Source organism: Hydrogenovibrio sp. 3SP14C1 (assembly GCF_029625905.1).
GTDB lineage: Bacteria > Pseudomonadota > Gammaproteobacteria > Thiomicrospirales > Thiomicrospiraceae > Hydrogenovibrio.
In genome coordinates this window covers 1-57,671 of record NZ_JARTLM010000003.1, presented here as the reverse complement: position 1 = coordinate 57,671, position 57,671 = coordinate 1, and the positions used below count along the sequence as shown (strand labels likewise).

52 protein-coding genes and 1 CRISPR repeat array (1 of these 53 running past the window's edge) are annotated in these 57,671 nt (G+C 42.8%); of the genes, 21 read left to right on the top strand and 31 right to left on the bottom strand.

Annotated elements, in window-relative coordinates:
- On the top strand, nucleotides 1-62 hold the final stretch of the coding sequence (locus tag P8629_RS03110) for a DUF484 family protein (protein ID WP_278164357.1). Its footprint begins 610 nt before the window's first position; only the last 62 of its 672 coding nucleotides appear in the window; the start codon falls outside the window, past its left edge; it ends in the stop codon at nucleotides 60-62.
- A 51-nt stretch (nucleotides 63-113) separates the two neighbouring features.
- On the opposite strand, the gene P8629_RS03105 is transcribed toward P8629_RS03110, so the two are convergent.
- Nucleotides 114-983: a bile acid:sodium symporter family protein gene (locus P8629_RS03105; protein WP_278164355.1), complete on the bottom strand. Its 870-nt coding sequence runs from the start codon at nucleotides 981-983 to the stop codon at nucleotides 114-116.
- 51 nt (nucleotides 984-1,034) lie between these two features.
- The gene (locus P8629_RS03100) at nucleotides 1,035-1,706 is read right to left on the bottom strand and encodes a nitroreductase (protein WP_278164353.1); all 672 of its coding nucleotides are present in this window, start codon (nucleotides 1,704-1,706) and stop codon (nucleotides 1,035-1,037) included.
- Nucleotides 1,707-1,757: 51 nt separating this feature from the next.
- Here P8629_RS03100 and P8629_RS03095 point away from each other — a divergent pair, with 51 nt between their 5' ends.
- From P8629_RS03095 to cas2, 6 genes are all read left to right on the top strand, one after another.
- Complete coding sequence (locus P8629_RS03095; protein WP_278164351.1) at nucleotides 1,758-2,729, top strand: tyrosine recombinase XerC; 972 nt, start codon at nucleotides 1,758-1,760, stop codon at nucleotides 2,727-2,729.
- 48 nt (nucleotides 2,730-2,777) lie between these two features.
- A complete protein-coding gene (gene hslV / locus P8629_RS03090) occupies nucleotides 2,778-3,329 on the top strand; it encodes an ATP-dependent protease subunit HslV (protein ID WP_278164349.1) in 552 nt (183 codons plus the stop codon).
- A gap of 4 nt (nucleotides 3,330-3,333) precedes the next feature.
- Nucleotides 3,334-3,903: a YqhA family protein gene (locus P8629_RS03085; RefSeq protein WP_278164347.1), complete on the top strand. Its 570-nt coding sequence runs from the start codon at nucleotides 3,334-3,336 to the stop codon at nucleotides 3,901-3,903.
- A 186-nt stretch (nucleotides 3,904-4,089) separates the two neighbouring features.
- A complete protein-coding gene (cas9, locus tag P8629_RS03080; RefSeq protein WP_278164345.1) occupies nucleotides 4,090-7,197 on the top strand; it encodes a type II CRISPR RNA-guided endonuclease Cas9 in 3,108 nt (1,035 codons plus the stop codon).
- The gene (gene cas1 / locus P8629_RS03075; RefSeq protein WP_278164343.1) at nucleotides 7,178-8,050 is read left to right on the top strand and encodes a type II CRISPR-associated endonuclease Cas1; all 873 of its coding nucleotides are present in this window, start codon (nucleotides 7,178-7,180) and stop codon (nucleotides 8,048-8,050) included. Before cas9 ends, cas1 begins: the two co-directional genes overlap by 20 nt.
- A gap of 2 nt (nucleotides 8,051-8,052) precedes the next feature.
- Nucleotides 8,053-8,382, top strand: a complete 330-nt coding sequence (cas2, locus tag P8629_RS03070; protein WP_278164671.1) for a CRISPR-associated endonuclease Cas2 — start codon at nucleotides 8,053-8,055, stop codon at nucleotides 8,380-8,382.
- A gap of 49 nt (nucleotides 8,383-8,431) precedes the next feature.
- Nucleotides 8,432-9,458: direct repeats of the CRISPR family, unit length 37 nt; unit sequence AGTGTAACCGACTAAGGTCTAAGCGCAAATCACAACT.
- A gap of 101 nt (nucleotides 9,459-9,559) precedes the next feature.
- On the opposite strand, the gene P8629_RS03065 is transcribed toward cas2, so the two are convergent.
- Complete coding sequence (locus tag P8629_RS03065) at nucleotides 9,560-10,180, bottom strand: flavin reductase family protein (protein WP_278164341.1); 621 nt, start codon at nucleotides 10,178-10,180, stop codon at nucleotides 9,560-9,562.
- Nucleotides 10,181-10,182: 2 nt separating this feature from the next.
- Nucleotides 10,183-10,995, bottom strand: coding sequence for a YdcF family protein (locus P8629_RS03060; protein ID WP_278164339.1), 813 nt, complete (start codon nucleotides 10,993-10,995; stop codon nucleotides 10,183-10,185).
- A gap of 341 nt (nucleotides 10,996-11,336) precedes the next feature.
- Here P8629_RS03060 and clpB point away from each other — a divergent pair, with 341 nt between their 5' ends.
- Nucleotides 11,337-13,901 carry an ATP-dependent chaperone ClpB gene (gene clpB, locus P8629_RS03055; RefSeq protein WP_278164337.1) on the top strand — a complete coding sequence of 855 codons (2,565 nt, stop codon included), beginning with the start codon at nucleotides 11,337-11,339 and terminating at the stop codon, nucleotides 13,899-13,901.
- Nucleotides 13,902-14,007: 106 nt separating this feature from the next.
- Here the strand turns inward: clpB and P8629_RS03050 are convergent, their stop codons facing one another.
- From P8629_RS03050 to P8629_RS03035, 4 genes are read right to left on the bottom strand one after another with little or no spacing between them, the layout of a single operon-like run.
- Nucleotides 14,008-14,469, bottom strand: coding sequence for a hypothetical protein (locus tag P8629_RS03050; protein WP_278164335.1), 462 nt, complete (start codon nucleotides 14,467-14,469; stop codon nucleotides 14,008-14,010).
- Complete coding sequence (locus tag P8629_RS03045; protein ID WP_278164333.1) at nucleotides 14,466-15,299, bottom strand: FAD:protein FMN transferase; 834 nt, start codon at nucleotides 15,297-15,299, stop codon at nucleotides 14,466-14,468. The genes P8629_RS03050 and P8629_RS03045 overlap by 4 nt, the downstream gene beginning before the upstream one ends.
- Complete coding sequence (locus tag P8629_RS03040) at nucleotides 15,296-15,835, bottom strand: FMN-binding protein (RefSeq protein WP_278164332.1); 540 nt, start codon at nucleotides 15,833-15,835, stop codon at nucleotides 15,296-15,298. Before P8629_RS03040 ends, P8629_RS03045 begins: the two co-directional genes overlap by 4 nt.
- Nucleotides 15,836-15,885: 50 nt before the next feature.
- Nucleotides 15,886-16,773: a DUF6662 family protein gene (locus P8629_RS03035; protein ID WP_278164331.1), complete on the bottom strand. Its 888-nt coding sequence runs from the start codon at nucleotides 16,771-16,773 to the stop codon at nucleotides 15,886-15,888.
- A gap of 200 nt (nucleotides 16,774-16,973) precedes the next feature.
- Here P8629_RS03035 and P8629_RS03030 point away from each other — a divergent pair, with 200 nt between their 5' ends.
- Nucleotides 16,974-17,228, top strand: coding sequence for a hypothetical protein (locus P8629_RS03030; protein WP_278164329.1), 255 nt, complete (start codon nucleotides 16,974-16,976; stop codon nucleotides 17,226-17,228).
- Here the strand turns inward: P8629_RS03030 and P8629_RS03025 are convergent.
- On the bottom strand, nucleotides 17,225-18,382 hold the full coding sequence (locus P8629_RS03025; RefSeq protein WP_278164327.1) for a YeeE/YedE family protein: 1,158 nt from the start codon (nucleotides 18,380-18,382) through the stop codon (nucleotides 17,225-17,227). The genes P8629_RS03030 and P8629_RS03025 overlap by 4 nt on opposite strands.
- Nucleotides 18,383-18,582: 200 nt before the next feature.
- Between P8629_RS03025 and P8629_RS03020 the strand changes: the two genes are divergently transcribed.
- Nucleotides 18,583-18,990, top strand: a complete 408-nt coding sequence (locus P8629_RS03020) for a hypothetical protein (RefSeq protein ID WP_278164325.1) — start codon at nucleotides 18,583-18,585, stop codon at nucleotides 18,988-18,990.
- 3 nt (nucleotides 18,991-18,993) lie between these two features.
- Here the strand turns inward: P8629_RS03020 and P8629_RS03015 are convergent, their stop codons facing one another.
- The 6 genes from P8629_RS03015 to P8629_RS02990 form a co-directional block, all read right to left on the bottom strand.
- Nucleotides 18,994-19,650 carry a carbonic anhydrase gene (locus P8629_RS03015; protein ID WP_278164324.1) on the bottom strand — a complete coding sequence of 219 codons (657 nt, stop codon included), beginning with the start codon at nucleotides 19,648-19,650 and terminating at the stop codon, nucleotides 18,994-18,996.
- A gap of 102 nt (nucleotides 19,651-19,752) precedes the next feature.
- Entirely contained in the window at nucleotides 19,753-22,026 is a 2,274-nt protein-coding gene (locus P8629_RS03010; protein ID WP_278164322.1) for a nitric oxide reductase activation protein NorD, read from the bottom strand.
- Nucleotides 22,027-22,113: 87 nt separating this feature from the next.
- Entirely contained in the window at nucleotides 22,114-22,914 is an 801-nt protein-coding gene (locus P8629_RS03005) for a CbbQ/NirQ/NorQ/GpvN family protein (protein WP_278164320.1), read from the bottom strand.
- A 235-nt stretch (nucleotides 22,915-23,149) separates the two neighbouring features.
- Nucleotides 23,150-24,529, bottom strand: coding sequence for a ribulose-bisphosphate carboxylase (locus P8629_RS03000; protein ID WP_278164318.1), 1,380 nt, complete (start codon nucleotides 24,527-24,529; stop codon nucleotides 23,150-23,152).
- A gap of 211 nt (nucleotides 24,530-24,740) precedes the next feature.
- Nucleotides 24,741-25,685, bottom strand: a complete 945-nt coding sequence (locus P8629_RS02995; RefSeq protein ID WP_278164316.1) for a LysR substrate-binding domain-containing protein — start codon at nucleotides 25,683-25,685, stop codon at nucleotides 24,741-24,743.
- A gap of 9 nt (nucleotides 25,686-25,694) precedes the next feature.
- The gene (locus P8629_RS02990) at nucleotides 25,695-26,621 is read right to left on the bottom strand and encodes a LysR family transcriptional regulator (RefSeq protein WP_278164314.1); all 927 of its coding nucleotides are present in this window, start codon (nucleotides 26,619-26,621) and stop codon (nucleotides 25,695-25,697) included.
- A gap of 220 nt (nucleotides 26,622-26,841) precedes the next feature.
- Here P8629_RS02990 and P8629_RS02985 point away from each other — a divergent pair, with 220 nt between their 5' ends.
- From P8629_RS02985 to P8629_RS02965, 5 genes are all read left to right on the top strand, one after another.
- Nucleotides 26,842-28,260: a form I ribulose bisphosphate carboxylase large subunit gene (locus P8629_RS02985; RefSeq protein ID WP_278164312.1), complete on the top strand. Its 1,419-nt coding sequence runs from the start codon at nucleotides 26,842-26,844 to the stop codon at nucleotides 28,258-28,260.
- Nucleotides 28,261-28,281: 21 nt separating this feature from the next.
- On the top strand, nucleotides 28,282-28,635 hold the full coding sequence (locus tag P8629_RS02980) for a ribulose bisphosphate carboxylase small subunit (protein ID WP_442908689.1): 354 nt from the start codon (nucleotides 28,282-28,284) through the stop codon (nucleotides 28,633-28,635).
- Between the two features lie 247 nt (nucleotides 28,636-28,882).
- Nucleotides 28,883-29,701: a CbbQ/NirQ/NorQ/GpvN family protein gene (locus tag P8629_RS02975; protein ID WP_278164308.1), complete on the top strand. Its 819-nt coding sequence runs from the start codon at nucleotides 28,883-28,885 to the stop codon at nucleotides 29,699-29,701.
- A gap of 105 nt (nucleotides 29,702-29,806) precedes the next feature.
- Complete coding sequence (locus P8629_RS02970) at nucleotides 29,807-32,140, top strand: nitric oxide reductase activation protein NorD (protein ID WP_278164306.1); 2,334 nt, start codon at nucleotides 29,807-29,809, stop codon at nucleotides 32,138-32,140.
- Nucleotides 32,141-32,157: 17 nt separating this feature from the next.
- Nucleotides 32,158-32,691 (top strand): hypothetical protein, encoded by a 534-nt coding sequence (locus P8629_RS02965; RefSeq protein ID WP_278164304.1) that lies wholly within the window; start codon nucleotides 32,158-32,160, stop codon nucleotides 32,689-32,691.
- Between the two features lie 144 nt (nucleotides 32,692-32,835).
- Here the strand turns inward: P8629_RS02965 and P8629_RS02960 are convergent, their stop codons facing one another.
- The 10 genes from P8629_RS02960 to dsbD all read right to left on the bottom strand — a co-directional run bounded on the left by P8629_RS02960 (nucleotide 32,836) and on the right by dsbD (nucleotide 43,265).
- Complete coding sequence (locus P8629_RS02960) at nucleotides 32,836-33,117, bottom strand: late competence development ComFB family protein (protein WP_278164302.1); 282 nt, start codon at nucleotides 33,115-33,117, stop codon at nucleotides 32,836-32,838.
- 103 nt (nucleotides 33,118-33,220) lie between these two features.
- Nucleotides 33,221-34,513 (bottom strand): phosphoribosylamine--glycine ligase, encoded by a 1,293-nt coding sequence (gene purD, locus P8629_RS02955; RefSeq protein ID WP_278164300.1) that lies wholly within the window; start codon nucleotides 34,511-34,513, stop codon nucleotides 33,221-33,223.
- A 159-nt stretch (nucleotides 34,514-34,672) separates the two neighbouring features.
- A complete protein-coding gene (gene purH / locus P8629_RS02950) occupies nucleotides 34,673-36,235 on the bottom strand; it encodes a bifunctional phosphoribosylaminoimidazolecarboxamide formyltransferase/IMP cyclohydrolase (protein ID WP_278164298.1) in 1,563 nt (520 codons plus the stop codon).
- Nucleotides 36,236-36,299: 64 nt separating this feature from the next.
- Complete coding sequence (locus P8629_RS02945; RefSeq protein WP_278164296.1) at nucleotides 36,300-36,563, bottom strand: helix-turn-helix domain-containing protein; 264 nt, start codon at nucleotides 36,561-36,563, stop codon at nucleotides 36,300-36,302.
- Nucleotides 36,560-37,522 carry a tRNA dihydrouridine synthase DusB gene (gene dusB / locus P8629_RS02940; RefSeq protein WP_278164294.1) on the bottom strand — a complete coding sequence of 321 codons (963 nt, stop codon included), beginning with the start codon at nucleotides 37,520-37,522 and terminating at the stop codon, nucleotides 36,560-36,562. The genes P8629_RS02945 and dusB overlap by 4 nt, the downstream gene beginning before the upstream one ends.
- A 9-nt stretch (nucleotides 37,523-37,531) precedes the next feature.
- Complete coding sequence (gene prmA, locus P8629_RS02935) at nucleotides 37,532-38,419, bottom strand: 50S ribosomal protein L11 methyltransferase (RefSeq protein WP_278164292.1); 888 nt, start codon at nucleotides 38,417-38,419, stop codon at nucleotides 37,532-37,534.
- A 91-nt stretch (nucleotides 38,420-38,510) separates the two neighbouring features.
- Nucleotides 38,511-39,860 (bottom strand): acetyl-CoA carboxylase biotin carboxylase subunit, encoded by a 1,350-nt coding sequence (gene accC / locus P8629_RS02930; RefSeq protein ID WP_278164290.1) that lies wholly within the window; start codon nucleotides 39,858-39,860, stop codon nucleotides 38,511-38,513.
- Nucleotides 39,861-39,872: 12 nt separating this feature from the next.
- Complete coding sequence (gene accB, locus P8629_RS02925) at nucleotides 39,873-40,328, bottom strand: acetyl-CoA carboxylase biotin carboxyl carrier protein (RefSeq protein WP_278164288.1); 456 nt, start codon at nucleotides 40,326-40,328, stop codon at nucleotides 39,873-39,875.
- Nucleotides 40,329-40,371: 43 nt separating this feature from the next.
- Nucleotides 40,372-40,806, bottom strand: coding sequence for a type II 3-dehydroquinate dehydratase (aroQ, locus tag P8629_RS02920; RefSeq protein WP_278164286.1), 435 nt, complete (start codon nucleotides 40,804-40,806; stop codon nucleotides 40,372-40,374).
- Between the two features lie 269 nt (nucleotides 40,807-41,075).
- Nucleotides 41,076-43,265 (bottom strand): protein-disulfide reductase DsbD, encoded by a 2,190-nt coding sequence (gene dsbD, locus P8629_RS02915; protein ID WP_278164284.1) that lies wholly within the window; start codon nucleotides 43,263-43,265, stop codon nucleotides 41,076-41,078.
- 161 nt (nucleotides 43,266-43,426) lie between these two features.
- On the opposite strand from dsbD, the gene P8629_RS02910 reads away from it, so the two are divergent.
- The gene (locus P8629_RS02910; RefSeq protein WP_278164282.1) at nucleotides 43,427-43,948 is read left to right on the top strand and encodes an FxsA family protein; all 522 of its coding nucleotides are present in this window, start codon (nucleotides 43,427-43,429) and stop codon (nucleotides 43,946-43,948) included.
- A gap of 78 nt (nucleotides 43,949-44,026) precedes the next feature.
- On the opposite strand, the gene P8629_RS02905 is transcribed toward P8629_RS02910, so the two are convergent.
- The 4 genes from P8629_RS02905 to P8629_RS02890 form a co-directional block, all read right to left on the bottom strand.
- Nucleotides 44,027-44,857: an NAD-dependent epimerase/dehydratase family protein gene (locus P8629_RS02905; protein ID WP_278164280.1), complete on the bottom strand. Its 831-nt coding sequence runs from the start codon at nucleotides 44,855-44,857 to the stop codon at nucleotides 44,027-44,029.
- A gap of 152 nt (nucleotides 44,858-45,009) precedes the next feature.
- Complete coding sequence (locus P8629_RS02900; RefSeq protein WP_278164278.1) at nucleotides 45,010-46,347, bottom strand: OmpP1/FadL family transporter; 1,338 nt, start codon at nucleotides 46,345-46,347, stop codon at nucleotides 45,010-45,012.
- Nucleotides 46,348-46,835: 488 nt separating this feature from the next.
- Nucleotides 46,836-47,405 carry a DUF302 domain-containing protein gene (locus P8629_RS02895; protein ID WP_278164276.1) on the bottom strand — a complete coding sequence of 190 codons (570 nt, stop codon included), beginning with the start codon at nucleotides 47,403-47,405 and terminating at the stop codon, nucleotides 46,836-46,838.
- Nucleotides 47,406-47,624: 219 nt separating this feature from the next.
- Nucleotides 47,625-48,752 (bottom strand): 4-phosphoerythronate dehydrogenase, encoded by a 1,128-nt coding sequence (locus P8629_RS02890; RefSeq protein ID WP_278164275.1) that lies wholly within the window; start codon nucleotides 48,750-48,752, stop codon nucleotides 47,625-47,627.
- Between the two features lie 131 nt (nucleotides 48,753-48,883).
- Here P8629_RS02890 and P8629_RS02885 point away from each other — a divergent pair, with 131 nt between their 5' ends.
- The 4 genes from P8629_RS02885 (at nucleotide 48,884) to P8629_RS02870 (ending at nucleotide 55,755) form a co-directional block, all read left to right on the top strand.
- The gene (locus tag P8629_RS02885) at nucleotides 48,884-49,537 is read left to right on the top strand and encodes an alpha/beta hydrolase (RefSeq protein WP_278164273.1); all 654 of its coding nucleotides are present in this window, start codon (nucleotides 48,884-48,886) and stop codon (nucleotides 49,535-49,537) included.
- Between the two features lie 303 nt (nucleotides 49,538-49,840).
- Nucleotides 49,841-51,253 (top strand): TolC family protein, encoded by a 1,413-nt coding sequence (locus P8629_RS02880; protein WP_278164272.1) that lies wholly within the window; start codon nucleotides 49,841-49,843, stop codon nucleotides 51,251-51,253.
- 63 nt (nucleotides 51,254-51,316) lie between these two features.
- Nucleotides 51,317-52,438 carry an efflux RND transporter periplasmic adaptor subunit gene (locus tag P8629_RS02875; protein WP_278164271.1) on the top strand — a complete coding sequence of 374 codons (1,122 nt, stop codon included), beginning with the start codon at nucleotides 51,317-51,319 and terminating at the stop codon, nucleotides 52,436-52,438.
- Nucleotides 52,438-55,755 (top strand): efflux RND transporter permease subunit, encoded by a 3,318-nt coding sequence (locus P8629_RS02870; RefSeq protein WP_278164268.1) that lies wholly within the window; start codon nucleotides 52,438-52,440, stop codon nucleotides 55,753-55,755. Before P8629_RS02875 ends, P8629_RS02870 begins: the two co-directional genes overlap by 1 nt.
- Before the next feature lie 156 nt (nucleotides 55,756-55,911).
- On the opposite strand, the gene P8629_RS02865 is transcribed toward P8629_RS02870, so the two are convergent.
- Nucleotides 55,912-56,415: a DNA adenine methylase gene (locus P8629_RS02865; protein WP_278164266.1), complete on the bottom strand. Its 504-nt coding sequence runs from the start codon at nucleotides 56,413-56,415 to the stop codon at nucleotides 55,912-55,914.
- A gap of 214 nt (nucleotides 56,416-56,629) precedes the next feature.
- On the opposite strand from P8629_RS02865, the gene P8629_RS02860 reads away from it, so the two are divergent.
- Nucleotides 56,630-57,463, top strand: coding sequence for a hypothetical protein (locus P8629_RS02860; RefSeq protein ID WP_278164264.1), 834 nt, complete (start codon nucleotides 56,630-56,632; stop codon nucleotides 57,461-57,463).
- Here P8629_RS02860 and P8629_RS02855 read toward each other — a convergent pair.
- Nucleotides 57,438-57,671, bottom strand: a 234-nt coding sequence (locus P8629_RS02855; RefSeq protein WP_278164262.1) for a DUF1353 domain-containing protein, incomplete at its 5' end; no start/stop codon positions are given. The two genes, P8629_RS02860 and P8629_RS02855, sit on opposite strands and share 26 nt — an antisense overlap.

The window sequence follows — 57,671 nt, the reverse complement described above, 5'->3', positions numbered from 1 at the left end:
GCACCTACTTTTTAAAAGTGATGGGGCAGATGATCACGGCGCGATTACAACGCCTGTTTTAAAGCTTATAAAAAGACGATCATCTGGTTTCCGAGTTGATTGAACCTAAGCCGTTAAGCGGTGCGACTTTTTCGACGCGTGACCAGCATTGCAAAAGCCGCGCCCGTGATGAACATCAATAAAGAATAAGTCACCGCAGGAATCATCATGGTGCTGTTGCCAATTAAAGTGCCGGCCACCACCAATGCCAAGGTTCCATTCTGAATCCCGACTTCAAACCCGATGGAGGTGGATTGCGCTTCCGACAATTTAGCCCATTTCGCAAGATAGACCCCTAGTATCAAGACCGCAATATTCAAGACCAAAGTCGCCAAACCGGCTTGCATAAAGAAACTCATCATATTGTCGGCATTTTTCAACACAATCAAAACAATGATTAAGAATAAAAAGAAAACCGAGAACACTTTCAGTACGCGTTCAATGTTAGCGGCGATTTGTGACCACTTAGCCAGTACAAACATACCGAGTGCGACCGGAATCACGGTAATGACTAAGAGTTGGAGTATGGTTTTGACAATCGGCAAGCTGAACTCAGTGGCGTTGCCCATGAAATAAGTCATGCTCAAGGCGGTGATGATTGGAATGCTGAAAGGGGAAATTAAACTCACGAGCGCGGTCAAACTGATCGAAAGCGATACGTCTCCTTTAGATAAATAAGTGAACATGTTCGAGGTCGCTCCACCCGGCGCCAACGCAATAATCATTAAACCGACCGCAATTTCGGGTGGTAGCTTGAAAGCCACGGCAATCAAAAAAGCAATTAACGGTAGCAAAAGCATTTGTCCGACCAGACCGATTCCAACTGCTTTGGGAGCAGCCAATACATTTTTGAAATCAACGGGTCTAAGAGATAAGCCCATTCCAAACATAATCAAGAAAAGGGCTAAAGGTAAAATTACCTGGGTCAGTAAGTCAGCAGTCATTATTTTCAAGTCTTAAGGTTATTAAAAAGTGTTCGTATTTTACCGAATTTTTTAATCAAAAAATTGGGTAAAGCTTTCAACCGACTCTCTATCTGTTCGGTATTGGTTGACGGGATGGTTGTTGTCTTCATACCCAATGGCCATACCGCCAAGCAGAATCTTATTGTCAGAAACGTTAAGGGGTTGTCGAACAATCTCTGGGTATTCGCCTAATGCACCTTGTGGGCAAGTGGCAAGCCCTTGTTCCACAGCAAGCAATATAATGTTCTGTAAAAACATGCCATAGTCGAGATAAGAGCCAGTTTCAAGTACGTTATCCATCCAAAAGAAAAGCACGACAGGTGCATCAAACCCTCGGTAATTGGCGGCCCATTGCTGGCGTTGTTTTTCTTTATCTTCGCGATCGATGTTCAGCGCGCCATAAAGTTTTTTCCCGGTCTCGACTCGGCGTTGTTTGTAGGGAGGCACCCAGGTTTTTGGGTAGTATTGATACTGCATTTCTCCGCGCTGACCGGCATTAAACTGTGCCAGCATTTTGGCTTCCAAGGTCTGCTTAGTTTTGCCGGAGACCACGGAAACTTGCCAAGGTTGTGTGTTGACACCGGAGGGTGCTCGACGCGCCAGTTCCAAGATCTGATAAATTTGTTTGTCATTGACCGCTTTGTCTAAAAAGGCACGGGCGGAATGTCGGGCTTTAATGGCTTCAGATACGGTTTGTGTCATAATTTTCTCACGTAGGGGAGTTAAATTTTATTTAAAATAAGGCCTTAACTCATGTCAGAGGTCATCATTTTGAGTGATTATCAACGCTTTATCAAGCAATTAAAGCTGGAAAACAAGTCCGAGCATACGATCTCAAACTATCAGCGAGATTTAATGGGCTTACTGGTGTTTTATTTAGGGGAGTATCTTGAACAGCCATTAGACGAAAAAGCCCTTAAAAGTCACCAGGCCTGGGCGTTTTTAGATCAGTTTGATGACTGGCAGGCCATTCAGCTGCCGGTGTTACAAGCTTTTATCGCGTTTCGGATGCAACAGGGCATTTCCGCCCGCAGTATTGCGCGACAATTGTCGGCCATTCGAGCCTTTTATACTTTCTTAATTGAGCAGGGTCGAGCCACTCATAATCCGGCAAAAGGACTGAAAGCGCCTAAACAACCCAAGCCACTCCCCAAAAGTTTGGATGTGGATTTGACACGACTGATCTTGGAACAGCCGCTTAAAACCTGGCAAGATGTACGGGATCAAGCCATTTTTGAAATTTTGTATTCCGGTGGGTTACGGGTATCAGAATTGGTGGAATTGGATTTGTCTCCGGGGTTGGATGGGGTGGCTTCAGGTTGGGTTCGAGTGCTCGGGAAAGGGCAAAAAGAACGGGATGCGCCTGTTGGAAAACCGGCACAAAAAGCCCTGCATCGTTGGCTTGAAATTCGATCTGACTATGCTAAGCCGGGAGAGCAGGCGGTATTTGTCAACCGGTTTGGCAAGCGATTAGGCGTCAGAAGTATTCAAACACAACTGGATAAAAGAACCTTGCAAGCGGGGCTACCCACCAAAATGTCGCCTCATAGATTGCGGCACGCCTGTGCAACGCATGTGTTAGAATCTAGCGGAGATTTAAGGGCGGTGCAAGAGATGTTAGGCCATGCCAATTTGTCGACCACACAGATCTATACCAAGCTCGATCTGCAGCATTTAGCCACGGTGTATGACAAAGCGCATCCCCGAGCCAAGAAAAAGCCTTAGAAAATCTGAGTACACAGCAATCAATTAGCAAATGGAAAGAGACAACTCATGAGCGAACAAACCTTTCACGGAACCACAATTTTATGCGCCAAACGAAATGGCGAAATGGTCATCGGCGGCGATGGCCAAGTCACGCTGGGGCACGTTGTGATGAAAGGCAATGCCCGCAAAGTCCGCCGACTTTACAACGGAAAAATCATTGCTGGCTTTGCCGGTGCAACCGCCGATGCCTTTACTTTGTTTGAACGTTTCGAAGGCAAGTTGCAAACGCATAACGGTCAGTTGATGCGTGCTGCGGTCGAAATGGCAAAAGATTGGCGTACCGATCGCGCGTTACGTAAATTGGAAGCGATGATGCTGGTAGCCGATGCCGACAATATGTTATTGATTTCGGGCACGGGCGATGTCATTGAACCAGCACATGATTTTATTTCGATTGGTTCCGGTGGCAGTTATGCCCACTCAGCGGCGCAAGCCTTGATGGACAATACCGACTTATCAGCCAAAGACGTGGTGGAAAAAGCATTGAATATTGCTGCTGATTTATGTATCTACACCAATCATAATTTAACGATTGAAAGCTTGAAGAAAGAGGATTAAGTGCATGGAAAATCAAGCAAGCTCTCCAGCGCCGGATAAACATCCAGAACAACAAAGTATGGCGGAAAAATACTTTGAAGGGGTTCTGTGGAACAGTCGATTTGTGGTGTTATTAGCCGTTGTTGCCAGTTTGATTATGGCGTTTGGTATTTTTTATCTGACGGCGATAGATGTGTATTACACCATGGCACACCTGATGCATTATCATGAATTGGGCGATGCTGAAAGAGCTGCAATGAAATCACAGACCGTTGCCCATGTGGTCGGTTCGGTGGATGGCTTTCTACTGGGCACCATTATGTTGATCTTTTCTTTGGGGCTGTATGAGTTGTTTATTTCTAAAATCGATGCCGCAACCGGCAATAAAAGTTCCAGCAAGATTTTGATCATCAACTCTCTGGATGATTTGAAAGACAAACTTGCGAAAGTCATTCTTTTGATTTTAATCGTGATGTTCTTCGAACAGGCATTGTTCTTAAAACCGACCGCACCGCTGGAGTTATTGTATTACTCATTAGCCATTATGTTGGTGGCACTCGCGTTGTATTTATCGCACAAAGCGTATCAGCACTAAAACACTTTCCCGATCCAAAACTGACCAGGCCTGGTCAGTTTTAAGGCACAAAAAAACCCCCGCTGGGAGGGTTTGGGTCGCATAGAAGCGTTGCCTACGAAATAGATATTTCTTGGTATGAAAAGCTAAATCTTAGACCTTAGTCGGTTACACTATGTAGTAAATATACTAACAGAGTAGGTGACTATGAGCAAGAAAGTTTTAGGCCTAGACTTAGGTACGAATTCAGTTGGCTGGGCATTGTTAGAATCGGATGAAGATTTAGCGCCTCAAAAGCTAATAGACTTGGGTGTGCGGATTTTTCAGCGAGCAGTTGAAGATAAAACACCCACACCAAAAAATCAGGCGCGTCGCAACGCAAGAATGGCTCGCCGTATTTTGCAACGTCGCGCACGTCGCAAACAAAGAATGCAAAACTTTTTAATTTCCCACCAGTTACTGCCCTCAAGTCTGTCAGAAACAACACAACCTGAAATAATCTTAACCGGTACTCACGGTATTCCCGGTTTGGGTGACCCCTATGAGCTTAGAGCAAAAGCACTGGACTTTGAATTAAAGCCTTATGAATTAGGGAGAGTGTTATTGCACCTTGTACAGCGGCGTGGTTTTCAAAGTAATCGTAAAACCCTGTTAGGGGATATGGCCGATGATCCAGACGTAGTGAGTATACTAACTGAAGAAAAAGAAGATTTATCTTCTGAAGAAACCGCATTTAAAAAAGATATCGTTCAGTTAAGAGGGGAAATAAAAAAATCTGGTGCAAGAACGCTCGGTGAATATCTCTATCAGTTACCTGCCGATCAGGTAAAACGAAATCGTTCAAGAGAAGGCGGTAATTTAAGAACAGATAGAAGCATGTATAAAGACGAGTTTTGGCAAATTATTGAAACACAAAAAGCGTTTCATCCTGTGCTTGAAGATATTGATTTAGCCCTGTTTGAAATTATTTTTTTCCAGCGACCCTTAAAGCTAAAAAAAGATCGTGTCGGTAAATGCTCACTTGAACCAACTAAGCACCGCGCAAAAAAAGCCTGGCAAACCTATCAACGGTTTAGATATTTACAAGATATAAATAGTTTAAAACTATTTAATAGTTATACCACGGAATGGCGACCATTAAACTCTGAAGATCGTGCCAAGCTAATTGAGCTTTTTGAAAAAGATAAAAAACCTACGCTGGCAAAAATAAAAAAAGTTTTAGGGTTAAGTAAAAATGATCAGCTTAACTTTGAAAGTGGAAATAAGAATTTTAAGGGCAATACGACGGCTATCGCAATTCGAGAAGCTTATTCTGGATGGGATGATTTAGCATTGGAACAACAGAACAAACTTGAAGAAGACTTGGTTTCTTTTGTGAGTAAAAAAGCACTCAAAAAACGTTTAGAAACACATTGGGGACTAGATACAGAAACTGCAATTAATCTTTGTGTAACAGAACTAGAACCAGAACATTCAGACTTATCCTTAAAAGCGATTAATAATCTTCTACCTTATCTTGAACAAGGTCAAATATACTCGGATGCTAGAGTGAGCGCCGGTTATGGTTATGAACTAGCCACGAATGAGCCGCAAGACAAGCTTAGTGCACCGCCTGAAATTCCCAACCCAATCGTGATGAAAGGCTTGCATGAAGTAAAACGCGTTGTGAATGCAATTATTAAGCAATATGGTAAGCCTGACGCGATACGGTTAGAAATGGCGCGTGATCTTGAAATGAATACAAAGCGATATAAAGCATTTGTAAGTCAGCAAAACAAAAATAAATCGGACAATCAAGAGGCGCAAGATCAATTTGAATCCATTGCGGCTGCAAACCGTCATTTAGGGTTGTCAAAGTATCCGTCACATACAGATAAGCTGAAATACCGTTTATGGAAAGAACAGCAAAAACTGTGTGCTTACAGCCATAAATCAATTAGTTTGACTGAGCTTTTTACAGGTGCGGTTGAAGTTGATCATATCTTGCCTTATTCGCTCACACTTAATGATTCCTATATGAATAAAGTAGTGTGTTTTGCGAGCGAAAATCAGTTTAAAGGTCAACGCACGCCTAAAGAAGCATTTGAAAGTGATAGCACTAAGTGGGAACAAATCGAGCAAGGTATTAGCCGTTGGTATGCCAAGGGCTTGATGACTAAGCGTGATGCCTTTTATAAAACCAGTGAAGACTTAGATAAAGACTTTATTGGCAGCCAGTTAACGGATACCCGCTACATTAGCCGAGAAGCTCTGCATTATTTGCAAACATTAGGCGTTGAAGTTACAACGATAAAAGGGCAAGTCACCTCTTGGTTGCGCCATATATGGGGTATGAACAGCCTAATTGATGACGCAAAAATTGAAAAAGACCGTAGTGATCATCGTCACCATGCGATTGATGCGGCAGTGGTGGCGTGTGCAGACCGAAAACTTTACAACACAATCGTGCGCGTTGCTAAAGACTTAGAAAAACAACCGGGTACCTTGAATATAAAAGATATTCACATAGACCCAATGTTTGATCAGTTCCGTCAACAGGTTGGGAGTCGATTGCAAGATATTATCATTGCGCATGCCCCTGTCAGAAAAATTACAGGCGCTTTGCATGAAGATACAGGGGTAGGTTTTATTGAAGGAATCGGCGCGGTATATCGAAAAAACCTAGATGAAAGCTTAACCGCTAAAAGTGCGGAAAATATTTTAGATCCGGTAGTAAAAGCGTTAGTAAAAGCCCATCTAGAAAAGCATGGTAATAAGCCAAAGGTCGCCTTTTCTAAAAATAATCCGGTTTTCCACAAAGACGGCAAAACACCAATTAAGCGTGTACGTATTCTGCAGTCAAAAGCCACGCTTAAAGATTTAGAGCATTCTAAATTAGGCATTAAAAATCAAAATGGCGAGGTGTTTAAATGGATGACGCTGGGCAATACCCATCATGTTGAAATTTTTCGTCATAAAGAAACCGGAAAATATAAAGCCGAATTTATTACCGCTTTAGAGGCGACCCAAAGAGTGGTGAAAAATAAGCAACCCATGATTAAAGGGTATTTAGATGATCAATATGAGTTTTGTTTTGCTTTACATAAAAATGATTTGGTAAGAGCTAAAAATGGTAATCAACATGGGTTTTATCGAGTGCAAAAGATTGATTCGACTGCTAATGGATTAATGCTCCGCAAACATGTTGCATCCAAATTGGATAACAAGGACGACGAAATTCGTAAATCGATTACCGCTTTAATGGGTGAATATGAAATGCAAAAAATCCAAGTGAATGCCATTGGGGTTATAGCGAATGATCAAACGCACCCTTGAAATCAGTCACCCTAGTTACTTAAAAAGCCATCAGGGGCAATTGGTGATCGAGCAAGATCATCAAGTTGTTGGGCAAGTGGCGTTTGAAGATTTGGGGGTTTTGATTCTAGCGCATCCGCAAATCACGCTCACGCAAGCTGTGCTGGCAGCCTGTGCACAAGTTAATTGCGCGATAATCCATTGTGACCATCGACACATGCCAAGCAGTTTAACTTTGCCATTAGCCGCTCACACGTTACATAGCAAAATTATTCAGCAGCAAATTCAAATAACACCGGTGCGACGTAAACAAATTTGGCAACAAATTGTGCGAGAAAAAATCGTTCAACAAGCACAAACCCTGCAAAATTTAAATAAAGACAGTCAAGCATTAACGCGCATGGTCAGCTTAGTGCAGTCGGGCGATAAAACCAACCTTGAGGCTCAAGCGGCACAAAAATATTGGCCGTTATTGCTCGGTAAAGATTTTACGCGCGACTCAGAGATGGAAGGCATAAACAGCCTGCTAAATTATGGGTACGCCATTATCCGAGCGACTGTTGCCAGAGCACTTGTCGGTACGGGGTTTCATCCAGCAATCGGGTTAAACCATAGTAACCAATATAACGCTTACTGTTTGGCCGACGATGTGATGGAGCCATTTCGCCCCTGGATTGATCAACACGTTGTGGGTTTGGAGTCGGATCAAATAAATCAGCAAAACAAAGCAATTTTGCTCAGCCAATTAAATCAAACAGTGGTTTATCAACAAAAATCACAACCTTTTTTGGTTGCGCTGAGTTTGTTTGTGGCGCAATTAAAATCAGCCTATTCAGACAGCGAGGTGGTTTTAACGTTTCCACGGAGGGAGTAGTGATGATATTTGGGGGGCAAAATACCATGTGGATAATTGTCTTATTTGACTTACCAACCGACAGTGAAAAAGCGCGAAAAGATTACACGAACTTTAGAAAGCACCTATTAGATAATGGTTTTACCATGATGCAATACAGTGTTTATATGCGTCATTGTGCCAGTGATGAAAATGCACAAATGCATGTTCAGCGTGTACGTGCGATTCTGCCACCTGACGGTGAAGTCAGAATTGTCAAAATAACCGATAAACAGTTTGGAAAAATTGAAGTATTCTATGGAAAAAAACGTATTGAAACAGAAAAAGCCCCAGAACAACTTATGTTTTTCTGAGGCTGTAATAGTAAAATTAATTGTAATATCAATTGTTTATGATTGGGCTAGTGTAACCGACTAAGGTCTAAGCGCAAATCACAACTACGATCAGAGGAATATTTAACGCTGGGAAAGTGTAACCGACTAAGGTCTAAGCGCAAATCACAACTTGCTCGACACTGAATCCAGCAGATTCAACAGTGTAACCGACTAAGGTCTAAGCGCAAATCACAACTGTTCGCTGATTCGCGCTTTGATGACGGCAAGTGTAACCGACTAAGGTCTAAGCGCAAATCACAACTTAGGGATTTGGTCTAAAATTGACCAGCCCAGTGTAACCGACTAAGGTCTAAGCGCAAATCACAACTATTGGTTTGCATATATCCCCCTAAAAATTAGTGTAACCGACTAAGGTCTAAGCGCAAATCACAACTAGTCAGGCAGATGAAAACAAAGCGCATAAAGTGTAACCGACTAAGGTCTAAGCGCAAATCACAACTTGTTTGTGTTTGATCGCCATTGGTAGCCGAGTGTAACCGACTAAGGTCTAAGCGCAAATCACAACTGAGTCCATGCTATCAACAACAGGGGACTTAGTGTAACCGACTAAGGTCTAAGCGCAAATCACAACTATAAATTATTTGTGTATACTTATTTATATAGTGTAACCGACTAAGGTCTAAGCGCAAATCACAACCTTGAAGGTGTGCGCTATATCGGATCATCTAGTGTAACCGACTAAGGTCTAAGCGCAAATCACAACTGGAACTGTGATGGCAACATTTGTTGGGTTAGTGTAACCGACTAAGGTCTAAGCGCAAATCACAACTTGGCGGTTCGCCTGATGCCATGTCACCGGAGTGTAACCGACTAAGGTCTAAGCGCAAATCACAACTATGTTATTATACAAAAAGCATATCTTTAAAGTGTAACCGACTAAGGTCTAAGCGCAAATCACAACTGACAAGATAAGCGGTGCTTATGTATTCAAAGTGTAACCGACTAAGGTCTAAGCGCAAATCACAACTTACGGTGCGGTATTAACGTTGAATGGCTTAGTGTAACCGACTAAGGTCTAAGCGCAAATCACAACACTCGTGCGCCAAACGCTCAAACACTGCTAAAAGGAACATTCTCTTTAATCTTTAATAGACACGTTTCGAATTCAAAACTGGTCAGGCCTGGTCAGTTTTGATTATTTATGAGTCTCTAAAGCTGGTCTGGCAAGTTCAAAATCGGCCGAAGCATTTGTGTATTCATTGCCCCCGAGCTTGCCAACTGCATTCAATTTGTCAGATTGAATCGTTCCCTCTTGAATCAACGTATCGTCAACATAAATATGAAGTACATCCAGTAACATCAGTTTTCCACCGCCTGGTTGGTCAGACAGGGCGATGACGTCTTTTAAGCGGCATTCATAACGAACCTTGGCTTGTGCCACCCCTTTAGCGGTAACGCTGTGGCTATCGCAGGCGGCAATTTTCAGCGTTTCAAATTCACTCACGTTTTGGGCGTAGTTGGTACAAGACGCATTCATCGCTTCTGCAAGGTCAGTACTGACGATATTGATAACACATTCTTGTGTTTCTTTCAGGTTTCGCAAGGTGTCTTTGTCAGACTCGGGTTGTGCGTTAATTTGTGTCATTGTGAGAACGGGAGGGGTGCAGCTGGCCACACTGAAAAACGAATAGGGTGCCAAGTTATCAATGCCTTGTGAACTTTGGGTGCTGACCCAGGCAATCGGGCGCGGAATAATGCCGCCAACCAATAACGGGTAAAGTTGAGCAATGTCTAATTTAGAAGTGTTGTACTGCATTGTCAGCCTTTTTGTGTTGTCGCTGGAAACCAGTCAGAGGTTTTACCGGTTAAATAATAAACAGTTAAACCAATCCATTCTCTCCAAGCGGGTTCGAGAGATTTAAGGTGATCAAAAAAATCTACATCCATGGTGCGCAGTTCGTCACTATTAGATCGGTAATCGACAGGGTAAGGAATGACGTGAATGTTCTCTTCATTGGCGACACCCACTGCGCGCGGCATGTGATAAGCAGATGTGACGAGAAAGTAGGTTCCGTTACCGTCCGGCAGTAATCCTTTGCTAAACTTGAAATTTTCATAGGTATTGCGTGAGAGAGATTCGATAATTAATCGTTTATCAGCAATGCCAAGAGTGGTTAAGAGCTGACGTGCAAGATTGCCTTCTTTTTCGGTGTTTTGAAGTTGCATCGAGCCACTTCCGCCTGTAAAGATAACGGGGGCTTTCGGGTAATGTGTTGTGAGTTCTTTGGCTCCGATGTAGCGATCCCCCCCTAACCCAAGTTCCGGGCGACCCCAGCTTAGACTGCGTTTAAGATCTTCTCCACCTCCTAGAACAATAATGCCATCAATTTTTTTAGGCAGATGTTCGGGTGCTTGGAAACGTTGCTCTAACGGTTGAATTAATAGGTCTCCGATAGGGAATATTAAAACAATGAGTCCTGCTAAACTAGCGGGAAGCAAAAAAGTTTTTGCGCTGTGAATTTTATTGAAAAGCAAGAATGCTGATCCGAGAATCAGTAAGATTAAAATAATATTACTGGGGCTCAAAAAAGCCCAAGCAATTTTTGACACCATAAAAAATAATGAATCCATAGCGGGAACCTGACCTGATTAAATCATTTTATGTGAGAAAGCTCTATTCAGAAACGAAAGCAACGTTGTTGTGTCTTGAATAGGTTATTTAAGAATATTTAAACGTATTTAAGCTACATTATTAAGTTTTTTTATTGTTATTTTATCTTAGTAGAAAATTGACGATTATCTATTTGTTTAGTAATAATGACTAGTTGGTTTTTAACTGTTATTTAAAGTTTATTCAAGTTTGTTTACCCAGGTCGCTTGAAAATGTTTTTTTAATCCATATGTTCTAAGTAACGAAATAATACTTATATGTTAGTAAGTTACCTAGTATAACTTTAAGGAGTTTTTTAACAATGATGGATAAGTTTACCTCTCAATTCCAGTCAGCTTTAGGCCAGGCGCAATCCATTGCACTTGGGCTAGGAAATCAATTTATTGAGCCGCTGCATATCCTGTCGGCTTTATTGGCTGAGCAAACCTCGTTGCTACAATTGGCGGGAGTCAATGTGGCGCAGTTAAAGCAAAGCGTGGATGAAAAATTACAAACCTTGCCAAAAGTGTCGGGTGCAGGCGGCGATGTCCAGTTGTCACAAAGTGGTGGACGCGTTTTAAATTTAATGGATCAAATGGCACAGAAAAAAGGGGACTCGTACATTGCGAGCGAACTGTTTTATCTGGCGGCGTTACAATCGAGTGATCCTGTTAAAGAGCTTTTAAAAAATGCCGGGGCAACCGAGCAAGCTATTGAATCAGCCATTGAACAGGTCAGAGGGGGCGAAAGCGTGCAAGATCAAAATGCAGAAGAAAACAGACAAGCTCTGGATAAATATACGTTAGATTTAACCGAACGTGCTCGAAGCGGGAAACTCGACCCAGTCATTGGGCGAGATGACGAAATTCGTCGTTCGATTCAAGTGCTACAGCGCCGAACCAAAAACAACCCTGTTTTAATCGGGGAACCAGGGGTCGGTAAAACAGCGATTGTAGAAGGACTGGCACAGCGTATTGTGAATGGGGAAGTGCCGGAAGGCTTGAAGAACAAACGTTTATTGTCGCTCGATTTGGCCGGGCTGTTGGCCGGAGCGAAGTACCGTGGTGAGTTTGAAGAGCGTCTAAAATCGTTGTTAAAGGATTTGGAAAAACAAGAAGGCTCGGTCATTCTCTTTATCGATGAAATTCATACCATGGTCGGTGCCGGTAAAACCGAAGGGTCGATGGATGCCGGCAATATGTTGAAGCCTGCCCTGGCGCGGGGTGAGCTTCACTGTATTGGGGCGACGACTTTGGATGAGTATCGCGAAAATATTGAAAAAGATGCTGCCTTGGAACGTCGTTTCCAAAAAGTGATTGTCGATGAACCGTCTGAAGAAGATACCATTGCGATTTTGCGTGGTTTGAAAGAGCGTTATGAGGTGCATCACGGGGTCGCGATTAGCGATCCGGCCATCATTGCTGCCGCCCATTTATCGCAACGCTATATCACGGATCGTCAGTTACCGGATAAAGCGATTGATTTGATCGATGAAGCAGCTTCACGCATTCGTATGGAGATTGACTCCAAGCCGGAAGAAATGGATCGCTTGGATCGACGTTTGATTCAGTTAAAGATTGAGCGTGAAGCCTTGAAAAAGGAAAAAGACGAGGCATCGAAAAAACGCTTGGGTGTGCTGCAAGAATCCATTGATGAAATGGAAAAAGAGTATGCTGATTTAGAAGAAATTTGGAAGAAAGATAAAGCCGCTCTTCAGGGGGCGAAACAGTATAAAGAAGAACTGGATAAAGCCAGAATCGAGATGGAAGCGGCACACCGAGAAGGGAACTTGGGCAAAATGTCCGAGCTTCAGTATGGGGTGATTCCGGATTTGGAAGCCAAAATCAAAGCTGCGGAAGAAGCCGAAGGCGAAGAAGACGGTCAAATGCACTTGTTGCGAAACAAGGTTACCGAAGAAGAAATCGCTGAAGTGGTCGCGCGTTGGACGGGTATTCCGATTTCCAGAATGCTGGAAGGCGAGCGTGATAAATTGCTGCGCATGGAAGAAGCGATTGGGGCGAAAGTGATTGGGCAAAACGAAGCCGTGACAGCCGTCTCCGATGCGATTCGACGCTCGCGCGCAGGTTTGTCCGATCCAAATCGTCCAAATGGCTCTTTCTTGTTCTTAGGGCCGACAGGGGTTGGTAAAACCGAGCTGACTAAGGCCTTGGCGGATTTTTTATTCGACACGCAAGATGCCATTGTACGTTTGGATATGTCTGAATTTATGGAAAAACACTCGGTGGCACGTTTGATTGGTGCTCCTCCAGGCTATGTAGGTTATGAGCAGGGTGGTTATTTGACAGAAGCGGTTCGCCGTAAACCTTATTCCGTTATTTTGCTGGACGAGGTCGAAAAAGCCCACCCGGATGTCTTTAATATTTTGTTACAGGTCTTGGATGATGGTCGATTAACCGATGGTCAAGGTCGCACGGTAGACTTTAAAAATACCGTGATTGTGATGACGTCGAATCTTGGGTCTCAGATTATTCAGGAAAAAACCGGACAAGCGACCTATGAGGAAATGAAGCGAGATGTGATGGATGTCGTCGGAAGTCATTTCCGTCCTGAGTTTGTTAACCGAATTGATGATATTGTGGTGTTCCATCCATTGGATAAGGCACAGATTCGTTCGATTGCCGACATCCAGTTGAACCATTTACGTCAGCGCTTAGCGGACAATGATTTGAGCCTGGAGTTATCCGACGCCGTGTTGGATAAAATCGCTGAAGCTGGGTTTGATCCCGTCTATGGCGCCCGTCCTTTAAAACGCTCGGTGCAACAAATGGTGGAAAACCCATTGGCGCAACGTTTGTTAAAAGGCGAGTTTGTCGCAGGCGATACCGTCCATGTTGGTTTGACGGACGGTGAAATTGATTTTCATTAACGTCATTTCGCGTTAAATAACGAAATAGTAGTAGCTTATTAACCGCTCTGTTGGTGACAACAGCGCGGTTTTTTTATGCCTAAATTTTAGCCAGGCCTGGCTATTTTTATGATGATGGGGTCTTTTGAAGACTTTTTCGGCCTGTTTTTCGATGCGCTAGCAAAGCAAAGGGAACCAGTAATCCAAGACTGACGTGTATTAGGCTGCTGAGTGTTGATAAGTCAGGGTCGCCAAAGTAATAGATACCTAAGCTGCTGACAATGAGAATGGCCCATACACTACTGAAAAAGGTGCCGCTGAGGCGGTTTTCATGTCGTCGCCAGTGTGATCGGATATGGATTGTCCAGATGGCGCCGATTAACCAAACCATCAGCCAGCCGGATATGGCGTGCAGCATGGTGGTGGTTTGCCTTAAATGGCCGCTGGAAAAGGGAAAACTCATTAGCCATTCGATGTCGGATTCCATTCGGAAAAACAAAAAAGCAGGCACTAAAAGGATGCCACTGATTAACAATACGATCATCAGGGCGAATACAAAAAATAAAAAGTGTTTAGGATAACCGTTCATAAAGTAGTCCTGTTGGTTGACGCTGAAGAAGAGAGGTATTTCGCATTAAAGCGTTTTGCCGTTGCATATCGTTCTGATTCAGGTTGCAAGGCCAAAACTTTGGTTAATCCGTCTGCTAACCAGGTGTCTTTTGCCATGACGCTGATAACCCCTGGTTTTGGCTGTAGGCCTGTGTTATCAATAATCTGACCGGGAAAGCGTGCATTGCTTTGAGAGTGAACTTCTGAAGAAGCCAAGGCTTGGTTGTTGAGTTGAACAAGCGGCTGAAGGCTTGCTTGTTTCTGGCGTTGGCTGACAGGCAATGTCAGGTCTCCAAAGACTTTCAGATCACCGCCGGCATTTACCCAACCCGCCACAATATTATGTTGTTTCATAATGTCAATGGCTAGATCGACGGCGTACCCTTTTGCAATCCCGTCCAGCGAGATTAAAACGGGCGCTGTGAGTCGGGCCTGATGAGTTCGTATCTCAATATCCGATGCTTTGCCGCTCGGTTCAAAAGAATGCACGAAGTGGTTCGGGAGTATGTTTTTCGTTACCAGATACCCACCAAGCGTGCAGTTAAAAAGATGGTCGGAATCCAAACTCAGCTGTTTGGCTTTGCGCATAACTGAGAGCGTTTCATTCGGCAAGTCGATCCATTTACCAGGTGACTTGTTGAGGATTGACAGTGCGCTATTGGGATCGTGAAAACTCATTTGATTATGAATGCATTCTATTTTGTTGAATACCTGGTTTAAAACGCTTTCTTTCTGGTCGTGCATAAACGCACCGATTTCAACAAAGGTTCCGAGTATCGGTCTCATTCTCTTGGCAAGTGTTGGTGTCATGGCTTGAGTGCCACCTCATACAGTGCAAGTAAGCGTTTAACCCCATTTGTGACATTCCGGCAAGACAGTGTCGCACCACTGATATTAGGGATGTCTTCAGTCAGCTCTAAAGGGTGCGTTTTATCGGCACCGACAAAATGATTTCGCCACTCAGCCTGCCGCACTTCTCCGCCGTAAGTTTCACGGTAGTCCATAATTTCAATGCCTAGAACTTTTCCTTCGGGTGATATGGCTGTCGCATAGGTTATGAATTCATGTTTTCCGATGACTTTATCGATAATGACCCAGCCGAGAAAATCTTTCTCAGGAGTGAAGGCTTTCCAAGCTTTTTGTGTTTTCCAACGCTGACGGACGTCACTGATGGCTTCTATTTGATCTCGTTGCTCTTCATTTAGTTTGATGAGAGTTGGGGTGAACGAGGCCTGTTGTCCAAATAAAGCCACCTGGGCTTGGTCTTCATTTAAATATTCCACCGCATAGGCAATTGGACTTGCACAAAGGATCGGAAGCCCTAGTATCGGTATAAGTTGTTTCATTGACGAATTCCTTGAATGACTTAAGGCGCTTTCAAAGCGCCGCCAAAATCCTAGAAGTTGTAGCCGATTTTCAAGCGCGCTTCATATTTTTCATGATCTGCTAAATGCAGTCCATTGGTGTTGTTTGCGCTTTCATCTGTGCCTGATAACTGTTGAACATAGGTGAATGTTGCCCACCAGTCTTTGGAACCATAATGAAGCGATGGTCCGGCAAAGGCATCCCAATGATCAAATTCCCAGCTTCCCACAGTTGGATCAAGCATTTCTTGGTCGACCCAACCTTCAACCCCTACATACCAATTAGGTACAAATCGATAAGATACACCTGTACGAAGTCTGGGTGCCAAGGCGGTTTCATAAGCGCTCTGCCCACTATCTTTCCAGTACTCCATTTCTAACTCAAGGTTGGTCACCCATTGTAATTGGCCGTCCATATAGGGTTTTTGCGTAATGAGTTTTGTTTCCAATTCATACCCCTGACCTTCTGCACCGGTGATGCTATCGACGGTGTCGTAAGTCAGTTCTCCATACAGAGATAACCCAAACCCATCTGCATAAGGCGAAAGAACCATATGTTTAATCTCGGCTGACATGCCGCTGATGGCAAAGCTATTTTTGCTGCCGGATATTTCTTCATCTCCAACCGGGCCGGCACAGCCGACGCCACAATTGTAATCATGGCGATAACCGTTGATATAGCCCGCGATGGAAGTTCGATTTGTTAATCCATACTCAAGTTCGCCTCGAATGGCTTGAGATGAATAGGATCCTCTTCTTTTATCACCATGATGAGTGATCCATAAATAAGCTTCTTTAGCACCTTGAGGCAGTGTTTCGGCACCTGTTGTATAGCCAAGCAAGTTTTCATCGGCGTACACAGTGGAAGCGCTAAAACTGAAAAGAAAAGCAAGACTTGAGACTTTTAAGTATTTTTTCATTTTGACACCTTATATTATTTTAATATCGTAATGATTATGAGAATCGTTATTAATAACTTCAAACAGGGATGTTAAAGAAGAGTGTTTTTAATGTCAATATAAATACAAACAATTATTGTTTGTATGTTTGTTTTTATTGGTAAGTAGTGAGAGAATAATAAGGATTAAGAAGAGTCTTTTATCAACAGAAGGGAGGCGAAATGGAGAAGAATGATCGGGTTTACATTGGATTGGAGCGAGATAAGTTAGTAGAGTTGATGCAAAAAGGCGACATTTGCGGGGCGGACATTCATGCTTTAAATGCCGAAGCAAAAGAGTTAATTCAGCAAATTTGTTTGAAGAATTGTGTCAAAAAAGTGTGTTCTGACTGTGAAATGCAGGATGTTTGCGGGGTAAAAGAGGAAAGGTCTATAACGCCTTTCCATTCCATTGCCCTATCACTGAATGGACATTAATGCTTTTCCCATTGTTGTTTCAAAGCAATGCCAATGCCGTTGCCGGCTAACGCGGCGATGGCCCATAACCAACCATGCAAACTTCCTGAACCGATGCCACTGAAAAAGGCACCAATGTTACATCCAAAGGCAATGACCGATCCGTAGCCCATTATGAAGCCGCCGACCACTGCAAACAGATGAGGTTTAATGGTAAATTGGGTAGCTTCTTGTTGCGTGTTTTTGGCCAATAACGTGACGAGCAGCGCACCAAAAATTAAACCCAAGGTGGTTAAACTGACGGTGTCTTGTAGGACGGCACTTTCTAAGCGGTTTGCATGGCTGATCCCATAAGACCAGAACTGCCAATCCACAGGTAAATTTAAGCCATCACTGATTTTTAACCCCCAGTAAGGAAAGACATTTGCGATTGACCAAGGTTGGCCGCTTAAAACTAATAGAAGGGCATTGAGTGCGGCTAATAACAGTCCTGCTTTTAGCCATGGGTGCCAATCTGATATTTTCCAAAAAGAGCTGTGAGTCAGTTGACTGACTTCCGTAAAATTATTTTGTTCTTTGATTATGGCGAGCCAATAAAGTAGGGCAATAAACCCGAGTTGAATGACCAGACCTGAGAGTAACCCAAACTGCTCAAGGACGGATACGGGGGGCAGTGTTGGAACCGAACGCCAAAATTCGTTATGGTAAGCGGCTAACGTGCCTCCGATCAGCAGAAAAATAAAGCTGCTGAGCGAGAGGGGTTGTAATTGCCCTAACTTGTTGAAGGTGCCTGATGTACAGCCGTTTGCCAGTTGCATTCCGACCCCAAACATAAAAGCGCCGGCCACCACGGATAAACTGAGCGGTTGCACAAATCCCGTCATGGGCTGCCCATTAATGGAGCCAATGCTGAGCAATATAAAAAAGAGCACGCTGCTTAATGCAAGCATCCACAGAACCGCTCGGATGCCCAAAGTTCTACCTTGCGTTAACAACTGGTGTGAACAGGTTCGAAAGCCAAATTGAAAATAGTTTAGGCTGGCACCCAACAAAGCACCGACTAAAAAAAGTGCTACATTGGTTTGCGCCAAAACAAGACTCATTGCCAGCAGCGGCATGAGCAAAATCAAGGCGAATGATTTTTGAAGAGGGTAAAAAAACAGTATGCGGTTCATAGGGTAAAATTCCTTGTTTGAACGGCATTATAGAGGGTTAATCCCAGATCAAAAAATCATTCTGTTTATGTTGCTATTGCCTTTTATTATGCCAAGAATCGCTAATATTTTTATATGCTAATATTTGGTTTAAATTAAAAGTGGGTTGCTATAATAATGCCCTTGTATTTATTTGATTTGAAAGCCGTTGAGGATGCATTTTGAAAAACAGTATTGTTGCTAAAATTCCGTTTCATTTTAAAGGTCAGGCCTTTGAACCGAGTAGTCGCATTGATTTAGACGATTGGGCGAAAAGAGGGGAAGAAACTTTACCCGATCTGGTGAAGATCATTGCACAGGAAAATCAAATTGGGTCTTATTCTTATGAGCTGGAAGTGATGGAGGTGTCAGAGATCGAGTTTGAGTCACCGACAGGCCGTGCGGAAAAATTTTGGGATCCAGAAATCGGCACATTCGATTTTAATGGCTTCAAACAGTACTGGCTGGCTGAGCAAGCCTTTACGCAACTTAATCAGATTTCAGAAAATATTCTTGGCGCGTCTTTGGAAGAAAACTCTAAGATGCACCAAGCGTTAATGCAAGCATTTCTGGCTGGAAAAGACAGTTAAGTTTTAGCTATCGGTTGCTCTTAAGACCGCTTTTTCAGCCGATTCAATATCGTCAATGCTGACATTCAAATTTTTCAAACGGCCATCTTTAATATTGTAAATAAAGCCGTGAATGGCTAGATGTTGTCCTTTTTTCCATGCGTTTCTGACCGCTGGTACATGACAAATGTTGCGAACTTGCTCCACCACGTTGATTTCACACAACCGATTCACTCTTTCTTCATAAGGCAGAGCATCCAGTTCCGTTTGTTTGCGTTGATAATACTTACGGATGGGACGCACCCAGTGGTCGATCAGACTGGGATTGTGTTCTTCCATTGATGCGATGACGCCGCCACAGCCGTAATGCCCGTTCACAATGATGTGCTTGACCTTTAGAATCTCCACCGCGTATTGAATAACAGAAAGGACATTCATGTCACTTGAGTTGACGAGGTTGGCGATGTTTCGGTGAACAAAAATAGTTCCTGGATCCATCTTAACCAGCTCGTTTGCAGGAACTCGGCTATCGGAGCAACCTATCCAGAGATATTCGGGTTTTTGTTGGTGAGATAGGGTTTCAAAAAAGTCGGGACGAATGGCGTTGATTTCATCCACCCAATCACGGTTGTTTTGTAACAGCTGCTCGATTGATGTATCGCAGTCACATTGATGGCACATTAAGAATCCTTTTGGAGAAGTTGTTTTGGGGATACAAAAATGCCCTTAAATTGTAAGGGCATTTACTTTAAAGCTTCTTCAAAATGGGAATTATACACGTTTTTATTGTGTGATTTTCATAAAGACTTGAGGTAATTTTTCGGGCAGCTTGTCGACATGGTCAATGACGGTATAGTGGTTGTCAAAAATGGTCTCAACGTATTCATCGGCATTCGGATCTAAGGTAATGCAGTAGGAATAGATCCCTTTGCTTTTCAGTTCTTCGACCGCTTTATGAGTGTCTTGAATTAAAACCTGTGGGTCTTTTGTGTCAATATCCGCCGGCTCACCATCGGTTAAAATCAGCATCAGTTTTTTCTCAGCCTGCTGTGCTTCCAGATAGTGTGCGGCATGACGCATGGCGGCTCCCATTCGAGTCGAATAAGAGGCTTCCATCGCGGCAATGCGAGACTTGACCTCATCGCCATAATGCTCTGAATAGCCTTTGATATGCTGATAGCGCACTTCATGACGCGTGTCCGAGCAAAAGCCCGCAATGGCGAACTTATCCCCTAGCTGTTCAATGGTCCACGCAGTGATGGCAAGGGCTTCTTCACTTAATTCCAGTAAAGTTTGGCCCGTTTCCTGATTGCGTTCATTCAACGATTGTGAGGTGTCGACCAGTAACATGACGGCAATGTTTCGGCTGTCGGTGGTATGGCTGTAGTTGATTCGAGGGTCCGGTGCTTGCCCGCTTTTAAAGTCAATGACGGAACGAATCGCGACGTCCAAATCCAACTCTTCCCCTTCTTCCTGAAACCGAATGCGTTTTTTGTTTTGCGGTTTGAGGGCTTCAATCATTTTTTTCAAACGCTTAGCCAAACCGTCATGTTTTTCCATCAGGCGGTCAATTTTGTTTGAGTCTCCAGAAGGGTGTAAGCGTTCATAAACCGTTGCCCAGTCGGGACGATAACTTTCGGAGATATAATCCCATTCGTCATAGTGGCGGGGAGGTAAGCTGTTTGCGTCGTCGACTACTTTTTCATCGGAGTGATATTCGTTGTTATGGAAATCTTCCGCTTCGTCATTTTCTTCGTGATGGAACCAGATAAAGCGATTGTCATCTCGATAGCTGATTTCAGTATCGTCAAAGAAAACGTTTGGCAAGCTGTCGGTTTTTTTGCGCGATTTGACATAGAAGTTCGTGCCCAGTTTCGCCATGTCTTGTGTGGTGGAATCTTCACCTTTTTCAGATAAAATGGCATTGAACTGGGCGCGGAAGTCTTTGATTAATGGGTTTTCCGGGTCAAATGTTTCATCCATTAAGGCGCGAGACAGACGGGTGGATCGGTATCGTAAACAGGCCTGTTGGGTCGGATCGCACGCGCCTTTTTCCGGCACTGGGTGGAGTGCAAGAAACAAAGGTTTTAATCCGGGAAAGCGTTGAATGGCCAATCTTTCCACTCGGCAGTCTTCAAAGGTGGAAATAAAGAGCTGCATGTGAGGGGCGAAATTATCGGCCATCAACTTGGTTGACCATTCTTTGTGCGCCATCATATGCGCCAGCATGGCGCGATAGCGATCCAAGCCGCTAACACCATTTTCATCTTCATAAACATCCGGCACGGCAATGAGTTCTTCATCCAAATACGGAACGGGTTTACGAAGTTGATCGAATGCGGTGGAGAAAACCGAAAAAGGGCGGTCACAATGCCACATGCAGTCTTTTAACATATCCAAATGACGTTCCACGTCTTTGAACGTTGTGCCTTGACGTTCACGTTGAATGATGCTTTTGGCGTCGTGCGATTCTAACCCGAAATAAGCAATTTGCTGGTCAGGTGCATCGTTGTAGTTACGCGCGCCATACTCAATAAAGTTACGAATACCTGCCAGGCTTAATTTTGAAATTAATTGCGGCATCGATTCCAGTAATGGAATCATTCCGGGGCTTTCATATAAAGAATGATGGCCATGAATGACAGTTTGAGTCTTATCGACATATTCATCAATGATGTCTAAATAATGCTGAAGATCCTCTAACGTATCGATACGTCGACAGACGCTGCTAAGCGACTCTAAAAAAGGAATTAAAGCTTTTTTGTTGGGGCTGCGAGCCAATTTATAGCCGTAATCGGCAACCATTTTCATGGTGCCTTTTCCGATATGAGAGGCGATTTCCGGCATGATCTCGAGGTAGACTAATACTGGCTCAACGCCCATTCCTATTTTACAAAGAAAATTGGCACCATCAATATAGGCGATGACCCCTTCGTCTGAAAGTTGCTGTGCAGCATCTTCGATACACGCAGGGAAAACGTCTAACGCCTTTGGAAAATTACAGCTGAATTTGTCTTGATATCCAGAAACAACTTCTGTTATGACTTCTGCATTCATACTCTAAACTCATTTGATTGAATGATAAATCGTTACCACCCATTTTTCGGGCGGCAGTTGGTTAAAAATGACCAGACCTGGCCAGTTTTAGCCAAAAATCATTTCAATGGCATTATCAAGGGTTTGACGAATGTCTGCATCGTCGGTGATTGGGCGAACCAATGCCATTTTGCAGGCTTCAATCGGGGTAATGCCTTGATTGATCAAGGTTGCCGCATAGACCATCAGTCGCGTTGAAATCCCTTCATCCAAACCATGGCCTTTTAGGTTTCGAGCGGTTTCGCCAATTTTAACCAGTTTTTGAGCCGTTTCAGAATCAACGTTTCCTTCCTTTTGTAGGATATGCGCTTCCATTTCAGGTAAAGCATAATCAAAATCCAAAGCACAAAAACGTTGTTTGGTGGATTGTTTTAAATCTTTCATCAATGATTGATAACCAGGGTTGTATGAAATCACTAACTGAAAATCAGGGTGGGCTTTAATCAATTCACCTTTTTTGTCTAAAGATAATTCACGGCGGTGATCGGTCAGGGCGTGAATGACGACCATAGTGTCTTGACGCGCTTCCACAATTTCATCTAAATAACAAATGGCGCCGTAGCGTGCTGCCAACGTTAAAGGGCCGTCAACCCAGCGAGTGCCGTTTGCATCCAGCAAATAACGGCCAACTAAGTCAGAGGCGGTGATGTCCTCGTTACAAGAAACGGTAATGATTGGTTTACCCAGTTTCCAAGCCATGTGCTCAACGAAGCGTGATTTACCACAACCCGTCGGACCTTTGACCATGACCGGTAAGCGAGCGGCATAAGCCGCTTCATAAAGTTCAACCTCATTGGATTGAGCATCATAAAATGGTTCGTTTTCAATCTTGTATTGTGTAATGTCCATATCAGTTCCCCGTAACGTTTATGGTAGGTATTTTCAAACAGAGTGTGAAAATCCCGATGAATAAATTAAAGCGATATTAAAGTCATTTAGGTTTCTGGTTTACCGTGCAGACAAGTAAAAGAGAAAACTAAATAACCTTGTGTTTGGCTAGGTTTTTGGTTTGGGTGTTAAAAAAACCCCTGCGCGAACGCAGAGGTTTCTTGGGTGTTTAAATAAACATTCGTTAAAGAATGGCTTATTTGTGTACGCCCAACTTCTCTCTCCAACCTGGGTAGATTGTGTCTGCATCTGCAGGGAAAGATTCGAATGCGCGAGCGAACTCTTTGTGCTCTTTCGCAAATTCGATTGGATCTGCACCTGATTTCCAGCACTCGTAAGATTGACGAAGTGACGTTGCACCTGCCGCTGGAGAATCGATGTGACCGTAAGAACCACCACCAGAAGTGTTGATAACGTTCCCGTGACCTAGGTTTTCGAAGAAACCAGGTAGACGTAAAGCGTTCATACCACCAGAGATGATAGGTGTTGTTGGCTTCATACCATTCCATTTCTGGTAGAAAGCTGGCCCTTGACACTCATCACGCTCGATCATGTATGCGATGTTCTTATCAGAAGCATCACCTTCCATTTTACCGTAACCCATTGTGCCCACGTGGATACCAGAAGCACCTTGTAGACGAGAGATTTTAGCCAAAACGAAGGCCGTGTAACCACGTTTCGCTGAAGGCGAAGTGATCGCACCATGACCTGCACGGTGATAATGTAAGTACTGTGAAGGATAGTTACGACGTGCTGTCGTAATCATACCAGGACCACCAACATAACCATCAACTAGGAAAGCAACCTGAGGCGCGTCAGCACCGAAAGTTTCTAGGATGTAATCTGCACGGTAGCACATTTCATGGTGGTCATCTGCAGTGATGTTTGCTGAGAATAACTTGGTTTCACCCGTTTCATCTTGAGCACGCTTCATAGCATCTGCAACCAATGGGATTACTTTTTTCATTGGGCAGAAAGTTTGGTTACCTTGTGGTTCATCGTTTTTGATGAAATCACCACCTAGCCAGAACTGGTATGCTGCGTCAGCAAATGGCTCAGGACGTAGACCTAGCTTAGGCTTGATGATTGTACCTGCAATGTAACCACCGTTGTCTTTATCACGACCAAGCATTTTCCACATGTTTGTGATATCAACAGCAGGACCGTCAAATAGGTGAAGTTTAGTTTCTGGTACCCAGAAATCAAACATTTGAAGGTTCTTAACGTCACCCATACCTTGGTTGTTACCAATAGCAAGTGTCAAGAAAGAAACGATCATTGTTTTACCGTCAAGTCCGTTACGATCGAAAAGATCGAAAGGATAAGCAACTTTCATGATTCCGTTTGCTTCGTCGATGTCATAAACAATCGCGTCAACGCCTTTAGTGAAATCATCAGTTGTACAAACTTCAACGTTTGTTCCTGTTGAAGATTCAGCAGCGATGTGAGCGGCAACTTCTAGGTAACCGTAACCAGCAGCTGGTTCCATTGTATAAGCAACAAGAATATGATTCTGACCTGCAACTAGGTCTTCTTCTTTTAGGCTTAAATCAGCATAACGATTCGACTGATCCATGTTTTATACCTCTATATATTGGGACAACCGTTCAGGTGAACATGTCCATAATTTTTGTTAAGTCATTTTTAATAAATCACTTAACCCCGAAATTTGAATGGCTATTATAGAGTGTTCATGAATAACTTCAAATCAATAATTTTGATTATTAGTATAGCTTTCTATCTATTCTGATTTTGATTTTGAATAGATAAGTAGGTGGGGGAAGGCATCAACGAAACTTATTAAAAGCGAGCTCGCTAAGTTTTTCGCCTTCTATTTTTAAGAGTTCAATGAGTTTTTCTGCAGCAATGGATAATACTTTCCCTTTTGGATAAGCCAGATACCAGTGACGGTTAATTGGAAACCCTTTTACATTGAGGATACTGATCTTGCCTTGGTTTATTTCTTCCATTAATGTAGGCACCGACGCTACGGTAATCCCCATGTTTTGCAATAAACCAAGTCGAATAGGTTCGTTGCCACCGAGGACCATCTTAATGTTGGGTTGAAACTCAAACTCTTCAAAGACTTTTTCAATTTGCGCTCGGATGCCTGAACCCGTTTCGCGCATTAAAAAAGGCTCATCGACCAAATCTTGTATTGAGAGTTGTTTTCCGACTAGGGGATGATCACTATTGGCCAAAAAAGCGAGTGGATTAACGGATAGTTGAGAGGATTCAACATTTAAGTCTTCCGGAGGTTGTCCCAGTAAATAAAAGTCATCTTTATTATCGTTAATTCGTTCAATTAGACTTTCTTTGTTACCAACACGCATGATAACGGTGACATCAGGATAAGATTGGGTGAAGTTTTGAATGACTTTAGGTACAAAATATTGTGCCGTTGAAATAACAGTAAATTTCACGCTACCGCCAGAAAATCCTTTGAGGTGATTGATTTTCTGTTCGGCAATCGAAAGTTGTTGCAGGATATTGTTAGCCGCTTCATAAAGTGCTTTTCCGGCTTCAGTTAAATGCATTTTGCGTCCGATTTGTTCAAAAAGCGGACTTTCCAGCACCTCGGAAAGTTTTTTGACTTGCATTGAAACCGTCGGCTGAGTAAGGTGCAATTCCTCCGCCGCCTTGGAAAAGCTCTGGTGTCGGGCGATACTTTCAAATACTTGCAGTTGTCTTAGGGTGGCGTTCCGAGCCAGTATGGAGATTTTTTCAGGCATAGTAATCCCTTATCGAGTGTCTGACATTGCAAGTAGCTTGTTGATATCGACTGACTTTAGAAATTCTAAAAAAGCAACAGCTGGAGGCATGAGTACTTTATCTCGCATTTTAGCAATATACCAGTCTCTGCTAAGTGGGAATCCCTGCACGTCAAGTACGGTTAGATGTCCATATTTGGATTCGATACGGACTGCGTGCCGAGGAATGACAGAAATGCCCAGGCCTGCCATAACACCTTGTTTAATGGCTTCTGTACTTCCCAACTCCATATAGGGTTGAATTTCATACCCTTCTTCAGCAAAGCGTTCCTCTGTTGCAATCCTAATACCTGATCCGGCTTCTCGCATCAGAAAATTTTCATTGGCAAGATCGCTTAAAGGAATTTGTTTGTGTTTAGCAAGAGAGTGGTTGGGTGGTGCAGCGACAATCAGTTCATTCTTGAAAAAAGGGAACGCTTCCATCTTTAGTTCGGGCGGCACTCTGCCCATAATAGAGAGATGATATTGGTTTTGTTTTAGCTCATCCAAGATGCGTCTTCTATTAACAACTGTTATGGAAGGAATGACATCTGGGTATTTATTCAAAAATGCTTTCAAAACATAAGGAATAAAAAATTTGGCCGGGGTGACAACCGCTAATTTAAGTTCCCCTTCAATCTTATTTTGATCCGTCTTAATGTTGGTGTTAAGGGTCTTAAGCTCTTCTAAAATGGTGGTGCAGGTTTTAAACATGTGTTCACCTGCGGAAGTTAAATAGAGTTTTTTACCGATGACTTCAATCAGTTTAATATCGTTGTTTTCTTCCAATCGTTTTATTTGAACGGAGACAGCCGGTTGAGAAAGATTCAATTCTTCCGCTGCTTTTGTGTAGCTTAAATTTCTTGAAACAGCCTCGAAAATCCTGATCTGCTGGGCGGTTATATGTAGGTTTTGCATTTAGTTTTCCTAATTGGTAAACTTTTAACTGGTTGAATTGTAAAGGAAATATTTTGAATCATATACATTTGTTTATGAATTGTATAACAAAGACTCAATGTTCAACCAGATTATTTTAGATAAGATACGAATCACTGAAAGCGGAAGCGTTTTTAAACGCAATTTAAAAATCGTTTTCTCTAACTCTTTTCATGATTAAACTAAAACGAAGAGGTAAACCATGGCTAAGACTTATAACGCCGGTGTAAAAGAATACCGCGAAACGTATTGGATGCCAGAATATGAGCCTAAAGACTCAGATTTTCTAGCATGTTTTAAAGTAATCCCACAGGATGGTGTTCCACGTGAAGAAATCGCAGCAGCTGTTGCGGCAGAATCTTCAACGGGTACATGGACAACTGTTTGGACTGACTTGTTAACAGATCTTGACTATTATAAAGGTCGAGCGTACAAAATTGAAGACGTTCCTGGTGACGATGCAGCATTTTATGCTTTCATTGCATACCCAATCGATTTATTCGAAGAAGGTTCGGTTGTTTCTGTATTGACTTCATTAGTTGGTAACGTATTCGGATTTAAAGCACTACGTGCTTGTCGTCTAGAAGATATCCGTTTCCCTCTAGCCTATGTGATGACTTGTGGTGGACCTCCACACGGTATTCAAGTAGAACGTGACAAAATGGATAAGTATGGTCGTCCAATGTTAGGTTGTACTATCAAGCCTAAGCTAGGTCTTTCTGCTAAAAACTACGGTCGCGCTGTATATGAGTGTCTACGTGGTGGTCTTGACTTCACGAAAGATGATGAAAACGTTACTTCTCAGCCATTCATGCGCTGGAGAGATCGTTTCCTATTCTGTCAAGATGCGATTGAAAAATCACAAGCAGAAACGGGTGAGCGTAAAGGTCACTACCTAAACTGTACAGCTGGTACGCCAGAAGAAATGTACGAGCGTGCTGAGTTTGCTAAAGAAATCGGTACTCCGATCATCATGCACGATTACCTAACAGGTGGTTTCACTGCTAACACAGGTCTTGCGAACTACTGTCGTAAGAATGGTCTGTTGTTACACATTCACCGCGCAATGCACGGTGTAATTGACCGTAACCCACACCATGGTATTCACTTCCGTGTTTTAACGAAAGCACTACGTTTATCGGGTGGTGATCACTTACACTCAGGTACTGTTGTAGGTAAGCTTGAAGGTGATCGTGAAGCGACTCTAGGTTGGATCGATCTTATGCGTGATTCTTTCATTGCTGAAGACCGTTCACGTGGGATCATGTTTGATCAAGACTTCGGTGCAATGCCTGGTGTTCTACCAGTTGCTTCTGGTGGTATCCATGTATGGCATATGCCTGCTCTTGTTTCTATCTTCGGTGATGACTCTGTTCTTCAGTTCGGTGGTGGTACGCTAGGTCACCCATGGGGTAACGCTGCGGGTGCGGCTGCGAACCGTGTTGCTTTGGAAGCGTGTGTTCAAGCACGTAACGAAGGTAAAGAAGTCGAGAAAGAAGGTAAAGAAATTCTTACTAACGCTGCTAAGCATAGCCCAGAACTTAAGATCGCAATGGAAACTTGGAAAGAAATCAAGTTCGAATTCGACACAGTTGACAAGCTAGATGTTAAGCATAAGTAATAGATAATTTAGGAGAATATAATTATGAGTATTCAAGATTACCCATCTCGTCTTTCAGATCCACAATCTCGTAAGGCAGAGACGTTCTCTTACCTTCCAAAGATGACTGCTGAGCAAATCAAAGCACAGGTTCAGTACATCATTGATAAAGGTTGGAACCCTGCAATCGAACATACAGAGCCAGAGAATGCTTTCTCTTACTACTGGTATATGTGGAAGCTTCCTATGTTCGGTGAAACTTCTGCAGATGCAGTACTAGAAGAAGTTGATGCATGTATCAAAGCTAATCCAAACAACCACGTTCGTTTGATTGGTTATGACAACTATGCACAGTCTCAAGGTGCTAACATGCTTATTAAGCGTGGTGACATGTAATTTTAATTAAAATTACATAACCTTACCCCTCAGGCTTTGCTTGAGGGGTCCAATTTAGAAAGGAGATTAAACAAGAGTTTAACGCTTCTTTTACCCTGGTTTACTTAGGCAGCTTTATACCTCCTGTCTAAGTAACGGCCAGCTAGCCCCGAAACTAGCTGGTTTTCAATCCATTTAGATTTACTTATTTAAAATAAAGTAACGAAATCTAAATATTTTGAATGCTACTTGCCAATGGAGAAACAACATGTCGGAAATTAACGCATTAGATCCTAGTCAATACCTTATTAAAGACGAGCCATTTTATCGTCCAGTTGCTGATGAAGTAGAACTGTTTGAATCAGGTTACGCTTCAAGAATGCCTATCATGTTAAAAGGGCCAACGGGGTGTGGTAAGTCTCGTTTTGTTGAATACATGGCACATAAGCTTAATAAGCCATTAATCACGGTTGCCTGTAACGAAGATATGACCGCCTCAGATTTGGTGGGACGTTTCTTGATCGATATTAACGGAACTCGCTGGCAGGATGGTCCTTTAACCGTTGCTGCACGTATTGGTGCGATTTGTTACCTTGATGAGGTGGTAGAAGCACGCCAAGATACCACAGTTGTTATTCACCCATTAACGGATCACCGCCGTGTTTTACCGTTAGATAAAAAAGGTGAATTGGTAGAAGCGCATCCTGATTTCCAGTTGGTTATTTCTTATAACCCAGGTTATCAGTCTATGATGAAAGACCTGAAGCAATCGACTAAACAGCGTTTTGGTGGGTTTAGATTTGACTACCCTGAGGAAGCGGTTGAAGCCGATATCGTTGCGAAAGAAGCGGGCATTGATAAAGAGACAGCTGAAAAGCTGGTTCAAATTGCACAGCGTTCACGTAACCTTAAAGGACACGGTCTGGACGAAGGGATTTCAACCCGTCTGTTGGTTTATGCAGCGCAGTTAATCAATAAAGGTGTAGATCCTAAAAAAGCGTGCACTATGGCCTTGATTACGCCGTTGACAGATGATGACGATATTCTAGATACCTTGTTAACCACTGTTGATACTTTCTTCGAGTAATAAAAATCAGCTCAGTCAACCGGTTTAAATTTAGGTCGCTTTTGCGGCCTAATTTTTCACGGTGACTTGTAGATATTATTGATGATTTAAATAAGAGAAAGAGCTATGAGTTTTGATATTGAAGAAGTCAAAGCATCCTTGATTGAAAGTGTGCCGCAACTGGAAGAAATGCTTGATTCATTGATTCAAGAAGCTTCGCATTATATGAATGAAGCTTCTCGTGAAACATGGTTGCAAAACGCACAAGGAATTGCTTACCTAGGAAAAGGTCAACAGGTTGTCGTTAGCTATCTTGAGGCCGTGCCACAAGTGATTGCTAAAATTGATGATGAGATTCTGGATGACATTCTTGAAACCGTCATGAAATTGTCTTCGGTGACCTCTGGAGAAGTGGTTTCACTTGTATTAGATTCTTTGCCAGTTGTGGCTGAAAGAACAGGAGATATCGATCTTTTAAGACAGTATTTAGCACTTGTTTATCAGATTGGTTCTAAAACCCCTCGCGGCATGCGCCCAATGTTGAGCAATATTGATGATTTGATGTCAAAACTGACTGTCTCTGGTTTAAGACGCTGGGCACAGTGGGGTGCACAAGCACATGCTCGAAATTTTCAGGCGCAAATTGATTACTTCGGGCTTGAATCTGAAGACTCAAAAGCGGTTTTTCAGCAACAGCGTAAAGGTTCCTTGTTCATCGATTTTCATCGGCCGATTAACTTTTATTTGAGAGCTTTCTGGGCGCGTGACTTCTTTATTCGACCTGCGGCAGCAGACTATGATGACTTTAAGCCTTATTTTGAAAATATGGCCATGCACTTGCCGGATGCTTTGAATGATCTGGGAGACATCAAAGGGGCCGAACTGTATCGCGCAATGGCAGCACATATGGCATCGCATTTAGCGTATACCAAAGAAGCCATTTCGATGGAGCAGCTGAATCCTCAGCAAGCCTTCTTTATTGAGCTTATTGAAGATGCACGTGTCGAATACAATGCGATTAAAAATTTCCCAGGCCTGAAGAAGCTTTGGAAAAAAGTCATTAAAGCCAGTATGGAAGCTTCTGAACTGCCCGAAAAGTCGACTGCTTATCGTTTAGAGCAGTTGGCGATGAAGTTGATGGATGTTAATCATGATTTGCAAGACGAGCAAATGATGGTCGTTGCAGAGCGTTTCTACAATGAAATCGAAGAGAACCTGGATAACGAAAAATGGTCTTGGGATTTAGGGATTTTGCTTTACAACGTCTTGAATAAAGCGACGTCTAAGTGGGAATCTCTCACGGATATCAGTCAACAACGTTTCGGCTATCGTGATGACAACCGTTTAGTTTGGGCAACTGATGAATGGGCGGACATGGAAGGGGGCGGAGCGCCACATCAAGAAACCGTTCGTAAGACTGTTTCATTGATGGAAATGATCAATGAAATTGACTCTGAACTGGTAGATATAGACCATGAAGAAGTTTGGGTCTTGGGATCTGAGCTTTATCCTTATGAAGATAATGGACTCTCTTATAACGAGATGGAAGGTATTGAACCGGTTTCAGATCCATTCCATTATCATGAGTGGGATTACCGTGTTCAGTTGAACCGTCCTAATTGGGTCACTTTGTACGAGCATCGTGCGAAGAAAGGTGATCCCCAGTTGTATGACAGAATCCTGGAACAGAATAAAGGAATTGCACACCGTATTAAGCAAATCGTTGATAAGTTACAAGCCGTTGGTTTGCAGCGTATTCGTCGAATTGAAGATGGGGATGAGCTTGATTTAAACGCCTGTGTAGAAGCGATTACGTCAATCCGTATGGGGCAGGAACCTGATCCACGAATCACAATGAAAAATGTGATCCGTAGCCGTGAAGTTTCCGTGGTCGTTTTACTGGATTTATCTGAATCGACTAATGAAATGGTCGATGGAGGCGATAAGACTATCCTTGAAGTGACGCAAGAAGCGGCTATATTGGTTTCTCATGCCATCAATGGTATCGGTGATCAATTTGCGGTGCATGGATTCTCATCTGACGGGCGTCATGATCTGCAATATACTCGATTCAAGCAGTTTGATGAGCCATTCGATCAAGATGTTCATTCACGTCTTGCGGGAATGAAAGGTGGGTTATCAACCCGTATGGGTGGCGCAATGCGTCATGCTGGGAATTACCTTGAAAAACAAACCAGCAAGCAAAAACTGTTGTTGGTGATTACCGATGGTGAGCCAGCGGATATTGATGAAAAAGATGGTCAGTATTTGAAACAAGATGCGAAAAAGGCAGTTGAAGAGCTTCAGTCTAAAGGAATTTATTCCTATTGCTTAACCATTGACCAATATGCAGATAAGTATGTGCATAATATTTTCGGTCAAAATCGTTATGCCATTGTCGATAACGTCTTAAAATTGCCTGAAAAATTACCGCAATTATTTGCAAACTTAACCACTTAATTGGAACCTAAAATAAGATGAAAGCACAGCAGTTTATTGAAGCCGTCGAGCAGTTAGGTGAGGATGATCTTCAACTCGTGCTTGATGGGGATGCCATTATTGTTGAAAATGATGTGGCATTAACTACAGGAAGAGCAGACAGTGCTTATGTTATTTATGAATTGGCAGAAGACCCTTTTAAATCTTCGGCTGAGATTAAATCTTTTTTAATAAAGAATGCAGAAGCTCTTTTGAAAGAGTATTACCAGTTTAACCCGGTGAGTCGTCAATACTTTGATCGCAGTTTGAATAAACTATTTGAAGAATATGGTCCAGATGCTTTTTCAGCGACGCCTAATGGCGAGCCGGAGCGTGTCCTGTTTGTGGAAGACGGTGAACTGATTTCTGAAGACGCGTCAAGTCCTCGGTTTAAGTATGGGATGTTTATGACGATTGAAGACCATATTAAACCGCTGGCAAGAGCGAACAAAATTAAAAATTGGGTTCAATCAGGAACGGCTTACGGCGACTATATCAGTGTTAATGTGTGTCGCTTCAGCGCGATGGAGTAAGTTTGTTAAGCTATTCTGTTATCAAGGCTGCCTTCGCGCAGCCTTTTTTATGTAAGGCGATTAAAGAAATCAATTTAATAGAAACACGCTAAATTATTTAACACATTCCTTTCTTGAAGCATGAAGTTAATTAATCAGTAGTGTCTATTCTTGTTCTTCTTTCAAACTATCTAATTTTTTGACCTTTTTATAGGCTTTTTTAACGGCCTTTGTAACCCGTATTTGGATTTCCTGGTATTCCTCTGCAGACATGTAAAACGACATGTCGATATCATGACGGATGTAACGTGGTGCAATTCGGTTGAGTGCGATACATGCCATGTCTGCCAATTGGTTTTCGGTTAATCCTACCGCCAAATAATGTTCTTGGATATGGTTAAAGACCGGTCTTTCGTAGTAATTGTGAACGGATTGTAGTTCAGACATGGGTAAAATTCCTTAATGAATAACCATTATTTAACTATACCGAAAATGCAGGCATAAAAAAAGCACTCGATGAGTGCTTTTTAGGAAAGAAGTAATCGCTTTGTTAACTGATGGCTTCGCGCTTCACGGCACGGTGACCAATGTCGGTACGGTAATAGACTTCATTCCAGTGGATTTTCGCAACCCCTTCATAGGCTCGTTTTTGAGCGTCTGTCACGTTTTCGCCCAAGGCAGTGATGCATAAAACACGTCCGCCTGAGGTCACCAATTGCCCCTGTTCATCTAAGCGAGTGCCCGCGTGAAAGACTTTAGTATCGGTATTGTTGGCATCTTCAATGCCTTTAATAACATCCCCTTTACGATACTCATCAGGATACCCTCCTGCTGCCAAAACAACCCCTAATGCTGGGCGAGAATCCCATTTGGCCGTCACGCTATCCAGTTTTTTATCTAACGCTGCTAAACACAGCTCAGATAAGTCGGATTGTAAACGCATCATAATCGGTTGTGTTTCCGGATCACCAAAGCGGCAGTTAAATTCAAGTACTTTAGGGGTTCCATCCTCTGCAATCATGATTCCGGCATATAAAAATCCCGTATAAGGTAGGCCGTCTTTTGCCATACCATCCACGGTTGGGCGAATCACTTCCTTCATAATGCGATCGTGAATTTTACGCGTCACTACCGGGGCAGGTGTATAAGCACCCATGCCTCCGGTGTTAGGGCCTGTGTCATCATTGTTTCTTGCCTTATGGTCTTGAGAGGTTGCCATCGGTAAGATGTTTTCACCATCAGCCATTACGATAAAGCTTGCTTCTTCACCGACTAGGAACTCTTCAATAACGACACGTGCACCAGCATCACCAAATTTATTGCCCGCTAGCATATCTTCTACCGCAGCAATGGCTTCTGCATTGGTTTCCGCCAGGATAACGCCTTTTCCTGCGGCTAATCCATCCGCTTTAATGACGATTGGTGCACCCATTTCTTCGATATATGCCACCGCGGGTGGAATGTCGGTGAACACGGAATAAGCCGCTGTTGGAATGTTGTGCTTTGCTAAAAAGTCTTTTGAAAACGCTTTAGAGCCTTCCAATTGTGCTGCGCCTTTACTTGGGCCAAAGCACTTTAGACCCGCTGCTTCAAAGGCATCTACCACACCAAGTACGAGCGGGACTTCAGGACCTACAATCGTTAATTCAATGGCATTGTTTTGAGCAAAATCCACCAGGCCTGGTAGATTTTCGACGGCAATATCTACATTTTCGATATTGTCTTCTAGCGCTGTTCCAGCGTTGCCAGGCGCTACAAATACTTTTGAGACTTTATCTGATTGAATGGTTTTCCATGCCAAGGCATGTTCGCGACCACCACTTCCAATAATAAGTACATTCATTTAAATTTTCTCTTGTTTATTCCAAATTCAAGAGGAAGGAGCGTTTTGCTTAAGGTCAAGGCGGGGTTGAAAGCCCGAGCGCAGCGTACTAAAGGTACGTGAGCACTGGAAGTTCAATCCCAACGCTGAGATCAAGTAAATAAGCCCTTCCGAACAGGATTAATGTTTAAAGTGACGCATACCTGTAAAGACCATCGCGATGCCGTGTTCATCAGCAGCATCAATCACTTCTTGGTCACGCATTGATCCACCTGGGTGGATCACGGCAGTTATGCCAGCTTCTGCTGCAGCATCAATCCCATCTCTAAATGGAAAAAACGCATCTGAAGCCATAACGGAACCCGGGACTTCAAGACCTTCGTCAGCCGCTTTGATACCGGCAATTTTCGCAGAATAGACACGGCTCATTTGGCCTGCTCCCACGCCAATGGTCATGCCATCTTTAACGTAAACAATGGCATTGGACTTGACGTATTTTGCGACTTTCCAGGCAAATTGTAAGTCCGCCATTTCTTTTTCACTTGGTGTTCGTTTTGTAACGACTTTAAGGTCTTCTTCAGTTACGTATCCTAAATCACGGTCTTGAACCAGTAAGCCACCGGTAACGCGTTTGTAGTCATAAGCGGCTTCTTGTACACCTAAGTCACCACAAATCAGCAAACGAACATTTTGTTTTGCGGCAATCACGTTTTTTGCATCTTCTGACACATTCGGTGCGATGATGACTTCGACAAATTGGCGCTCAATAATGGCTTGAGCAGTTTCTTTATCGAGTGCGCGGTTAAAGGCAATAATGCCACCAAAAGCAGAAGTCGGGTCGGTTTTATAAGCGCGATCATAGGCTTCAAAAACATTTTCACCAATGGAAACACCACAAGGGTTAGCATGCTTAACAATGACACAAGCTGTTTCATCAAAGGTTTTAACCAGTTCCAGCGCGGCATCTGTATCGGCGATGTTGTTGAAAGACAAAGCCTTGCCTTGTAGCTGTGTCGCGGTTGAAATAGATGCTTCGGTTGGGTTGCGTTCTGTATAGAAAGCGGCAGACTGATGTGGGTTTTCCCCGTAACGCATGGATTGTTTTTTCACAAACTGCGTGTTGTAGGTTCTTGGGAAAGTATCGTCTTTGTCTTCGCTGAACATCGTACCGAAATAGTTTGAAATCGCCCCATCATAACGAGCAGTTTGCTCAAATGTTTTGATGGCTAGGTCAAAGCGCGTTGCGTGAGACAACTGACCGTCATTCGATTCCATTTCCTCTAAGATACGCGCGTAATCTTGAGGGTTGGTTACGACAGCAACGTCCTTATGATTTTTTGCTGCAGATCGAAGCATTGTCGGGCCACCAATATCGATATTTTCAATCGCATCTTCTAAAGAACAATCTGGATTGGCAACAGTCGCTTCGAAAGGATATAAATTAACCACCACCATGTCGATTGGGTCGATGCCATGTTCAGTCATAACGGCATCATCTGTTCCGCGTCGACCTAATAATCCGCCATGAATTTTTGGGTGAAGTGTTTTGACTCGACCATCCATCATTTCTGGGAATCCTGTATATTCAGAAACTTCCGTCACCGGTAAGCCTGCTTCAGAAAGTACTTTATAAGTCCCTCCGGTTGACAATATGGCAACATCCATAGCGGTTAAAGATTTGGCAAACTCTAAAATGCCATTTTTATCTGAGACGCTAATCAGGGCGCGGCGAACAGGTTTCATAAGGGATTTTTCTCCAAAATTGGTTAGTCAGTAAAAGGGGTGCCTGTCATAGGCGAATTTGTTTTTATGCTTGCACTATTTTGTAAAGCTGCATTTTTTTTCTTAAGGTATTACGGTTGATACCCAATATCTCAGCGGATCGACTTTGATTAAAAGCGGTTTCGTTTAACACAAACTCGATTAGCGGGCGCTCGACCTGGCTGATCACCATTTGATAAACATCACTTGGCACTTCGCCTTCCAGTGTTTCGAAATAATTTTTCAGCGTCGTGGTGACATGTGCGCTGAGTGCCTGATTCGCAGGACTGTTATCGGATTGTAATGTCATAAAGTATCAAAGTAATGGTTGATTAAGTTGAGTTGCGCCTGAGTGCTCTCAAGCCGATTAAATTTTTTTCTTAGCTCTTTACCATTAGGAAGGTATTGGCTATACCAGCCCAGATGTTTTCGAGCAATTTTATGACCTAAATGGTTGCCGTAAAGCACATCCAGTTCCGTAAAATGTCGGATCATCACTTGGTGAAACTCAGCGAAACTGGGAGGAGATAAAAGCTCTCCTGTTTTTAAAAAGTGTGCTATCTCTCTGAAAATCCAAGGATATCCTTGCGCGGCTCGGCCAATCATAATTCCATCTGAACCGGTATATTTTAATACAAATTGAGCCTCTTTTGGGCTGCAAATATCACCGTTTGCAATAACAGGGATTTCAACCGCCTGTTTTACAGCTTTGATGGTGTCATACTCGGCTTGACCATTAAATTTGTCTGCACGGGTGCGCCCATGTATTGTAATCGCTTTAAGCCCTGATTCTTGCGCCAGTCTGGCGATTTCGATGGCATTGATATTCTCAGTATCTGTTCCGGTTCGAATTTTAACCGTTACCGGCAACTCAACCGCTTCGGTCAGGCTTTTAAAAATATCTGAAACTAATTCAGGTTTGCCCATTAAGGCCGAGCCTGCGGCGACATCACATACTTTTTTGGCAGGGCAGCCCATGTTGAGGTCAATGATGTCTGCTCCTTGAGCTTGCTGCCATAAAGCGGCATCCACCAACTCCTGTGGATGTGTGCCCAATAACTGGACTATGCGGGGTGAGAGTTCAGTTTTATCAGCATGACGCGTTGAAGATTTAGCAGACTCCCGCAACTGTTTTTTTGAGGCGACCATTTCTGAAACGGCATAGTTCGCGCCTGATTCACGACAGATATCACGATAAACTCTATCAGTGATGCCTGCCATTGGTGCGAGGGCAATCGTTGGTGTTTCAGAGTCAAATAACGTCATCATGCTGCAAAACTAGTCAGAGGGTGTTTGTTTGATAAAGCTGAGTTGCGACCATTCATCCAAATCATTTTGCGCCACGAATTTAAATCCTTGTTGCTGATAAAAGGTAATCAAATCCGCTGCTTGATTACTTAATAAACCCGATAAAACCAACGTGGCATGCGGTTTCATCAATCGAATAAACTCTGGCGCAAGTTCTTTGAGCGGGCCTGCAAGAATGTTGGCAATTAATAAGTCAACCGGTTCAGATTGAAAGTTTTTAACCAGCTGAAATGCAATTGTCGCGTTATTTCTTTCGGCGTTTTGTTGGCTGGCAATAATGGCTTGTGGGTCAATGTCCGTGCCTTTGACATCATTCGCGCCCAGTTTTTCAGCCGCCAGAGCCAAGACACCAGAACCACAGCCGTAATCAATCACGTTTAAATTTTTTGGCGGGTTTTGATCTAGCCAGGTGAGACATAAAGAGGTTGTTGGGTGGGTGCCGGTTCCAAACGCCATGCCTGGGTCCAGCATAAGATTAACGGCATTCGGTTCGGGAATATCACACCAGCTGGGTACAATCCATAAACGTGATCCAAATTGCATCGGCTGGAACTGATCCATCCAGGCGCGGACCCAATCTTTATCTTCCAAGGGCTCAATGGTATAAGCAGAAGAAGGCACTTGAGGTATTAAAGTATTTAGCTGTTCAATCGTGGCTGGAATGTCTGCTTCCGCATCAAATAGGCCAATGACCTTTGTTTGACTCCAAATGGGGGTTGTGCCGATTTCAGGTTCGAAAATCGGTTGGTCTTTTGCATCCGCAAACGTGACTGAAGCGGCATTGACCTCCATGAAAGCATCCGATAAAGGTTCTGCGAGTGCTTCCGAAACAGTAGTGTTAATTTGAATCCAGGCCATATGGGTCCTTTAAACGTAAAAACCACGCCGCCAATAATTAAATTACAGGCTCGACGTGGTTGATTAAATGGTTTTTTATACGAAAGAGGGGTTACACAAGGTGCTCTAAACGATGCTCCAAGTAATGTATGTTTTGTTCCCCTTCGCAGAAACCAAAGTCATTCATGATTTCGCGTTGCATACGGATATTGGTTTCGATTCCCTGGATAATCAGTTCATCCAAAGCGGTGTCCATGCGTGCAATCGCCGAAGTACGGTCTGGTCCGTAACAGATCAGTTTTCCAATCATTGAATCGTAGTGTGGTGGAACCGGATACCCTGTGTAGATATGTGAGTCCCAGCGTACGCCGATGCCGCCCGCCAAGTGCAAGCGTTCGATTTTACCGGGGGATGGAATGAAGTTGTTCGATGGGTTTTCAGCATTAATACGACACTCAATGGCGTGGCCTCGAATGATGATATCTTCTTGCTTAATACTCAACGGTTTACCCATTGCAATTTCAATCTGAGCTTTTACTAAGTCGACACCAGTGACTTGTTCAGTCACTGGGTGTTCTACCTGTAAACGAGTATTCATTTCGATGAAATAAAATTCGCCGTTTTCATATAAAAACTCAAAAGTTCCTGCGCCACGATAGTTGATTTCAAGGCAAGCGTTAACACAGGCTTGTCCAATACGGTTACGCTGCTCTTCCGTAATGCCAGGGGCAGGTGCTTCTTCAACCACTTTTTGATGGCGGCGCTGCATAGAACAATCCCGCTCTCCTAGGTGAATAGCATTGCCTTGGCCGTCGGCCAACACTTGAATTTCAATGTGGCGAGGCGTTTCTAGGAATTTTTCCATATACACTTCTGGGTTTCCGAAGAAACTACTGGCTTCTGACTTAGTCAATTGAATCGATTTGATTAAGTTTGATTCGGTATGAACAACACGCATCCCACGTCCGCCACCGCCGCCAGAGGCCTTGATGATGATTGGGTAGCCAATCTCTTTAGCCAGTTGTTTGTTAGCGTCTTCATCATCACTTAATGGGCCGCCTGAACCAGGAACTGTTGGCACACCTGCGGCTTTCATTGCACGGATGGCTGAAACTTTATCACCCATAACGCGAATGGTTTCCGCTTTAGGCCCCATAAAAATAAAGCCACTTTCTTCAACGCGCTCGGCAAAGTCGGCGTTCTCTGATAAAAAACCATAGCCGGGGTGAATGGCTTCAGCATCGGTAATTTCTGCCGCCGAAATAATGGCTGGAATATTCAGGTAACTTTCAGAAGAGGGTGCCGGTCCAATACAGACAGACTCATCAGCCAGTAAAACATGTTTAAGGTTAGCATCCGCGGTGGAGTGGACTGCGACCGTTTTGATGCCCATTTCTTTACAGGCTCTTAGCACGCGTAGTGCGATTTCTCCGCGGTTGGCAATCAGAATTTTTTCAATCATGCAGGTATCCTATTATTCGATGATGAATAAAGCTTGGCCAAACTCAACTGGTTCGGCATTTTGAACAAGAATTTTCTTCACTGTTCCAGAAACATCTGCTTCAATTGGGTTCATGATTTTCATCGCTTCAATAATACAAAGGGTATCCCCTGCTGAAACTTGATCACCAACGCTAACAAATGGTCCTGCATCCGGAGATGGAGAACCATAAAAAGTACCTACCATTGGAGAAGGGACGGTGTGTCCAGTCTCTGCAGCAGGTGCTGGTGCTTCTGCTGGCGCAGTCGCTTGTTGTGGGGCCGCTGCCGCGGGTGCTGATTCGTATGCAACGTGTGCTGGCGCAGACATCATGACAGGCTCTTTGCTGCGAGTGATGCGAATATTATGCTCACCTTCTTTAATTTCAATTTCAGCAACGTCAGACTGTTCTACAATTTCAATCAATTTACGAATTGAACGAATATCCATGTTCTCTATTCCTCTTAAATAGTCGTTATTTAAATGTATTTATTTATTTTAGTTTTTCAACTGCTGCGGCCAACGCGAGCTGGTAGCCTATTGGCCCCAGTCCTGCAATCACGCCTTCGGCAATGTCTGAAAAATATGAATGGGTTCGAAAAGCTTCTCTTTTATGAATGTTAGACAGGTGTACTTCAATAAAAGGAATCTTAACGGTCGATAATGCATCTCTGATCGCCACGCTAGTATGCGTGAAAGCAGCGGGGTTGATGATAATAAAATCAATGTCTTCAATCGCTGTCTGGATGCGTTCTACGATTTCATGTTCGGCATTGCTCTGGAAGTTGTGTAAACGCACTTCATAATCATCAGCAAGGGTTTCAAGTTCCTCAATAATGTCGCCTAAGGTTTGGCGGCCATAATATTCCGGCTCTCTCTTGCCGAGCATATTGAGGTTGGGACCGTTGATTACGAGAATGTTTGCCATGAAAGTATCCTTGAATCATTCAGTGGAGCTAATCATTAAATTGTTGAAAATTATACCTGAAAGTTCGATTTGTTGATATAGAAAGTTATAAAAAAGTCGTGAAAATCGGTGAAATGTTGCGAAGTTTTAGTTAAGTGAAAAAATAGGTTTTAATTCTTGGAAATAATAGTTCAGTAACGATAGTGGGGTAAAAAGCGTATTGGAAGGAAGGGTTAAAAACGGCCAGGCCTGGCCGTTTTTAATGAAATGGTTGCATTGAGTTGTCAATATTACTGAAAGGCTTGAGTAATATTTTGTCTAAATGGCTCGGCTTTTTTAAACCCGACAACGCGTTGTGCCTTTTGTTCTTGTTGGTTGTTAAAGAATAAAATAGCCGGTGGTCCGATAATGTTAAAGGCTTTCATGAGCTCTTTATCGTTTGCATTGTTGGCGGTAACGTCAGCTTTTAATAAAGTGACGTTTGCCAGCGCGCGCTGAACGGTTGGGTCGGAGAAAGTGAATTTTTCCATTTCCTTGCAGCTGATGCACCAATCCGCATAGAAGTCGAGCATGACTGGCTTGCCTTTGGCAATTTCGACGTTGAGTTCTTCTAATGTACTGATTTTTTTAAAGTTCAGGTGCTGTGTTGCGCTATTGCTGATAGTTCCAGTGGATTGAAAGACCGTTAACGGCTGCAAGACGTTTTTGCTGCCGCCCGCCAAGCCGATCAACATGGCTGCACCATAGACTAAGAAAATCATGCCAATTGATTTTGCCAGTTTGTGCCACCCGGATTTTTCGCCAATAGGCTCCAAGGCGCCAAGGTAGATAGCTGACCCAATCAATAATGCCGCCCAGGCAAATAGAATTACTGATTCCGGTAAGATTCTTTCGGCCATCCAAATGGCGACCCCAATCATTAGAACCCCGAAGATGGCTTTGACATTATCCATCCACGCACCTGCACGCGGTAACAATTTCCCTGCTGACGTGCCTAGCAGAAGCAGTGGAACGCCCATCCCCATGCTCATGGCAAATAAGGCGATGCCGCCAAGGAGGGCATCACCGGTTTGCCCAATGTAGATCAAAGCGCCGGCAAGAGGGGGGGCGACACAAGGTCCCACAATCAACGCTGACAGGAAGCCCATAACCGCAACCCCGGTTAAAGTGCCACCTTGTTGTTTGTTGGATAAGTTTGTGATTTTGGATTGCACACTATTTGGCAGTTGTAGTTCGTAAAAGCCAAACATGGAAAAAGCAAGCGCGATGAAGATTAAGGCGAAACTACCGATAATCCATGGGTTTTGGAAAAGAACCTGAAGGTTTTCGCCAAAAATGCCCGCTAAAACACCGGCAACGGTATAAGTGATCGACATTGCCAATACGTAGACTAAAGACATCACAAATGCTTTACGCGTAGTCAGTTGGTCGCCTTGCCCGACAATGATGCTGGAAAGGATTGGAATCATTGGGAATACGCAGGGTGTCAGCGACAATAATAACCCGAATAGGAAAAAGGTGCCGATCACAATCCAAACGGAACTGTTTTGTAAAGTACTGGTAATCTGGTCTGTTTCGGATAAATCGTTCGAAGCTTTTTGTTCAGGCAGTGCGTTTGTCGTTGTTGTCTTAAAGTCACTGGCTTGTAAAGTCATCTGTTTTTTAGCCGGCGGGTAACAAACGCCTGATTCAGAGGAACAACCTTGGTATTGAATTTCTATTTCGGCGGTATCAGCAATATTTTCAACGGGTAAAATGGCTTGAAAGTCGCCATGATAAACTTGAACATCTCCGAAAACCGGATCGTTTGCTTGTACCGCATCTGGGAGTTGAAGGCTGCCGAGAGTGGCATTTCCTTGTTTTAGAACGGCTTTAATTTTGTCTTTATATAGGTGGTACCCTTTCGCAACCCGAAAATCAAGAATCAACTGGTTGTTGTTATTGGGAGAAACTTGCAGTTGGAAAGCTTCATCGGCTGGGAGTAAATCTGCTCCGGAACTATCGACGATTAAGTTATTTAAATCAGCAAGGGTGTTTCCATTTGTCTTTGCCGCAGCAGGAAATTCAACTTTTATAGAACGGGTTTGTGGCGGGTAACAAACCCCTAGATCTTCTGCACAGCCTTGGTATTTGATTGTTAACGTTGCTTTGGTTGCATTTCCGGCATAAGGCTGCGTTACAGTGAGTTGATGTTTAAACACATCACTTTGTCCAAAAACGGGATCATTTTTAGTGATGGCTTTAGGGAAATGAGGTGGGCTGAGTTCGATATCGTCCGATTCAATAGAAATACGTTTCTTATATAAATAGTAACCCTCTGCGATTTTCCAGCTGATTTTGGCTTGTCCGTTTTCAACTTTAACAGGCTGTAAAGAAAAAGCTTGATCAACGTCTAATAACTCTTCTGATGCAGAGGCTGGGTTCAGTGTTAAAAATAGCAATATCGTTAGTAGATATTTAAAAAACGGTGTGTTTCTCATTTGTGTTCACCTTGAAAAAACAATATAAAGACTTATGTAATAAGTTAACCACGATTTTAACGTAGAATCGCGTTACGATGTTGTGCAAACTTTGTGTAAATGCTGACAGTCATTCGCAAAGATTGATGACTTTATTTAAATTCTGTCTTAAAGAGACCTTTATGTTTAAAATTTTCTTCCTATTATTTTTATTTGTTCCTTTGGTGGAGCTTTATGTTCTGATTGAAGTCGGCAGTAAGATTGGTGCGTTACCAACCATTCTATTAACCATAGTCACCGCCATAGCTGGGGCAGGGCTTATGCGTCATCAGGGGATTGCCACCATGCAGAAAGCGCAGTTGAATATGGCGCAAGGACAAGTGCCTGCTGTTGAAATGATGGAAGGGGTATTTATCTTTTTAGGCGGGTTGATGTTATTGATTCCTGGGCTGATTACCGATGCGATGGGGTTCTTGTTGTTGATTCCTTTTGTACGACAATTAATGGCTAAAAAATTGATTGCACAGCGCCAAGCACAATATGCCCAGTATAAAGGCCAAGTGTATGAAACCGAGTGGACTGAATATTCTTCGGACGGTCATTCTATTCAGCATAGAAGAGTGATTAAATCGAACTCGCCAGAGAAGGACTCAGATGTGATTGAAGGGGAAGTGCTGGATGAGGATAACAAATCTTCTCGTTGAGGGAATAAAAGAGCGTGCTTTGATTCATTAAAAAAACGACCAGGCCTGGTCGTTTTTAGTTTATATCATTCTCAGTTCTTACATTGACTCCAAAATTTCCAGATACCCTTCACGGTAACTTGGGTACTTAAATGTGTAACCGGTTGCCTTAGCCTTGGCGTTTGAAAGTCGTTTGTTACTTCTTAAAGCCCGACTGTTTTCTGTCGGTTCAAGGTGTTCAATGTTGGACACCGAAAGTTGCTCAGCTAACCATTCATATACTTCACACGTCAATGTCGGTTCATCATCCACGCCAATATAAATCGGATCTAAATCAGGTTGCTCCATTAGGTGTTCCAACAAGCCGACGCAATCTTCAGAATGGATTCGATTGCTGTACACGTCTTCCATGCAGTGGGCTTTTCCTTGCTGAACTAAATCAATAAGATAGGTTCGTCCAGGCCCGTAAATACCTCCAAAACGAATCACGGTTCCAGGAAAAGGAGCGTTTAAAGCAAGTTCTTCCCCTTCCAATAAACGACGGCTGGAAAAGTTTTTACCTTCCGCTGGACTTTCTTCGGTGACGCGTTCCCCTTCAGATTGAGAAAATACCGATGAACTGGAGATAAAGAAAAGGCGTTTGATGGACTGACCTCTAAGCGCTTCAATCAAGTGGTTTAATCCCATAACATACGCTTTAAAGTAAGCGAGATCGTTATAGCTTTTGGCGGAAACGATATAGAAAACGTAATCCAACTGATCAGGTAGCTGGGGGAGTTGGCCGAACAAGTCAGCTTCAATGGGGTGAATAGGTTCACTGATTTTTGAAGCATCTCGTCGAATGCCAAAAACCTCATGACCTTTGTTCGTTAAGTTAATTCCTAAACGACAACCGATGTCGCCACATCCTGCAATTAAAACGCGCGCCATATGTTTACCCTTTAATTAGCTTGTTTTTCGCATAGTATCACAAAAAAAGATAAAGGGAATATAGCAAATGATTAAGAAGTTAAAAAGTTACTGATAGAACGATAAAAGCCCCTAAAAAGGGGCTTTTATTAAGAATGAATTCTAATGCTAAATTAGAAGTTCATGCGTAGAGATACTGTGTAACCCATTTGAGAATGCTCTACTTTATGGTAAGTCGTTCCTGATGCTGGTGCTGAACCACCGTTCAGACCAGTAGAAACGGCTGTTGTATTAACTGTTTTTGTAACTTTAGGGGCATAAGTAATCGCACCATCAATAGCTAAATTTTTAGTTAAGCCATAACCACCACCAAACGTAAAGTGTTGTTCAACAATACCTGGGAAAAAGTGATTGTTAAATAGATTTGTTGCTTGGTTTGAGTATGCATTAGTGTTAGTGTTTGATTCATCCATTTTTTCAATAGGATCTTCAGCGTAGTTATAACCTGCGCCTAACCAGAATCCTTGACCTTTATATTTAGCACCTAAAGCAAATACGTTTTGATCTTTCCAGTTGAAGTCTTTATAGCCTTTAGCTGAACCCCAAGCAATTTGTTTATAGTCACCAGTTACAGTGATGTTACCCATGTCATATGCAACACCGACTTTAATTTCTGCAGGTTGTTCAAGGTTGTTGCCAAAACCTGATAAACCAAACCCACCTGCGGCAGTTGTAATTTGGTTTTTGTATTTCATGTCAATTGCAGATTGATAATCAAGACCAATGGTAAGGTTGTTCATCACATCAAAATAACCACCAATGTTGTAACCATATCCAAGGTCAGAGCTCATGCCTTCACCGACAGTTTGATCGAATGATCCGTTTCCATCACTATCTTTGTAGTAGTTCATATCTAATGAACCGTATTGAATGATTGGTGCAAAACCTATACCAAATTTACCTGAATTATATGCTAACGATGGTGCAAATCGCATGATTTGTAAGTTTGATTGAGCTTGGAACAGCCCGTTGTTTGGGTTTGTTGCTGAATTAGGATCACCATCTCTATAATTTACCCCCATACCAGCAGAGCCAAAAATCCCTAGACCAAAAGTAAGGTTATCAGTTAGTCGAGTTGATAAAGAAACTTCAGGGATTATGTTTGTGTCGGCTGAGCTAGTGTCTGATGCAGCAGGTTGACCTGCAACACCTGTAGCAACATTAGTAGTTGCTTTAACATTTGGCATGAATAAAGTGCCGCCAATTGTGAACTCAGTGCCTTCTGATTTTCCTAACAGACCAGGGTTTGTTAATGCATTTTCAGACCCAAAGAATGCGGCAGTCCCTGTACCACCCATTGCGCGTGAATGAGCACCTAAACCAATTAAGTTGTCACCGTTCGTTGCTAGAACAGGTGTTGAAACCATTGCAGCTGTTGCAATTGCTAAAGCGATTCTTGTTTTTTTCATCGAGTGTCTCTCTTTTTTATCTAATGAATACAATTTAAGCATGTTGGTGCCATTTATCTACTTGATTGCCAGCATGCTGTTTTTCGTCAGAAGCTACTATGCCGAAGTTATAAGTCTTTTAATAATCAAAAAATTTTTATGGCCGATTAGGGGGGTTAATCCGTATTAATAACTACTAATTAATTAGGTGGTTAAATTACTTATTTTGAGCGTAAGTCGTTGAATATAAAGAATATGAGAAAATAGTAATATTAGTATTATCTTATTTATGGTGCAGTTTTTTTCAAAATGAAAATAATTTTATGTAAGCACTGATTTTTTTTATCATAAGTTTCTAATATTATTAAATAGTGATTTTAAGCATTGAGATAGGGTTAAGTTAATCGTACGGATTTAATGCGTTATGAGGAATGATATTGAGTTTATAAATTTGGGTTAGATAGAAAGGTGGGAAGGCTGAATGTGTTGTTTAGAAATAAAAAAGCCTGCTAAGAAGCAGGCTTAATTTTAAAAAGGATTAAGTGCGATGCTTAGAATGCGCCTTCTTTCCCTTTTTGAAGCATTTCCCACATAGTATCACGTACTTTCATGGTTGCTTCTCTTAGTTCTGGCGGCATTTTCTTACCCATCTTAATTGCCATGTCCATATTCATAGTGTAGATGTGCAATCCATCTTCTTCTTCAATGATGTTGACACGACAAGGAAGGAAACCACCCATTGCTGGTGAGAAATCAACCATCTTACGAGCTGTTTCTGGGTTACAGAATGACATGACGTGAATCACTTTTGATTCAATGCCACGTGCTTTTAGTTCTTCTGACAGAGGAAGTTCCCCTACGTTTTTAATATTACGGTTAATCCCGACGTTGTTGATTGAGTCGATAACATCTTGCAATTCAATACCGTCTTCAACTTTTACTTCCCACATAGTGGCGTCAGCGATGTCACCTTCTGCTTCAACCCATTTATCCCAGATTTCCATGAACGTGCCACCAGCACCATCTGCAAGATTGTTGATCCCATTAATGGTTCCACAACCTGTTAGGGTGGTGATTGAAGCGGCAATAAAGGCGGCTTTAAAAAAGTTAGCGATTTTCATTGAGTCTTTCTCCGTTGCTTTTTTTGTAATCAAGAATGCATTTTGATATTTAAACTATACGCATTTTTTAGGCTTGATTTGAATCAATTTTCAGCAAACAAGGTTACTCTTGTTGTCTATAAATTAAAAATTAATTTTTTTGTGGGCTGATAACTTTCTTTTATAAACATAATCACATTCTAATATAACTTTTTTATTAAGTGTTTATTTTGAGGTGTTTTAGATAAGGTGAAACCCTAAGGAATACAGCAGGTTGTTGAAGGTTTCGTCTCCTGTTTTGATGATGGTGTGCTGATGCCATTCTCTATGCTCAGGATAGTGTCTTCGGTAGTATTCATATTTTTTATGGGTAGTTATGATGTTACTTGTTCTAATCGCGGTATCATCTTCTTGGGGGCGGTAGCATTGCTGTAATATTGTATGAATATCTTTTTGTTGATTTCCAGAAAGCGTGATGGAAATGGGTTTAGGCAGAGGTGGTAAATATTGGCGCCAAGCATCATCAGGCGTGATTTTCCAATGTTGGCAAAGCGCTTCATACACCATTTCGCTGCCAGCGATTTTGGCATCTAGAGCATGCCCGGCAATATGTGGCGTTGCAATATCCGCTTTGTTGTAAAGATCAGGGTCAATGTTAGGTTCGTTTTCCCAGCAATCAATGATATTACTTAGAGTGGGCGTTTTGGCCCAGGCGTGCTCGTCAATAATGCCCCCTCGAGCGGCATTGATAATAATTTGATGGGGCAGAATCTTTTTAAGTTTGTCAGCAGAAAGTAGATGATAAGTGGCATCTTGTCCAGATTTTGTCAGTGGCGTATGCACAGTGATAATATCTGCTTCAAGCGCCGTGTCTAAATCAACAAAGGTTTTTTCCGTCTCTTGTCGAGCTCTCGGTGGATCGTTTAGGAGCACCGTCATGCCGAGTGCATGTGCTTTTTTTTCGACCAGTTTACCGACATGACCCACACCAATAATACCTAAGCTCTTTTCTGTCAGATCGAATCCTTTTTCAATCGCCAGATTCACTATGTTGGTAATGACATATTCAGCGACGGAATTTGCATTACAACCTTGTGCTGAATAAAACTCGATGCCTTGTTTTTTTAAATAAGCTTGGTCAACATGATCTAAGCCGACAACTGTGCTGCCGACAAAAGAAACAGGAGTGTGTTCCAGTAAGGTTGCATTCACTTGGGTGCGAGACCGCACAATTAGGGCATCCGCATTCTGGAGGTGTTCCGCGCCAATTTCTTTTCCTGGCAGCGTGATAATTTTTCCTAAATGGGAAAACAGCTCTTTTGCGAAAGGAACCGCATCGTCTATTACTAAAGTTCGGCTTGGTTTCATAGCAACCCATTTAAATAAGAAAGTGAAAGCGATATTTTATCGATTAAGTTATTTAAAGTCGTTAGAGACTTCATTAAACTATATTGTATCAATCCTTTTAAAGAATCAGTAAATAGAATAATTGAGTAAAAATGACAAAAACAACAACCATACTGCCAGATTATATTACCGGTGAAGCGGGTCGCATAGAGATTAGAATGACCAGGCCTGGTCAAAATTCAACGGAGGGTTTAGCTTTAAGGGACACAAAAAAATGGGTTGTGTTGAGTCATCCTCACCCTCAATTTGAAGGCACCATGAATAATAAAGTTGTTACCACCATGGAAAAAACGTTTCAAAATTTGGGATATGGCACCTTGGCGTATAACTTTAGAGGGGTGGACAAGTCTGAAGGAAAGTATGACGGTGGAGAAGGCGAGCAACGAGATTTATATCAAGTGGTGGATTGGTTGAGAAAGAATGAAACGGTTTCAGAGCTTGTTTTAGCCGGATTTTCCTTTGGAAGCTATATCGTGCTGAAGCAAGCAGAACACATTCAGCCGACAGCTATCTGCACTGTCGCACCACCAGTGTCTATGTATGACTTTTCAGGAATACAGCCGCAGATGCCTTGGTTTTTAATACAAGGCGGGCAAGATGAAGTCATTGATGCAAAAGAGGTGGTGGATTGGGCGATTCAATTGAATAAACAGCCTGATATTTTTTGGCGAGGGGAAGCAAGTCACTTTTTTCATCGGCAGCTTATTTGGTTAAAGAAAGTGGTGATGACTTCGTTTGGTGGCTGAGCCGGGAGGTTTGAAAAGAGGTTAGTCGTTTTTTCATTAGAAGTAATGGTTTTTATGTGGTCAAGCATGGAATATAAGGAAAAACTTATATATAATTCGCAATCATTATAAGTAAATGCTAATACTCTAATAAGTTTGAGTTATCGTTCGAAGGTCGGTAATGTTGTTTTTATTATAAAAACAGGCTTTATAACGTTGTTTAGGTTGTTTGTGAAAGACGCCGACAACATGTAAAAACGTTATTTAGAATTATTGTGTATTACGACTAAATTTAATCGCTAAAACCCCTGGGGAAAATACTTTATGAAAGCAATAAAAGCACTGTGTCATTCTCAACCTCGTACTTCTTTATTGCCTTTAGTTATATGGGTGGCATTTTTGTCTTCAGCTGAAGCGGCACCACTCGATTTTAAAGCCTGTGTGGAAACTGCATTAGGTCAGAACCCTGAAATGGAAGTCAGTGAATATCGGCTCAAACAGGCAGAATATGCTTTGGCTGAGTCAGATGCCAATCGAATGCCTCAAGTCACAGCTTCCTTTACGGGCACGAATTCTAATAATGCCTTGAATGTCTTCGGGATGAAATTAAGTCAACGAGATGCTGCATTTAGTGATTTTGGGTTTAATGCGACGTCTGCGGCCGAATTTAGTTCTCAAAACTATGCCTATAAACCTGATGATTTAAATAATCCGGGTTCTCACTCTGATTTTAATTCGCGCTTGGAAGTTTTAATTCCCGTTTGGAATGGCGGTAAAGTCTCAAGCTATCAGAACCAAGCGAAAGCCATGATCAAAGCAGCACAACATGGTGATAAAGCCGTTCAGCAATACCTAACTTATAATGTTTATCAGGCGTATGAAGGCGTGCATACGGCCCGGGCGTTTGTTTCGGTGGCTGAGCAAGCTGTTAAAGCGTCCGAAGCTTATGTCAAAACCACGCGTAATTTAGTCGATCAAGGCGTTGTGGTGCGTTCAGAACTGTTAAGTGCAAATGTGCACCTGTCTGAAGCGAAAACCGCACTTGAGAAAGCAAAAACGAAAGAGTTGATTGCAAAAGACAGCTTAAAGATGTTGATGGCAGTTGATCCTGATATGCCTTTAGAAATCGGTCCAAGAGTGGATGTTTCGTTACCTGCGAAATCCGTAAAAGAACTAACGGTCATGGCGACGTCAACCAACCCAAAATTAGAAGCACAAAGAGAAGAAGCGCGCTCAAGTCGTGCAGCGGTTGATGCCAGCAAAGCTGATCAATATCCCAGTTTCAATATTATGGCCAGAGGAGAGTTTAACGATGATACGGTCGGTTTTGAAAGCTCTTCTTATACGGTCGCAGGGATTGTGTCGTGGAAAATTACCGACTTTGGTATTACTTCTAATCGAATCAATAAGGCGAGAGCCGCAGCCTATCAAAAACAAGCCGCATTACGGTCTCAAGAAAATCAAACCCGTTTAGCGGTTTTAAAATCATGGCGAACGCTGAAAGTGGCTGAAAAACAAGTTGCCTCAAATCGTTTAGCGGTTGAACAGGGTGAAGAGGCGCAACGTCTGATTATGAAACGCTACAAGAATGGTGTGTCGACGATGACAGAAGTGCTCGCCAGTCAGGCGCAACTAGATAAGGCACGAGCCAATTTAGTTCAGTCGGTGTTTGAAAAGAATATTCATAAAGCGAAGTTACGTCTAGAAGCCGGTGTTATGAGTGTTGATCAATTATAAAACCGAAACGTACATACAAATAATAAATCATATATAAAGAATAATAGTTAATAGGTGAACTCAATGAAAACCATGTCAAAACTGATGCTAACGAGTAGTTTGATTGCGATGATTGGCTTGTCGGGTTGTGGTCAAGAAGAATCACAAGATGTGAATCAGGCCAACGGAATTCAACAAACCATTAAAGCGCCGGTTGAAACGGTAAGTTTGGGCACGATTTCTTTGAAAGCAATCGTGCCCGGTGCGGTCGTGCCCGATCAAAAGGCACAGATTGCTTCTCGCTTGATGGGGTATATCAAGAACTTCAATGTCAAAGTGGGGCAAGAGGTCAAAAAAGGAGAGATGCTCTTTTCGATTGACTCCAGTGATGTTAATAGTCAGATTTTAAAAGCAAAATCAGCATACCAGCAAGCTCAAGCCGCTTTAAAAGATGCCAAGCTAGACTACGATCGTTTTTCAAAGCTTTATAAAGATGATTCGGTTTCCAAGCAGCAGTTTGATAAAGTCAGCTTGCAATACAAAGTGGCACAAGAAAACTTAGTAGCAGCGAAAACCAACTTAAATCAAGCCAGATCACAATTAAACTATGCCAACGTAAAAGCCCCTTTTGATGGGGTGGTGGTCGATAAGATGGCCGTCGCTGGTGGATTGGCTGCTCCAGGAAACCCTGTTTTGGTGTTGGAAAACCTAACCTCTTTAAGTGTTAAAACACAGGTTGCAGAAGATCTATTTGCCGTATTACGACTTGGTGATGAAGCTGAGATCATGATTGATGGTCAGCCAGAATCGATTAAAGGCACTATTTATACACTGGTGAGCGCGGCTGATCCTAAAACTAGAACGCATACCGTTAAACTGAGTTTGCCTGCGGTTGTGAATGTCAACAGCGGTACGTTTGCACGCGTTGGATTTAAACGCGGTGAAAGACAAACGATGATGGTGCCTAAAACAGCTGTCTTAAACCGTTCGGGTATTGAGGGGGTTTTTGTGGTTGACGATGGAAAAGCCTATTTCCATATGGTGCGTTTGGGAGAAGAAATTGGTGATAAAGTCGAAATTAAAGCCGGTTTAAATTTAGGGGATCATATCGTCGTCGATAACAATATGAGCTTGTTAAATGGTGATAAAGTCGATGCGATTGAAGCAAAAGACGTTAAGAGTACGGTACAGAAAGGGGCTGCCTAATGTCGAGTACAGATGAAAAACAAACCTCTGATTTAAATATTGCAGGAAAGCTTGCGAAAGCTTTTATTCATTCGAAAATTACCATGATGATTATGGTTGCAGTCACCTTGGCGGGGAGTTTGGCGTATATGGTGACACCGCGGGAATATAATCCTCAGATCGTGGTGCCGGCAGCCAATATTATCGTGCCGAAAGGTGGCGCAACGCCAAGTGAAGTGCAAAATATGGTGGTCAAGCCGCTTGAAACCATCATGGGTGCTTTACCAGGCGTAAAACATACCTTTGGCTATGCGTCCAATGACTTTGGGGTGGTCACGGTTCAGTTTGATGTGGGCGAAAATCAGGTGGATAGCTTGGTAAAACTGTATAACCAGCTCATGCAAAATATGGATAAGATGCCGCCTGATACGCAGCAACCTTTGATAAAACCTATTAATGTCGATGATGTACCGATTTTAACGCTGGCAGTGACCTCGGATGAGTTGTCGGGTTACGATTTACGCGATATCTCGCTTAAGCTGGTGGAGAACCTGAGAAACACGCCGGGGGTGTCCTTCACCGAAGTGGTCGGCGGCAAACGTCGAGCGGTGAATGTATGGTTGGATGCGCAAAAGATTGCGCTAACAGGCATGTCGCTTGAACAAATCAGCAAAATGTTGAAAGGCAGTAATGTTTCTTTGCCGGTTGGTTCGCTTGTTAGCAATAACGAAAGTCATCCTATTCGAGTCAATGGGTTTCTAGGCAATGCAGAAGAAGTGGGTGAAATCATTATTGGTATGGAAAAAGGCCGCCCCATTTATTTAAAAGATATTGCCAGAATTGAAGATGGTCCGAAAGAAACCGATATCGATACTCGTATCGGTTACGGCTCGGCTTATCCGGCTTCTGCTAGGGGAGAACGACCTGCGGTGACCATCTCCGTCGCCAAGAAGCCTGGAACCAACGCTGTGACGGTAGCGGACGCAGTGCTGGACAAATTACAAGAATTGAAAAAAAGCACCTTACCTGCCAATGTTGAAGTATTTGTAACGCGTAACGACGGTAAAAAAGCCAACGCAGCGGTGAACTTGTTAATGGAGCATTTGGCTATTGCCGTTGCATCGGTCATCGTGGTCATGGTGCTGTTTTTAGGTTGGCGAGAAGCAAGTATTGTAACGCTGACGGTGCCTTTGATTTTATTTGTGGTGCTGTTTGTTGGCTATGTGTCAGGACAAACCATTAACCGAATTACGCTATTTGCTTTGATTTTGTCATTAGGGTTGTTGGTCGATGCTGCAATTGTGGTGATCGAGAATATACATCGGCATATCCATGAAGGATTTGATCCGGAAAAGTTTGATGAAGTCTTGATTCGAGCCACGAATGAAATTGGTAATCCTACCAATGTCGCTACCTTTGCGGTTATTTTGGCCTTTATTCCGATGCTGTTTGTTACTGGAATGATGGGGCCGTTTATGGCGCCGATTCCGTTTAATGTTCCGGTGGCGATGGTTGCATCTTTGTTGATTGCTTATATTCTGGTGCCGTACGCGTCTTATCGCTTTCTGGGTAAGAAAGCCCTGAAAGAAATGAAAGAGCGAGAAAGTATGGCTTCACACCACGTGAATAAGCCAGACTGGATGCAGACATTGTATGAAAAGTCGATTGTGCCAATGTTGGAAAGCCGCACTAAGCGAAATGTGTTCTTGTTTGTTGTTCTGATTTCATTGTTTGCCGCAATGACCCAACCCGCTTTGCAGTTCTTGCGCGGTGACGGCATGAATAACCCACTGCATTCTGCTGGGGTAGAAGTAAAAATGCTGCCTTATGACAATACCAGCACATTCTTGGTTCAGGTGGATATGCCGGAAGGTACCGCGCTTGAAGCCACGGATATTGTGGTGCGTCGTGTGAATGAGGTCATTGCCAACACGCCTTTTGTTACCGATTACAGTGTTTATCTAGGAGATCACGCCCCTATTGATTTTGCGGCGCTTGTGCGTGGAGACTTGATTAAAGAAGGCTCCAATTTTGCGCAGATCCGAGTGAACCTTGTGAGTAAGCATGACCGAGATTTATCTTCACATGACATTGTGCAATTGTTAAATCAAAAATTGTCACCGCTTAAGAAGGCATTTCCAAATGCAAATATTAAGCTTTATGAAACGCCGCCGGGTCCTCCTGTGACCACTCAGGTTATGGCAGAACTGTACGGGCCGGATTACGATAAGTTGAGAACGGCTGCGAAAGAAATCAATGCCAAAATGCATGATATTTATGGGTTGTCCAATATTGATGACAGTGTGACGGCAACGACAACGAGTTATCAAATTAACATTGATCGTACGCAAGCGAACCTGTTAGGTATCGTGCCGGCTGAAGTCGCCAAAATGTTACGTGACTATATTAATGGCTTTGAATTAGGCTATATGCACTTGGATAATGTTCGTGAGCCAGTAAATATTATTGTGCGGTTGCCGCGTTCGGAAAGAACGGTGCCTGAACAGTTATTATCATTAAATGTTCAGTCTCGTGCCGGAGAGTCAGTACCGATTTCTGCCTTTGCCAAAATAGAGGAAGTATCGCAAGCCAAACCGATTATCGGTCGTGATCAACATCAGATGGTTATGGTTGGGGGCGAATTATTACGCTCCAGTCCTGTTTATGCCGTGCTGTCTTTAGATGGGATGCTTGATGGTGTGAAACTGCCAGAGTCAAATGTGACTTTCCATACGGCTAATTTAGGGTTTGTTGAAGCGCAGCCAGAAGATGTCATGGGGTATTCTTTGTTATGGGGCGGTGAAATGCGCTTAACATTAGATGTTTTCCGTGACATGGGAAGTGCTTTTATTGTTGCATTGGTTTTCATTTACTTGATTTTGGTGGGCTACTATCGCTCCTTTATGATGCCGGTTATTGTCATGGGCGCAATTCCGTTAACAATGATAGGGGTTTTTCCCGGGCATTGGTTAACAGGGCAGGCCTTTACCGCCACGTCGATGATTGGGGTGATTGCCCTTGCGGGGATTGTGGTGCGTAATTCCTTGTTGTTGATTGACTTTATTCTGGAGTACCGCAATGAAGGTAAGAGCTTGAAAGATTCGGTTATTGAGGCTGGGAAAGTTCGATTTCGTCCGATTCTGTTAACGGCGTTGGCGATTATGTTCGGATCTATGATTATGATTACCGATCCGGTCTTTGGTGGGCTAGCGGTTTCACTGATCTTCGGAACCTTGTCTTCAACGGTTTTAACTTTGCTTGTTATTCCACTGCTTTACTTTATCTGGCAGTGGCATTCGGGAGTGAAATATACCGAAGGAAACCAAGTTAAGCCGTAGTGCTTAAAAGATAGAATGATAAAAAACCGCCAGGCCTGGCGGTTTTTTTATGTCCGGCCGATGTAGCGCGCTTTTTGATTTGCGACACTGCGTCACAAGGTTTGCGACATGCTACTGTACAAATACTCATTTGATTTGCGACATTTTAACCTAAAGTTATCCACAGCTCATTTTTAGTTTACGGTCGACGTTGTCATTCCATATTAGTAGCTCGGTTGCCTGGCTAATATCTTCTTCAATATTGAACAGATTCAGCTTTGGTTTGGATGTTGTTGCTGTTCCAAAAGTCCTTCCTTGAACCTTGCCTCCAAATGCGAGCTTTTGAAGGTAAAAGAATCTGGCCGCTCTATGGATATCTGTCAATCCTTCAGGATTAAGTTCATTCTGCCATTCAAACATTTTTCTGCTGGATAGCGCCCATCGAAACTGGCGGACAAACTCTTCAGGATGATGTTGTATTACTTTGAAAAGGTCGACCAGATCATTATTGATATCGTTGATAACTTCGACCTTGCTTTCCTCTTTCGCAAAGTGAAGTGCCCCAGCTCCAACAAAGGCTTCGACGTAACAGGTGTGTTCTGGGAATTTTGGAAGAATCCAATTAGCTAAGCGGCCTTTGCCGCCAATCCAAGATATAACGGGTTTGTGTTTCATGTTCATGTGGTGCTCCAATAGCTTGAATGATACAATGCCCCGGCTCGCGCGAGCGGGGGAGTCTTGGCTCACTCATGCTGATATGAAGCATGTGTGGGTGGCTCGTTGATTGTTGGCGCAATCAACGGGTCGCTTCCTTTCCTTTCTTGTTATTATTCATTTTCAGCCTTATCATTGTGTTTTAAGCATTTAATAAGAAATTTAATTAAACGTAAAACTTATGAATAAGCGCCTCAAAAAATTTAAATCTGAATTGATAAAAGAAATACCTTTCTTTCCAAACAACCGTGAAACAAAAGAATCGCTCGAGTCAGAATCTTTGTCAGGTGTTTTACTTGCATATCTCAACTGGAAGAGCAGGCAAATCCGTCCAGCAATACGCAAAAGCCTTATTTCACCGAACGTTACAGCATCTCCACACTGGCAAATTTATAAAGAACAAATCAACGACATCATTGATAAATCTAATCGAGGAGAAGATCTTAATCCATACCTATCCCTTCAAGCTCACGACAAAGGATATACCATAATTGGGCGTGATGATGACCAGTGGCTAGACAAAGACCAGATACTCAATACCAAAGGGCTGTATCATTTCCACCTTTCTAGCGTTCAAATGCCAAGAGGCCACATGGATAGAACTAATGAACTATTGTTTGCTTATGTGACCCATGACACATTTCAAACGCTTGGGATATTTACACACAGCGTTTTTGAGCATTTAGAAAATGGTGAACCGCACCCAGAGAGACTTGAGTTATTAAAAGCTCATGACAAAGTCATTAAGTTTAACACCCCTCCAAATAGCGTTTTTATCGACAATCCAATAATGATGAGTGGACATACTCTAAATGTCGTTTCAATGGTGCAGGATTACACTTACATTGTTGATAACAATGATCCTAAGCTAAACGACCATGAGTTTTTAACAAAATTGTTTATGGGTAATCTTCCGGAGAAATATAAGTTAAGCTGGGCGATGGATTTCACTAGACTGGGTCTTTATGATAGCCTCAGTGGTACATTCTTTATTTTAAGACATGGTTTAAATTGACCTTTAACACTCCATAACACCTCACTGCATAAAACATGGCGTTTACGCGCCATGTACTGATGCCCAACTCTTCCAGGCATTCTCTAAACCATAAATCACACTGATGACGCTTAAAACCTTGTTGCAGATAGTAGTCGTGAACCAGAGTGGCTTTTAGGTAGCGTCCGATTGGAGGGAAGATAGGCCAGAAGATGCGCGGAACGGTCGC

What these genes read in the sequence shown, in the direction of transcription:
- clpB (WP_278164337.1), top strand. Translation starts at nt 11,337, where the DNA reads ATGATGGATAAGTTTACCTCTCAATTCCAGTCAGCTTTAGGCCAGGCG.
- P8629_RS02890 (WP_278164275.1), bottom strand. Translation starts at nt 48,752, where the DNA reads ATGAAACCAAGCCGAACTTTAGTAATAGACGATGCGGTTCCTTTCGCA.
- P8629_RS02975 (WP_278164308.1), top strand. Translation starts at nt 28,883, where the DNA reads ATGTCGGAAATTAACGCATTAGATCCTAGTCAATACCTTATTAAAGAC.
- P8629_RS02860 (WP_278164264.1), top strand. Translation starts at nt 56,630, where the DNA reads ATGAATAAGCGCCTCAAAAAATTTAAATCTGAATTGATAAAAGAAATA.
- P8629_RS03015 (WP_278164324.1), bottom strand. Translation starts at nt 19,650, where the DNA reads ATGTGCCATCAATGTGACTGCGATACATCAATCGAGCAGCTGTTACAA.
- P8629_RS03065 (WP_278164341.1), bottom strand. Translation starts at nt 10,180, where the DNA reads ATGCAGTACAACACTTCTAAATTAGACATTGCTCAACTTTACCCGTTA.
- P8629_RS02995 (WP_278164316.1), bottom strand. Translation starts at nt 25,685, where the DNA reads ATGCCTGAAAAAATCTCCATACTGGCTCGGAACGCCACCCTAAGACAA.
- accC (WP_278164290.1), bottom strand. Translation starts at nt 39,860, where the DNA reads ATGATTGAAAAAATTCTGATTGCCAACCGCGGAGAAATCGCACTACGC.
- P8629_RS02990 (WP_278164314.1), bottom strand. Translation starts at nt 26,621, where the DNA reads ATGCAAAACCTACATATAACCGCCCAGCAGATCAGGATTTTCGAGGCT.
- dsbD (WP_278164284.1), bottom strand. Translation starts at nt 43,265, where the DNA reads ATGAGAAACACACCGTTTTTTAAATATCTACTAACGATATTGCTATTT.
- P8629_RS02875 (WP_278164271.1), top strand. Translation starts at nt 51,317, where the DNA reads ATGAAAACCATGTCAAAACTGATGCTAACGAGTAGTTTGATTGCGATG.
- prmA (WP_278164292.1), bottom strand. Translation starts at nt 38,419, where the DNA reads ATGGCCTGGATTCAAATTAACACTACTGTTTCGGAAGCACTCGCAGAA.
- P8629_RS03095 (WP_278164351.1), top strand. Translation starts at nt 1,758, where the DNA reads ATGTCAGAGGTCATCATTTTGAGTGATTATCAACGCTTTATCAAGCAA.
- cas1 (WP_278164343.1), top strand. Translation starts at nt 7,178, where the DNA reads ATGATCAAACGCACCCTTGAAATCAGTCACCCTAGTTACTTAAAAAGC.
- P8629_RS02880 (WP_278164272.1), top strand. Translation starts at nt 49,841, where the DNA reads ATGAAAGCAATAAAAGCACTGTGTCATTCTCAACCTCGTACTTCTTTA.
- P8629_RS03030 (WP_278164329.1), top strand. Translation starts at nt 16,974, where the DNA reads ATGGAGAAGAATGATCGGGTTTACATTGGATTGGAGCGAGATAAGTTA.
- P8629_RS02960 (WP_278164302.1), bottom strand. Translation starts at nt 33,117, where the DNA reads ATGTCTGAACTACAATCCGTTCACAATTACTACGAAAGACCGGTCTTT.
- purH (WP_278164298.1), bottom strand. Translation starts at nt 36,235, where the DNA reads ATGAAACCTGTTCGCCGCGCCCTGATTAGCGTCTCAGATAAAAATGGC.
- P8629_RS03010 (WP_278164322.1), bottom strand. Translation starts at nt 22,026, where the DNA reads ATGAATGCAGAAGTCATAACAGAAGTTGTTTCTGGATATCAAGACAAA.
- P8629_RS03025 (WP_278164327.1), bottom strand. Translation starts at nt 18,382, where the DNA reads ATGAACCGCATACTGTTTTTTTACCCTCTTCAAAAATCATTCGCCTTG.
- P8629_RS02885 (WP_278164273.1), top strand. Translation starts at nt 48,884, where the DNA reads ATGACAAAAACAACAACCATACTGCCAGATTATATTACCGGTGAAGCG.
- aroQ (WP_278164286.1), bottom strand. Translation starts at nt 40,806, where the DNA reads ATGGCAAACATTCTCGTAATCAACGGTCCCAACCTCAATATGCTCGGC.
- hslV (WP_278164349.1), top strand. Translation starts at nt 2,778, where the DNA reads ATGAGCGAACAAACCTTTCACGGAACCACAATTTTATGCGCCAAACGA.
- P8629_RS02910 (WP_278164282.1), top strand. Translation starts at nt 43,427, where the DNA reads ATGTTTAAAATTTTCTTCCTATTATTTTTATTTGTTCCTTTGGTGGAG.
- P8629_RS02895 (WP_278164276.1), bottom strand. Translation starts at nt 47,405, where the DNA reads ATGAAAATCGCTAACTTTTTTAAAGCCGCCTTTATTGCCGCTTCAATC.
- P8629_RS03085 (WP_278164347.1), top strand. Translation starts at nt 3,334, where the DNA reads ATGGAAAATCAAGCAAGCTCTCCAGCGCCGGATAAACATCCAGAACAA.
- P8629_RS02945 (WP_278164296.1), bottom strand. Translation starts at nt 36,563, where the DNA reads ATGACATTACAATCCGATAACAGTCCTGCGAATCAGGCACTCAGCGCA.
- purD (WP_278164300.1), bottom strand. Translation starts at nt 34,513, where the DNA reads ATGAATGTACTTATTATTGGAAGTGGTGGTCGCGAACATGCCTTGGCA.
- cas9 (WP_278164345.1), top strand. Translation starts at nt 4,090, where the DNA reads ATGAGCAAGAAAGTTTTAGGCCTAGACTTAGGTACGAATTCAGTTGGC.
- accB (WP_278164288.1), bottom strand. Translation starts at nt 40,328, where the DNA reads ATGGATATTCGTTCAATTCGTAAATTGATTGAAATTGTAGAACAGTCT.
- P8629_RS03105 (WP_278164355.1), bottom strand. Translation starts at nt 983, where the DNA reads ATGACTGCTGACTTACTGACCCAGGTAATTTTACCTTTAGCCCTTTTC.
- P8629_RS02970 (WP_278164306.1), top strand. Translation starts at nt 29,807, where the DNA reads ATGAGTTTTGATATTGAAGAAGTCAAAGCATCCTTGATTGAAAGTGTG.
- P8629_RS03040 (WP_278164332.1), bottom strand. Translation starts at nt 15,835, where the DNA reads ATGAAACAACTTATACCGATACTAGGGCTTCCGATCCTTTGTGCAAGT.
- P8629_RS02985 (WP_278164312.1), top strand. Translation starts at nt 26,842, where the DNA reads ATGGCTAAGACTTATAACGCCGGTGTAAAAGAATACCGCGAAACGTAT.
- P8629_RS03045 (WP_278164333.1), bottom strand. Translation starts at nt 15,299, where the DNA reads ATGACACCAACACTTGCCAAGAGAATGAGACCGATACTCGGAACCTTT.
- P8629_RS03000 (WP_278164318.1), bottom strand. Translation starts at nt 24,529, where the DNA reads ATGGATCAGTCGAATCGTTATGCTGATTTAAGCCTAAAAGAAGAAGAC.
- P8629_RS02900 (WP_278164278.1), bottom strand. Translation starts at nt 46,347, where the DNA reads ATGCTTAAATTGTATTCATTAGATAAAAAAGAGAGACACTCGATGAAA.
- P8629_RS02965 (WP_278164304.1), top strand. Translation starts at nt 32,158, where the DNA reads ATGAAAGCACAGCAGTTTATTGAAGCCGTCGAGCAGTTAGGTGAGGAT.
- P8629_RS03100 (WP_278164353.1), bottom strand. Translation starts at nt 1,706, where the DNA reads ATGACACAAACCGTATCTGAAGCCATTAAAGCCCGACATTCCGCCCGT.
- P8629_RS03050 (WP_278164335.1), bottom strand. Translation starts at nt 14,469, where the DNA reads ATGAACGGTTATCCTAAACACTTTTTATTTTTTGTATTCGCCCTGATG.
- P8629_RS03005 (WP_278164320.1), bottom strand. Translation starts at nt 22,914, where the DNA reads ATGGACATTACACAATACAAGATTGAAAACGAACCATTTTATGATGCT.
- P8629_RS02870 (WP_278164268.1), top strand. Translation starts at nt 52,438, where the DNA reads ATGTCGAGTACAGATGAAAAACAAACCTCTGATTTAAATATTGCAGGA.
- P8629_RS03060 (WP_278164339.1), bottom strand. Translation starts at nt 10,995, where the DNA reads ATGGATTCATTATTTTTTATGGTGTCAAAAATTGCTTGGGCTTTTTTG.
- P8629_RS02865 (WP_278164266.1), bottom strand. Translation starts at nt 56,415, where the DNA reads ATGAACATGAAACACAAACCCGTTATATCTTGGATTGGCGGCAAAGGC.
- P8629_RS03035 (WP_278164331.1), bottom strand. Translation starts at nt 16,773, where the DNA reads ATGAAAAAATACTTAAAAGTCTCAAGTCTTGCTTTTCTTTTCAGTTTT.
- dusB (WP_278164294.1), bottom strand. Translation starts at nt 37,522, where the DNA reads ATGATGACGTTATTTGACTCTGAAACACCAACGATTGCCCTCGCACCA.
- cas2 (WP_278164671.1), top strand. Translation starts at nt 8,053, where the DNA reads ATGATATTTGGGGGGCAAAATACCATGTGGATAATTGTCTTATTTGAC.
- P8629_RS02905 (WP_278164280.1), bottom strand. Translation starts at nt 44,857, where the DNA reads ATGGCGCGCGTTTTAATTGCAGGATGTGGCGACATCGGTTGTCGTTTA.